Below are 53483 nucleotides of genomic sequence, written 5' to 3'. Positions count from 1 at the left end.
TCTGCTTGGCAAACTCATGCGGCGTCACATGGTCCTCGCGGTTCGCCTCCAGAAACCGGCTCCACCAGGTCATTATCATCCGGCGCTCTTCGAGGAACTCGGCCTTGTGGGTATAAGCGGCCCGAACGTTGTTGCGTTCCTTGTGGCTCATCTGCCGCTCGATCGCTATCTCTGACCACAGCCCGGACTCGACCAGCGCACTGCACGCCATAGCCCGGAACCCATGACCGCAGATATCCACCTTGGTGTCGTAGCCCATCGTCCTGAGCGCGGCATTCACCGTGTTCTCGGACATCGGCTTCCACGGTTTGGCATCCCCCGCGAACACCAGCTCGAACTTGCCGGTGATCGCGTGGATCTGCTCAAGCAAGGCCACTGCCTGCGGCGATAAGGGTACAACGTGGATGTCCCCGGCCATCTTTGTACCCCTTGTGGAAAACGGCACACCATCCAGCGCCGGGCGGGTATCGGGGATTTCCCAGATGCCGCGCTTGAGGTCGAACTCGTTCCAGCGGGCGAAGCGCAGTTCACTGGAGCGCACGAACACGTGCAGCGATAGCATCACTGTGAGGCGCGTGAGCGGACGACCTTTGTAGCCGTCGATACGCGCCTGTAGCTCAGGCAACCGCGATAAGGGTAGTGCGGGTCGATGTGTAACCCGTGGCGTTTTGATCGAGCCATCGAGATCGTGAGCCGGGTTCGCCGTGATCAGTCGCAGCCGTTTGGCTTCGCGCATGATGCTTTGCAGGTAGTTCTTGATCCTGAGCGCCACGTCGATGGTGCCGCGCTTCGTCACAGCCTCCAGTGGCTGCATGAGGTCGTGGGTGTCCAACTCAACGATTGCCCTGGCACCTAACAAAGGGAATACGTGAGTCTTCAACCGGCTGAGCACAGTCTTGGCGTGGCCCGGCGCCCACTTCGGCACCATCCCGGCATACCAATCGAGCGCAACGCTTTCGAAGGTTCGGCCATTGATCACGGCTTGCACCTTGGCCTGCTGCTTGGACTGGATAGGGTCAATGCCGTTGGCGAGCTGCTGTTTGAGCTCGAAGCGCTTGTGGCGAGCGTCAGCCAGCCCGACCACCGGGTAATTGCCGAGCGAGGTCAGGCTCTCGCGACCATCGGGCTTCACGTACCTGAGCCGCCAGCCTTTGCGACCGTTGGGCTTCACGAGCAGGTAAAGGCCATCGCCGTCAAAAAGCTTGTACTCACGTTCGCGAGCCTTTGCAGTGCGGCAGGCGTTGTCGGTAAGGGGTGCCGTTGTGCGAGCCATAAGGGTACTTTCCAATGTCGAATTGGTAGGTATCCTTAAAAGTACCCTTATTAGCGCTGGCTACCCTCGGAATCCGACGGAACGCCAAAACGAAAAAACCCGCCAGAAGGCGGGTTTTTCGGGGGTTCCAGAGATTTTGAAAGCTTTCTATGGAACCTGGAATGGTGCCGGCACCAGGAGTCGAACCCGGGACCTACTGATTACAAGTCCAAAATTCTTGTCAATGTCTTCAGGTAAAATCTCATATATAGCTGATTTCATTGGATATTTATGGATATTTGGGTCAGATATCTGTTTTCTGTGTGGACACTTTGTGGACACTAAACGTTGCGTTTGTCTGCACAGCCCTTCAATTCTTTGCACAGAGTGCAATGCCCCCTCGCTTCCCGTAGCCCGCGCCGTGCCTAGCCCGCCCATGGGTTGCACCGCGCCTCACCTTTGCACTATTTCTCGACGCAGAGTCCGTCGGCGGGAGGGGGATAAGTGATTTTCCATCCCGATTTTTTTTGTCGCGCCGAATTTTCCCGCTCGGGTCGCCTCGGTTTCCTGCAGACGTGAAAAAGCCGCTCCAAGAGCGGCTTTCGTCGTCGCTGTGTCCCTTACACTGTGATGCCCAGGCGAGCCATGCGCCGACGCATCAACGCTGCCACCTGGGCCAACTCGTCATCAGTCAACGCAACCGAGTAGATCGCCACCGCCGAGATATCAACCTCACCCGCATAGCCGGTGGTGGCGCTACCAATACGGAACAGCGTGTCAGCAAGGACGCGCCCCCGATTGTTAACGCCGTTGAATACAGAATTCTTGGTGAAGTTCAAATTCTGGTTGAACTCACCAGACTTCGCCCGAAGCGCACGAATAGCCCAGTTGGTCGCGAAATCACTAGTGTCCGTCACAGGTGATGAAGTTTGCCCGCCAGCGGCATTATCACGGGTGGCGGCAGCCACCATTCGCGAGCTGACGGCATACACGCTTGCACCGTAGGAGTTACCCGTATAGCCCGGCGTTGCCGCTTTACCGATGTAGTTGCTGACCAACATCACACCATCGGCCGTATCGGTTGGCTCCTCAACAGCACGCCCCACAGTAATAATGGTCAACTCATCGGAGTCAGGCGCCTTGGTCTTGAGATAGTTAGTCAAACCCTTGAAGCGACCATGGGTCGGGTACGCCACCGGAGCACCGACCATTTCGGCATCAGCTTTGCCGATGGCGCGGTTGAAGGTGAAGCGCGAAGCATCGGTGTCAAAGGTGAACCAGGCCTCCAGACCGCGAGTGACCGGTGGGATAACCTTGGCGAACCAAGGGGCGGAGGTGCCGTGAGCTACGAGTTTAAGGCCCATACGATGATTCCTTGCGAGTGTGTCAGAAAAGGTTCAGGGCGGCAGCCGCGATGAACGGCGCCATTGCTTGATAGAGGGCTACCCGGCTTGCCCCGATAGGGTGAACTGGATCCGCCCAGTCGCCGGCCAGGAAGCCGTCTTCTGCTGCAGATCCAGAGGGCAACGAGTAGCCCGCTTCCGGGTTGGTCATTGCCCACAGCGGGGCGACGATGGTCTTACTGTCGGCGCGATCGGCCGCGGCCTTTCGCATGGCCCGGATTGCCTTGGCGTAACGGGTGCCCCACAGATCATTGCGCTTCGTGTTGAGCGCTGTGCCCGGTATGGTCCGCACGATCCTGGCGGTCGGCCAGGCCTTTCGGATTTGGTTGGTCATGATCAGGTCGTTGTTGTACACGTGGTCGAAGATGGTCGCCTCGGACCGGTCGCGTACGTCATTGGTGCCCAGGGCGCAGATGACCACGTCTGGCGTAGCCAGGCCGAATCGGGACTGGTAGAAGGCCGGGTCGAAGATCCGGCCGTTGCGCACCAGGTCTGCAGGATCCTCTGCAGTGGCGGCGCGTAGGAATGGGTTGATGGGAGCCTGCTGGCTCTTCGTCATCGCCAGGTAGGCTGCCTCGTTTCCGGGCGCGATGATGCTCACGCGGTCGGTGATGGCGTTGGTGAAGTCGCCGGTTTCCCAGCCCTCACGGCATTCGCCGAGCTCTCCGGTGGTCGCACCGGCGCTGGCCGGGTCGGCGGATCCTCGCAGTGTCCCGATGAATGTGGCGTTGATACCCACGTCTGCTAGGTATTGCTTGAGCAGGTAGCCACCCTGGCGATTACCGATGCTGTCGCCGATGAACAGGATGGTGCACTCCACGGGAGGCGACTGCACCGGCACGTTCAGCAACTGCAGCGGCATGAAGCGGCGATGGGCGGCCTGTGTTGCCTGACGCAGGTTTAGGACAGCATCAGGACCGAACGTCGATGCGTTCACCGGCAGCGGGTTACCGGTGGCGGTGATCGGCTTCGTGGTGCTGGCCAGGGTCGCGATGACCTCACCGGCCTGTTCCCGGTTCGGGAGCAGGCACTGCGGATAGATGTAAGAGTCAACCCCCTCCATCGTTGCGATGGTCGGGGCGAACAGCAGTCCGTCGTCGAAAGGCGATGGGGGAGCGTCGCTAACGACCGTCGCTGTCGCGCTCAGGTCCTGCAGTACGCAATTGTCTTCGTCCACCACGAAGATGCCCGGTTGCATCGTCGGGTGAATCTCCAGGCCGCCCAGCAGAATCCTCTGATCGTCGGCATAGAGCACTGCAGCCCCCTCATCGTCGCTGATGAGCGTAGTAGCGTCTTCCGACCGAATGTTGAAGCCTGGGGTCTCCAGGCGCTGCTTGGTGAGGTACGCGAGCCGGGAGGATTCCTCGTCGCAGATCTCCAGGATCGAGGCCTCTACCATGTCGTTGGGAGTGGTCTGGACCAAACCACGTACAGCCTCTACCGCCAAGGCCGAGGGGTAGCGGGTCTGTTCCACAGCGATGCCGCCTTGGTTGAGGTAGAGCACCAGGTAGTCATTGTCTGCGGCCGCAAGCACCTGGAAGGGTTTACCATCCGCCGTTGCGGCCAGGCCGGCTTCGACACTGGGGAAGATGCCAGCGGACAGCTGGGCTGCATCACGAGCGATCTCGGCACGCTCAGCGGCTGAGGTCGCTGCGGCTGCGGTGTCCTCCACGTCATTACACTGGACGCGGATCCGATAGTCTCGGGCGCCCTTCAAAATGCGCAGGTCATACAGCCCATTCGGGGCCGCGAACTGAATCAGCCCGGCTACATCCGAGCTGAACGGGTTGGTCAGCGGCAGGCCGCTGGCACATACCAGGCCGGTGGCGAGCGACTCGGTGCCTCGCTGGTACAGGTAGCAGGTGGCCTCTGCGAGCAGGTTGCCCTCATCGTCCTGGGCGAAAAAGTTCTTGAGTTCCAATTCAGGCTCCTGTGATGGGCTTCAACTGCCCGGAAAGTGTTTCGCCGTTCGCGGCATGTCCGGCGAACGCGCCGGCGTTGGATGGGACGGGGCTCGGCCCGTGGGTGTGGCTGGCCAGGTCGGTGTTCATCAGCACCACCAGGTCGATCAGGTCGCACAGCACCTGCAGGACGTTCACGCTTTCCGAACCGAGCCAGGTGGTGGCCGCGATGCTGCGGCGGGCGCCCTGGACGCGCTCGAGGAGCTGGCCGCCCACGGCCAGGTTCAGCTTCTGGCCCACCAGTTGGTTCAGGTCGCGGCCGGTCGACAGGCCCAGGTCATCGATGGCGGCCAGGGTTGCCGCGCCGCCGGACAGCAGCTTGAGGGCGCCCAGGGCCTCGAGCGTCTTGATGCCGCCGACGGACTCGATGGCGTGGTCATCCACGGTGCGGCTATCGCTCTGGTACTGCTCGGTGTTGCTCAGGCTTTCCACCAGGCGCTCGGTGGACTTGTCGCGGATCCGGCCGTCGGTCTGGCGCAGCCAGCTGCCATCTGCCTCCACGCGCTGCTGGCAGGCCTCGCTGTGCTGCCAGACCTGTTCACCCAGCGGCACCTTGGGCAGCGACAGGCCATGCGGCAGCACGCACTGGATGAAGGGCTTGTGCGGCAGGCCATGGGCGAAGGACACGACCACGGCGGTGCCCTCCTCGGGCAGGCCGAAGAAGCCTTTCTCGTCACCACCGGTCGGTACCGGTACCGGAACGCCGGCCAGCACCGGCAGCGTCTCGTCGGGTTCGCCATGCTCGTCCAGGACCTGCAGGTCGACCGCGAACCGAGGCCGGAAGTCGTCGCAGATACTCGCCCCCGCCGGGGCATCGGCGATGCCGACGACCCGAGCGAAGCGCGGCAGGTGGTAGCCCCCGGTCAGTTCGGGGAACAGGCGCTCTACGCAGCGCCGGATTGCGTCTTCCATTTGATCGCCATTTGCGTGCCGACGAGGGCCACGGACGTGACCCGCTCGCCTTGGTTGATGGTTGCACCAGGACGCAGCCCAGGAAGGGCCGCGACGACGGCGCTCTGGTTGCCCTGGTAGTCGTTGAACAGCTCAGCCGGCAGCTGCAGGGGCGCACGGGAGCCGAAGAAACTGTGCGCCCAACTGCCCACGAACACCTCGCCATCACCCTGCTGCTGCCAGATGAAGTCGGGGATGGCGAACACCCGGGCCAGGCTGTCCATGGCCTGGATGCCCGAGGCGAGGCTGTAGAAGAACGGTGCCTTGGTCGATGCGTAGGCCTGTTCCGGGACGCGGAAGCGCAGGCCGGTCTTGTCACTGATCTCGCCCAGGACCGTGCGCAGGTCGGCGTGGCGCAGGTTCAGCGGCAGCGGGTGGGCCAGGATCGCAGCGAGCTCGCGGCAGTACAGGACCTGCTCCACGCCGTTCACGGCGGTGCTGCGCTCGACGTAGCCGATGAAGTGGCGCTGCAGTTGGGCGTCGTTGTAGCCGATGTCCAGGGTTACCAGGCCGCTCACCGGCCCCGGGGCCTTGATGGTGAACTGGGCACGGCCAGGCGTGACGAGATCCAGGCGGACATCATCCTTGACCACGGTCTGCTCGACGCCGGCGATCCGAAGGACCTTGTGTAGCTTCATGCTCACGCCTTGCCCCCCAGGAAGTCGTCCAGCCGCTTCAGGGTCGCCTCGAAGCCGGTCAGCTCCTGGGCGGCGCTACCAGCGCCGTCGGTACCGCCCGCTCCACTGACCGCCTGCCCCGGGGCACTCTGGGTGCCCACGGCGTTGCTGGCGCGGCGTTTCTCCACGCGCTCGGGGTTCGACAGCTTCTCGGTCAGGGTGAACTGGATCCGCCAGGCCTTCAGGAAGTCGTCCTCGCGGGCGTTCACGCCGTCGGAGAACTGCACCTGGCGCATGCCGAACGCCGCCGCCGTATCGTTCACGATGCGATAGGTCTTGAGCTGGCCACCGCTGGCCGTCGCCTCGGCCAGGCGCATGAGCGTGCGCAGGTCCGCCGCATCAGCGAAGCGAATCAGCAGGGTGACCGTCAGGGTCTTGGGCTTGAAGCCCTTGTGCGCGGTGTCGGTGTTGCTGGTCTGCCCCGACATGTCCTCGCTCTCAATGCGCAGGTTGCCGGTGACCTTGAGGTTCTTTCCGCGGATCTTCTCGCCGTCCAGGAGCAAGGTCATAGGCCCACCAGCTCCCTGACGAAGCTCAGGCCTTTGAGCGAGCCCACCAGCATGACGCCGGCGGACAGCGGCCACTCATGGCCCGGGGCGTCGCCGGCCAGCAGCTCGCGGCGCAGGTCTGCGACGTTCCCGGGCCCGATCAGACGGGCGCTCATCGTCGTTTCAGGCGCGGCCGAGTCGAACTGTGCCTTGAGGTCGGCGAGGACCTGGTCCTGGACCTGGCTGCGCTCAGCCTTGCGGATGGCCAGGGCCTTGAGGTCCGCCATAGGCGAGCTGTCGGCGAAGCTCTCCAGAGCGGCCAGTTGGCCCTGCATGGCCTGGCTTGCCGCCCGGGTGATGGTGGCGCGCTCGAGGGGCACGCGCCCCCAGCGTGGCAGCGTGCCGGCGTTGGGCAGCTCCCACTTGGAGGTTTCCAGCTCGAACAGCCGGCCCGCCCGGTTCTGTGCGCGCTGCAGGTCTGGCAGGGGCAGCACGGCGTTGAATCGCCCCAAGGTCGCGGCAAAGTGGTCGTAGCGGGTGCCGACGAACAGTACCACCAGGGCGTACTGCTGGCCCCCGGGGCGGTTCAGGTCGCTGATGTCCTCGAGCTTGGCCCCCAGGTGCTTGAGCAGATTCGGGGCCGACAGGTAGCGCTGCAGGCCACGCCCTTGGCCAACCCCACTTTGGAACGGGGTCACGACCAGGCAGGCCGGCGCCTCGCCCAGGGCCTCGGCCAGCGCGCTGCGCCCTACGGCAACCACCTGGGCGGCGGCCGCGCCGACCGGACCGGGCTCGGTGGTGGCCAAGCCGTCCAGGGCGGCCAGGCGTGCGCCGGTGCTGGCCAGCTCGCTGCCGGCCAGCGTCTTGGCCTCCTCGAGGTCGGCGAGCCAGCTGGTGGACTGGGCCGGCCAGCGCATGGTGACGGGGGTCCAGGTCATACCGGGTCGGCCTCCCAGGTCACCGCCTCGAGGCCAGCCAGGTCCTTCGCTTCCCGCGCCGCCTGCAGGCGCTGTTTCAGGTCGTAGGCCTTCTGCAGCAGCTGCAGCTTGAACCGGGTGAACTCGTCGGCCACCTGGCGCAGCTGGGCGGCCGTGTGCGGCCGGAAGGCCTTCACGCCGGCCAGGTCGCTGCAGGCGTAGGGCAGGTCGACGCCCAAGGTGGCAGCGCCGCTCAGGTTCAACTGGTCATCTAGGGTGCTGCTGTAGCAGTAGCGATCGCCCAGAGCCTGCGACCAGAAGCCCCCTGTAATCTCCCGGGCACAAGCGTTGTCGATAACGACAACCTGCTCTTGGTAGCGCTGCTCAACGGCCGCCGGCACGTCATCGATCCACTCGCCGTCCCTCCAGATCTGGCCGGGGCCGGGCTGCTCCAGGGTGTATCCCGCCGGCAACTGCCCATGGCGGTCGATCGATATCGGCTCGCGAGTCTGGATGTTGTAGGCCGTCAGCCCCAGATAGGAGTCAATCAACTTCCAGCGCTGGCCGTCCCAGTGTGCGGCCTTGTGCTCCGGAATTTCCGGCGGAGCCACCTCGACGCAGCCGCCAGGGATCAACCAGACGCCCTCCTCGAGTGGCGACGGGTCAGCAGTGGTCGGCCCGGTATAGATGCCGAGGTGATCGGTTTGATAGACGATCTTGGTGTCCATTTCGGGTCCTCAGTACTTCACGCAGGCCAGAAAGGCCATGTTCCGCGGCCGCGTCTCGCTGCCGCCGGTGGCATTGACGGTGATCGGGTGGGTATGAGCGCCGGCGGCGAGCACGGTGATGTTGTGGGCGTGCTCGCCGTCTGCTGTAGTGGTCGAGTAGTTGTTGACGCGGGTGGTCATGTCATCACCTGAGCTCAACAGCTCCCCGGTCGGGTCTTTGATGCCCACCTCTTGGCCTTCCTTTACGGCGTGGGTGTGGCGACCTTGCACGTCGCTATTGGCGGCATGGACGTGGTTGCCGGCACTGCCGGAACTGGCCGTATGGATGTGCGAGCGGATCTCGTCGGCCTGAACGCTGCCCAGGGCGCGGCCTGGATCGACTCCCCGGCCATCGTCCAGGAAGCGCGGGAACAAGCCCCGAACATCCGGCAGGTTGAACGTCGTGACCCCATCGCCAGCGCCGTGACGGGTGCCATACCGGGCGAACAAGGCCGCATACACCGTGCGCGACACTGCCGCGCCGTTGGCTCTCAGCCAACCCGGTGGAGGCGATGGCAGATCGAACATCCCGATCATGCCCACCATGGTGTCCTCCATGGCCTTGAGTGCCGCCTTGAGCGCCTTGGTGGTGGCCAGGATCTCGCTGCTGTCGCTATTCGGGTCGTCGCTCTTGGCGTTCGGCAGGTTGCCAAGCTCCACGTCCTCCTTGGTCGTGGCCCGCGCACGCAGGTGCTCGTAGTCACCCACTTTCGCGGCGAAGTGGTCGACCAGGGCGGTGGTGACGGGCTGCACTGTGCGCTGGTCGGTGATCGCGCCGCTGGCCGACACGCTGGCCAGCTCAACCAGGTAATGCTGGTTACCGGTACCGTCTAGGTAATCGACTTTGTTGGCACCGAAGACCACGACCCACTGGGCGGTCACGTCGTTGCTCTGGCGGCGCAGGGTCACGTCGAGCCAGGCCTGGGCCGGCAGCGCTGGCAGCTGGACGTGCACCGGCTCCTCGAGCGCGATGCGCACGCCTTCGACGTAGGCGATTCCGGCCTTGAGCTGGTACAGCCCGAAACTGTTGCGCTCCAGCTGCAGGCCGCTATCCCAGAAGCACGCCCGGCCATAAACATCGCGGTTGCTCAGCCGCTCGCGCCGATCGATGCCAGCCAGGCGCACGGTGAAGTCGTGCTGCCAGGTGCTCGCGTCGACCGTGATGCCAGTGATTTCCTGGGCGCCGTCGTACTCCACCAGGAAGTTCCGGGTCAGGTTGTTGCCGATCTGCAGCGGCGGGATGTTCTTGCGCTTTTGCTGCAGGGGCACGTAGGCCACGGCCAGCAGCACGTTCTCCTCGGTCTCCAGGCCGATCCAGTTGAAGTCCCAGTCGCCCACGCTGGAGTCGACCACCACGCTGTAAATGACCTGGTCGGGGTTCACATAGCCGGCACGGTCCACAGACGTGGTGTAAACCACCTGGCCGGCCGGCGGCTTGCCGGCCGCGCGGTCGATCGGCGCTGCCGGGTCGAGCCCGGGCACGTTCGCGAACACGAAACGGACCACGTTCAGGACCTGCTTGGCGGCTTGCTTCTGCGCAATCAGCGACTGGCCAGCGAGGGTAATGCTTGCTCCCATGGGGGCTCCTACTGGGGGTTCTCTGGAGGCACGACGGCCAATTCGTTGATCACGACCAGACGGCTCGCGCCTTCGTCCCAAGCGGCGTGCAGCGTTTCCTGGTCGTCATGAAAGTGGGCGATCCGCATGCCCAGGGTGACCGGCGTGATCGTGGCGAACTCGTAGCGGCGGCAGGTGCGGCCGTACTGCTGCATCAGCACGCGCAACAGCACAGGGTTGGCGCTCAGCTGGCCGTCGGTGAGGTACAGGCGCACCACGTCCCAGTCCACGCTGTCGAAGCGCTCCTCGATCTCGACGTAGCCGACGCCCAGGCGCTGGAAGATCCGCACCGTGCCGGCGGTACTGCCGGCGTCCACGGCGTTGATGAAGGCGTACTTGACCCTTTTCCGGTACAAGCTCTCGGGCTCGCCCTGGAAACGCTGGATATCGCGCTGCCAGGCCAGCAGATCGAGCACGGTCAGGTGGCAGGTCTCAGCGTCCAGCTGCAGCAGCGGCCAGTTCATCCAGGTCTCGACCCGGTTCCACCAGGCCTGCGCGGCGTCGCGCAGCTTGGAAAGCTCGACGCCCTCGAGCCAGAACGGGAGTTTCAGCTTAAGCACCGAGCACCACCTGGACCGCCTCGAGGCGCGGGATAGTCAGCTGCGAGACGATGTCGTCGTTGTCGAACTGCAGGGACTCGATGCCGGCGAAGGTCTCGTGCAGCTCCTCGCCCAGGCGGCTAAAGGAAAAGCGCGACTGGGGGTAGGTCAGGGTCGGCTGGTAGTCGCTGGCCGTGCTCTCACGGAATGCGGCGCGGATGAACAGCTCGATATCGTTCAGCAGCGCATCCTGGTGCTCTGCGCCGACCTGGGCACGTGGCCAGACGGTGACGCGCACGGTGTGCAGGGTTGCCGGCATCTCCATGACCAGCAGGTCGTCACCATGACCATGGTTGCCCTGGTCACGGATATAGGTGTTGATCGTCTCCAGGTAGCTGCTGGCCGGCGACCCTGCCTCGAACAGCACGTAGGCATTGGCGCTGCCTGGTCCTCGAGGAGCGCCATGCTCGAAGTAGACGCCATCCGGCTCGACGCCGGGGAAGGCCGCGATCATGGCCCGGTACACGGCGTCGGTGTGCCACTGGTTGACCGCGCTGAACTGGTTGCGGGTGCGCATGCGCAGGTCGTCGTCGTGCTCCTGGTCCGCCCCGGGTACGGTCAGCCAGCCGTCGGCGTTGACGACCTGGACAATGCCCGGGATCGGCTCGGGCAGGATCGAGTAGTAACCCGGTGCAAGGTTGAAGCCGCTGCCAGCCTCGCTGGCCTCGACCGGGACCAGGACCTGGGCGTCGCCGTCTTGGAACACGGTGGCTGCCGTTGTCACCAGGACGTAGACGTTGCCGTTGATGGCCACCGACTGCACGCGCACGCCTGCAGGGATCTCCAGCGTGCCGGCGACCGCGCTGCGGGTGAACAGCAGCTGGCCCTGGGCCTTGGTCGACGGCTTGCGGGTGACGTTCACCGCCCAGGCCAGCATGTCGAGCCAGGCCCCGGTGGCCGTCTTGACGAAGAAGTTCGGCAGCACGGTCGCGGTGATGAACTCGAGCAGCCACATCACCGGCTTGGTTACCAGGGCGGTCACCAGGCGCCAGAACGGCGACCAGGCGCTGGTGTTGCTCAGTTTGCTGCCCTGGGCGGCCACCTCTTTCTCCCAGGCCTGGCGCAGGCCTGCCTCGGTCGTCGGGACGCCGGCGTCCTGCAGGGCTTTCTTGAAGTCGACGTCACTCACAGCAGTACCTCGGTGGTTCCAAATGCAACGGTGGTGGCGGTGACCAGGTACTGGCCGCTACCGGTTTCGGTGATCTGCACGGTGCCCGGTACCAGGCGCTCGTCGTTCTCCACCAGGAGCTCCAGCTGCTGGATGCAGTCGGCCTGGCGGAAGCGGTCACGCTCGGCCATCAGCGTCACCAGCAGCCCGCTTTCGCGGATCATGTGAGCGATGTCCTGGGCGATGCTGGCCCGGTCGTCCAGCAGCTCGGGCTGGGCGGACGGGTCCAGGGTCAGGTCGTTGTTGGTGATCAGGAGATCGATGTAGAGACTCATCAGCCGGCCGCCATCGCCATCATGTTTTCCAGCTCGAGCGGGCTCATCGGCTTGCTGGTGTTGATGTTCACCGTGTCGATGTGGTTGCCCCGGTTCTGGGTCTGGTTGTTCTGGATGCTGGTCATCAGCCCGCCAGCGGGCACGGCTTCGGCCTTGGTCGGGCTCAGGCTGCCCACGGGCTTGTAGTTGGCATCAGCGTTGAGGCTGGGCAGGTTGGGCATGCTGCCCAGGCTGGCGTCGATCTCGACGCCCGGGATCTTGTTCAGCAGGGAGATCAGGCCTTCGATCGCTGCCTTGAAGATCGACACGATGCCGTCCCACGCGGCGCTGGCCATGCCTGTCCAGCCGCCCATGCTGTCGAACCAGGCACCCAGGGCCTGCAGCTGCTCGAGGACGAACTGGAACGCGGCGGTATCCATCAGGACGCCGGTCCACTGCTCCCAGTAGGCGATGGCCGCCACGATCACTGCGACCAGGGCCAGTACGCCGATCACCACCAGGGTCGCAGGGTTGGCCATCAGCGCGGCGTTGACGAGCCAGATCGCCCCCTGCCAGATCAGCATCGAGGCCTTGGCCAGGCCCATCGCTGCGATCATGCCCAGGATCCGGGCAATGAACAGCCCGCCCTGGATGGTGTGGGCGATGAACATGCCGATGGACTTCCAGCCGGTCCAGGTCAGCACGGTCCAGACCACGTTGAGGCCGAGCATGGCCATCTTGCTCAGCCCGACCAGCATGGTCAGCGCGCTGATCGCAGCGGTGATGCCCAGGACGGCCAAGGTGGCGATGCCGATCACGCGGGTGATGTTCGGGAACAGCTGGGTCCAGCGGACCATGGCCTTGCCGATCGCGACCAGGCGATCCATCAGCGGCTGCAGGAGCGGGATCAGGGTCTGGCCAAAGGCGATGCGCAGGGCCTGAACAGCGGCGCCGAACTGCTGCCACGGGTCTACCATGGCCTGGGCCATCTGCTCGGCCTGCTCGAGGCCGCGGACCTTGCCGAGCTGGTCAATGCCGTTGCGCAGGCGGTCGGTGTCCTGGGCCAGGGCGCCGATCACCTGGGCGCCTTCGCCGCCGAAGGCCTCGACCAGCTTGGCGTTGGCAGCGGCGTTGCGCAGGTCGCCGAACTTGCCCTGCAGCTTGCCCAGGATGTCCAGCATCGGCAGGACCTTGCCGTTGGTGTCGGTGAACTTGATCCCCAGCTTGTCCGAGGCGTTGCCGATGTTCTCGAAGAAGGCCTTGTAGCGGCCGCCGGCGTCGCCGCCTTCCATGGTGCTGGACAGGCTGCCGATCACCGCCATCTGCTCGGCCAGGTCGATACCGGATGCCGTAGCGATCGCCCCGGCCTCCTTGAAGCCCTCCTTCATCTGCTCGCCACTGGTGCGGAACAGCTGTACGGCCAGGGCGGTCTGGCCGCCCAGCTTCTCGACCCACTGGCTCTTGCCCATGGCGTCGGCCTGCTGCTTCTGCAGGTTGTAGAGGGTGCCGACGTACTCGCCCATCACGTCCTGGTCGGACTTGGTGGCCTTGGCCAGCACGGCGCTGGTGTTGGTAAAGGTGGCCAGTTGCTCGCCAGCCAGGCCCTTGATGGCGCCCTCGATCTTGTAGGCCGAGGCGACGAAGGCTTCCGCGTTCTCGCCGTAGGCCACCGAAAAGTCCAGGGCCTTAGCGTTGAGCGCATCCAGGGCATCCTCGGCCACGCCGAGCGAACGGACATCGCCCAGGGCGCGGTTCACCTCCAGCGCCGGTGCCATCGACGCCTCGATGCCGGTCAGGGCGCCCCAGACGCCGACGAAACCGGTACCGATCTGCTTGATGTTGGTCTCACCCTGGGAGGCCAGATTGTCGAAGCCCTTGGTCACCTTGGCCAAGGGCGCCGAGACCTTGTCGGTCAGGCTCAGGATGAAGTCCAGGCGGCTGGATGCGCTCGCGCTCATGGGTCAATTACCGTTGAAAGCTCGTGATATGCCGTTGGCTATGGCGATCTCCATTCGCCGCCAGTGCTCGTCCTCCAGCCATTTGGCTGTGCCCAGGGTCTCGGGCGATCGATCGGCACCAGGTAGCCAGCGATCGGCAAGGGCCAGCAGTTGGCCCAGGCCGTCGTCGGTCAGGCGCTCAGCGTGGCCGAGCGCTTTTTTACGGTGACTTCAATGGTCGGGGAGTACTCCTCCATCAGCGCGCCGGCGATCTGGATGGCCGCGACCGGGTTGGCCAGCAGAGGCTTGAGGCGCGCTTTCTGCTCCTGGTTGACGGCGGTCATCAGCAGGTTGTGGGAGGGCGCGACCTTGTTGGACTGGGTCATGCTGTTGATGTACTTGGTCATCAGGGCCGGGTCGACGGTGAAGTCGAACTCCTGGTCGCCGACTTCCAGGGTGATCTCGGTGCGTTCGGTCATTGTGCTGCTCCAGGTGTAGTGGGTTGGGTAGGGCAAAAGCTGTCGATGTGGTCCTGCAGCCCCAGGATCATTCGCTCGCTGAGGGCGAGTTGATCGAGGAGGGTGAAATAATCCGGTCGAGCGTTTGGCGAGAGTTCGGCGGCGGCTCCATCAACCATGCCGGCGGTGCCGGTACCGGCGGACACTGAGGCGACGGGGCAGCTGGCTTGGATGAGCAGCCGCTGATCGCCAGTACCGACAGAAAGGCGCAGATCCTGGTTGGTCTTGAGGGCATTCCTCAGCTCCTGAGTGTGTTTGGCGTCATTCGCTGCAGCGGTTGCCAGGCGCTCGGCGCTGATCCTGGCGGCCTCGCGCAGGCCAGATGCTTCTTCCCTTGCGGTGTCGCGCTCCGATCGGGCGGTGTCGCGTTGCTGCAGTACCTGGTCGAACAGGAACCAGGTCCCGCCGGCGAACAGCAGGGCACCGAGCAGTTGGATGATCACGAGGCGCATAACTTCGCTTCGTCCAGCTGGCGAGCGTGCAGACCGCGCACGAACACCTTGTTGCCCTTGGCGTCGGTGACGTACGCCCACACGGGGCGGCCATCCGCGCCCCAGGCGAGCGCCTGGCAGCCTTCGGCGACACGGCCGGCGTTGATGAGCACCAGGGCGCGGCTCGCGCAGGTGGACGGCGTTCCAAAGTGGTGGCCGTGGCTGCTCAGCGCGTCGAAGGTGTTCTGGCTGATCTTGTCGTTGGTCAGGCAATCGGCCAGGGCCAACTGGCCCTTCTCGACCACCATCTGCTCAACCTCGGCGCAGCGCTCCGGCGACCAGTAATCACCGACGACAACCGGGTAAGGACTGGTGTGATGGGTGATGCCCTTGCACACGGTCGGCAGGCCCCGGGCCAGCTTGTCGGCGTAGACGACGTTCTGCCCTTCGCCCTCCCACTTGCCCAGGAATGCCATCAGGGTGCTGCTGCCCAGCACCAGGGCGATCGATCCCGTCAGGATCTTGTTGCGCAGGCTCATCGTTTGCCCTTCCAGTCGCGCACCATTTGACGGTACTTGGGGACCAACAGAAGGATCTGCAGCACCATGTAGAGGGCGGTCAGCATGTAGGCGACCGCCGACCAATCGACGGCGCCGATTGCACCAGTAGCAGCCACGCCGATCGCGGGCGAGGCCTTGGCCAACGCAATAGCGGTGTCCTGGGCGGCCTGGTTCGCGCTCATCGCTGAACACCTTTCTCGAAAATGGATTGGCAGGGGACGCAACGGGTCATGCCGCCGAGTTCGCGGCGCGCCTCGGGGATCTCGTCGTCACAGTCTTCGCAATGAGTGAGGCTCGGACCGGCCGATCGCGCCCGGGCCTTGGCCAGGGCGGCGTCGATCGCCTGGTCACGCTGACGCTGCTCCACGTCCTGGGCACGGTCGAACGGGCAGACCATCAGCGCAGGCCCTCGATCTCGGCGGCGGCCAGGTACGGCACACCGTTGATGCGGATGAAGTCCGGACTGGTGACATCGAACGGCACCTTGTGCTTGTGCTTCTCGCCGCCCTTCGAATCGATGTTGAGCAGGCTGGAGATCTTGGGCTTGCAGCCGAACGCCTCGACGCGGAGCTCGTCCGTCGGGGTCTTGGCGTAGAACAGCGAGTCGAAAGGCTCCAGCTGACGGAAGCTACCGGCAGCGCGGGCCGCGTCGATCAGCAGGTTGAAGTTGGCACTGTCCAGCTCCAGTTCGCCGCTCGCGGCCACGTCGCCTTCGACGTAGCCATCCGGCACGCCGCCAGTCTGGGCCACAGCGCTGTTGTCGGTAATGTCGAGGGTGACGGTTTCAACGTGGATCTGCAGGTCGCCCACGGTGATGTCGAAGTTTTTGCCGCCGATCTTGGCCATGCGTTACTCCTCGTCGTCCTGGCTCAGGTCCAGGGCGATGTTTGCGGTCAGGGTTTTCGGGCAGTTGAGGGGGCGCAGCTTCAGGTACGCCTCTACGGCGGTCTTGCTGGTCCAGACCAGGGTGATCGCATCGTCTGCCGGCGACTCGATATCGCCCGGGAACTGGGTGCCGGCGAAGACAACGGACTTGGCCATGTCACGCAGCGGCCGCATGAGCGCGGTCTTGTTCGCCGCCATCGAAGTCGGGGAGCTGTTCAGCTTCCGATCGGCCACACGCTGGATCAGCAGGATCCGCACGCGGCGGGCCGCCTTGTCGACGATGCGCAGGTACTCGACCACCTGGTAGTCGCTGCCCGGGGCATCGAGCATGTTGCCGTCGCCCCAGAAGGTGCCGGGGTAGTCGGGATAGGTCTGCGGTACCGACAGGCGAGCCTTGTCCAGCTCGGCCAGCACAGCCGATGGCAGAGGGACCCCATCCTTGTCCACCGGCACCTCGCCGAGGCCGACCACTGCGCCGGTGGCCACACGCATCGGGCTGTCGGCGATGCTCACGTCCGCCCGGGCCAGGCGTCCGGCGAGCACGCCCTGGTTGTTGCCGTGCAACTGCGGCACGCACAGCACACGCGGCGCCGCCACATTGGCGACCAAGGCCTTGGCAGTGGAAAGGTAGGTCGACCAGTCCTGGCCCGCGATGATGCCGTCGATCGCGGCCATGATGAAAATGCGACGGCCGTACTGGGCACTGATTTCCAGGGCCTTGGCGTGCATGGCATCGAAAACGGCCTTGTCAGTGACCGGCACGGTGACCACCACGGCTTCGACCGACACATTGTCCTGCTGGGCCTTGTCCAGGGCCTCGGTCCAGTCGCCGCCGGCGGCGATCGGTGCGGCCATGCACGCCCATTTGTCGCCGCCGTTCTGGCGAGCGGCCAGGACCTGGGTCTTCAAGTCCGAGGCAGCGGTCCCGAGCTCCTGGTCGAGGTCGCTCTGGGTGTTGAGGGGGATCAGCTTGCCGACGTTCTTGGTCGCCGGCCCGATGAACAGGAAATAGCGCTCGATCTCGGTCACGGCGCCCTGGCCGAGGTTGAGATTGTTGACGCCGACTGTGCCGAGTGCCATGGATTGCCTCTTAGCGGGGGGAATTGAGGATTTGTTGAAGCACCTGGTTCACCAGCAGGCTGGTGTCCCGGGCATGGGTCGCACCGAGGAACTGGCGCTTGGGCAGCTTGATTTCCCAGCTGTCGGCGCCGGAGGACTCGCCCCGGGCTTCGTCCAGGACGCGAATCAGGACACCGGCCTGCATGTAGCTGACGTGCTCGAGGATCCAGGCCACGGATGGGCGTGTGAGGCGCTTCTTGCCGGCCTGGCGCACCTTGAAGCCCAGCCGACGCAGGCGCTTGGCCTGCTTGTCGGTGGCCTTGGCCCCTTCCTCCACCTTGTTCCAGCGGCGCATCTGCTGGGCCGTGCGGCGCTCGGTAGCGCCGTTGTGCTGCTGGGCAGCGACCCAGGAGGTCAGGTTGTTCTTCCAGCCCAGGCGGGCTTCGTCGGCGGTCAGGCTGGTGACCTGGATCAGCTTGCCCAGGCCGGCCTCCATCTTCTTCTGCCCGGGTTCGGGGTTACGGCGGGGGGCAAAGGGCGAACCGTCCAGGTTCTGCTGGCTGCGGATTCGCTGGCGGCTCATCGTTCGGACGCGCTTCGACACGTTGTTGAGCAAGCGCCGGCGCAGCCGTGGCTCCAGCTGCAGCAGGGCCAACTGTTCGCGCACACCGAGCATGCCCCGAACGTCCTGGTCGAACAGACGGCTAGCCACGGTTGATCACCTCGCCCTGCTCAGCGATCCAGAGGTCATACGGGATGAACGACCAGGTCTTGCCGAACGCCTCGATCTCGCCGGCGTCATCCTCGGCCAGGTACTGGGGCTCCACGAACTCCAGGACCAGCTCCACGTCGAACAGGTCGTTGTCCAGGTCCAGGGGCTCGATGGTGAAAGCCGGCTGCGGAAGGTCATACCGCTCGCGGTCTGGGTCGTGGGTTTCGAGCCAACTGCCGACCAGGGCGACCAGGCGGGACGGCGAGCCGTCGAAGCGCTCCAGGTCGAACACGGCGCGATAACGCAGATCGGCCATGTGCAGGCCGCGCTCGGCTTCCTTCCAGATGAGCTGGATGTCCATCTGCTCGGTCCAGCTGCCCAGCTGCTCAGGGGGAACCAGCTGCCGATCGAGCAGGTAGGTGGTCAGGGCCTTGAGCAGGATCACAGCAGCACCGCCGTGATGCGGCTGCGGCCCTGCAGGGCGCGTACGGCTTGCTGGCTGAAAGCCAGGTAGGTTTCGGCACGTTCAGGGGCTTCCTTGCCGGTGTTCTCGGCCACTTCCCGACGGGTCACGGTGGCGAAGTCGGTCAGGGCGGTGGCCTTGGCCCGGCAGTACACGGCGCGCTTGTACAGCTTCACCTTCAGCGATCGCTCAGGCAGCACCATCGGGTCGGCGGTGGCCACCTCGGTGATGCCCGTGTTTTGCCAGCCAGCCATGAGGCGCTGCAGGTCCGCATTGACCTCGGCCATGGCCAGTTCGAGATGAGTGATCAGCACGTCGCTCAGGTACTCACCGGGCAGGCGGTAAGCCTTCTGGTATTCAGCCAGGGAGAGGTCCGGCCAGAAGCCGTTGTTCTCGATGGTCTGGTCCACCACGGTGGAAGTTCTGCCTGAAAAGCTCATTGCTGATCACTCGAAAAGGGCGGGAGACACCGTTGCCACGGGGCGGGCCATAAATGGCCGACTCGTTTCACGGGTCCCCGCTGGGGGGGTAGTCGGTTACGGGTTTTCGGGTGGTAGTCGCGGTGCCGCCTGCTGTTTGCGCAGTGCCTTGCGGGCGTTCTCGATGCGGGTGTCCACACCGACCTTCGAATACAGCTGCTGAGCGCGCTCCAGGTGCTGCAGAGCGGTGGTCCAGTCCTTGGCCTCCTGGGCACGGATACCGATCAGCTTGTGGTACTTGGCCGGGATCTGTTCCGGCAGGTCCCATTCGCCATCGACACGTGGCAGCAGATCGGACAGGTACGGCTCGGGGCTACGGTGGGCCTTGTATTCCTCATAGGCCCATTCGCAGATCGCGTCCGCGACAAAGGTCTGGATGTCGCGGCGCTTGAAGCGCTCGGGCATCTTCTGGCCTTGCGCGATGGCAATGTCTGCGAGCTCCAGGGCGTCCTCGAACTGCGCGGTGTCGAACAGCCAGACCATGACCTGGACCAGGACACGGTTGGGCATGACCAGGCCGGACTCGACGTAGCGCTGGACGTAGTCCTGGTACTTGGGCAGCAACTCGTTGCGCTTGAGGTCCTGGCGAGAGGCCAGGCCCTGGATCGCACTCAGGCGCTCCAGGTCCTGGTCCAGGCTGGCCTCCATCAGCGCCAGGTGCTTGCGAGCATTCGCGGGGCTGCTCAGCGCCTCGGCTGGGGAGTAGGGCAGAGCAGCTGCGGCGCTTGCCGTAGCTGCCGCTGCCGTGCCCTGGGCCTGAATCCGGCGCTTGTGAGCTAGGGCAAGGCTCATACCGTTTCCACCGAGTCCGATTCCAGGTAGGCGAATTTGCCCAACTGCTCGATCACGTAACCTTCGTTACGACCGTTGTAGTCCTCGACGCGGGAGCGCTTTGGATTCTCGAGCAGGTGGCGACGCCAGCTGGAGTCCTGGAAGTAGATGGACAGGTTGTCCCAGGAAGTGACCAGGATGCCCTTGGGTGGGAAGAACGGGATCAGGAACGAAGGCTTACCGCCGTAAGTGGCGATTACCTGAGCGTCCTCGATGCGCTCTTTCTCGGTCGGAGTCTGGCCTTGTGCGGCGTACAGCCTGCCCTTGTCATGAGCGAGCAGGTCCGAGCCGACGATAGCGATCAAGTCGCCTTCATCACGGAAGACCGGATCGATCATTTGGGTTACGTCATGCACCGCCGCGTCGAGGTTTTCATAGTCACCGCCCTTGCCGATCTTGATTTTCTCAGCAGGGTCGTCGGACTTCAGGACCTGCTCAGGAATCAGCTCACGGGCTTGCTGCAGCCAGCCCTTGTTCACATCCTGGAGCATCGGGAAGTTGGTCAGATTGGTCTGCAAAGCGACATGGGTGCCATGCCAGCCGATCATGATGCGGTCCAGCGCAATACGCTTCTGGACGGCGGCCAGGTACTTTTGCGCGAACTCGGGGAACTTGGCCCAGGCGTCGATCGTCGCGAACTTCAGCGCCACATCGGTCTCAGTGTGGAACAGCTCGTAGAAGTTGTTCTTGAGGTCCAGGAGGTGGCGCGGCTCGCGATCGTTTTGGTCGGTGTCGGTGCGGCTGGTGGCCGGACCATTCAGACCCAGCAGAACCTTCTCGCCCTTGATCTCAGAAACCGGCACGACGTTGATACGGCCCAGGAAGTCCACGCGCTCGGTGATCTGCTCGTTCAGTTCCTGGGCATGGGTAGGCTCCACCGCAAAGGTACGGGCGGCGTTGTCGGTGTTGTACGCCTCGGCCAGGTCGTCCTGGAGCTGTAGATACTGCTCTGCAGCGCGTTGCGACAGGGCGCCCATTAGCGCAGGCCCCCGCCGCGTTTTTTCTCACCAGCAGGGCCAGTGGTACGCTTCACCTGACGGCGGCCGGCCGGGGTGTTGAACATCTTGGCCACGGTCTCGTTCAACTCTTCTACGCGGGCGCTCAGCTCCTTGATCTCGTCCTTGCCCTTGCTGCCTTTGCCGCCCTTGCGGTTGAACTCGCGGTTCTCGTCGGCCTCGTCAACCACGTCCTGGACGGCGGTGCCCACGGCCTCGACCTGCTCCTGACTGTCGTCGGTGTCTACGCCTTCCAGGGCCGGTTCCAGGACAGCCTGGAAGCCGGCCACAATGATTACGAGTTGATCAGTCAGCGCCTTGAGCGCCTTGGCTGTTGCTTCATCCATTGGTTTGGTCTCATCGGGTGAGTTGGGATTGGGAGTAGTGGTGTCGGCGAAGCGCTTGCAGAGGCCGGTCAGGGCGGTGAAGAAGCGGCGCAACTCGCCCGGTTGCTGGCTGCCCTCGCGGAGGGAGCCCAGCTCTACGGCGGCGCAGTAGTAGGAGGTCTTGTCGTAGCGGTTGCCTTTGCGGCCACGCTTGGAGAAATACAGCTCTTGGGTACCCAGGCTCGCTGGCGAGTCGGTGACAGCCAGACCGGTCAGGTAGAAACGGCCGGTGTTGGCGAAGTCCGGGGTGATCTCCACGCTGGTGAACAGCCGCTTGCCCCGGTCATTGAGGTAGAGCAGGTCATCGTTGGGCTTGAGCTGCGCTTCCAGGGCGACCTGGCCAGGCTGCAGTTCTGGGTCGTCGTTCTCGGTGACCAGGCGCACTGCATAAACGGTCCCCAGGGAGCCTGGCTCGCGCTCGTGCTCATCCCAGATGACTGCGGTGTAGACCGAAGGCTTGTAGGTCTCGGCGCAGTCGACCAGTTCCTGCACGGTGATTTCGCGCTTGTCGGCAGTCCAGCCGCTGGTGGCAACACGTTTCCAGTAGGAGACAAGGGAGCGGGGCATGGTCGGTGAAGCGCTCAGTGGTGGTCGATGAGCGCCAAGATAGGGAGCCGATCGGCACTGGCCAAACGGTTTGCTTGAGCGAAATTCCTATTTCCACGATCTAGGAATTTCGCTCACTTTTAGGTCGAGTTTGTGGAGTTTTCGCCGCATAGACTGCGGCGCATGAATTACTCCATTGAGGTCAAAGAGGCGGCCAAACGCCTCTACCTGCGCCGGGCGTCGGTGAAGGAAATCCAGGCTCAGTTGAAGCTGCCGAACGTGCGGATCATCTATTACTGGATCCGCCAGGGCAGTTGGGACGAGATGCTGACCGATGAGGAGCCGGTGACCGCTGTCAGCCGGCGGATCACGCTCATCATGGAAAAGCAGGAAACGCTGACGGAGGGCGAACTGAAGGAGCTGGAGCGCCTGACAGCACTCCGCGGGCAACTGCTGAAACAATCGAATCGCCCGCCTGCGCCGCCGGCGAATGATGCAGTGGATCCCGACCAGGACGAGCAGCGCGGCCAACGCCGTGAGCGTCGAGATCGAGGCGACAAAGGCGAGCGTGGCGGCAAGCGCAAAGAGAAAAAGGCCAAGAACGACATCAGTGCACTGACCGAGGTGGACTTCCTGGAGAAGTTTACCTCCACCATGTTCGGCTATCAGCAGGAGCTGTTCGCCGCCAAGATGAATCCATTGACGGCGCGGATCCGCAATATCCTGAAGAGCCGCCAGATCGGGCTCACCTATTACTTCGCTGCCGAAGCGTTCATGGATGCGGTGCTGACCGGTGACAACCAGATCTTCCTGTCCGCCAGCCGCGCCCAGTCAGAGGTTTTCCGCAGCTACATCGTGGCCTTCGCCAGCAAGTGGTTCGATATCGAACTGACCGGGAACCCCATCATCTTGAGCAAAGATGGTAAGCCCTGGGCTGAGCTGCGCTTCCTGTCCACCAATGCGAATACCGCGCAGAGCTACCACGGTCACCTCTACGTCGATGAGGTCTTCTGGATCCCTCGCTTCGACAAAATCCAGGGCGTAGCCAGTGGTATGGCCGCTCATGCGAAGTGGAGACAAACCTACTTCTCCACGCCCAGTGCAGTTACCCATGAGGCGTACCCCTTCTGGACGGGTGAGACGTTCCGCAACAGTAAACGCGGAAAGAAAGCAGGTGCATGGCCCAGCGAGGCGGAAATTCACGCGGGCACACTCTGTCCTGATGGCCAGTGGCGCAAGATCATCACCTTGGAAGATGCCATCGCCGGCGGCTGCAATCTGTTCGACATCGATCGCCTGCGTTTGGAGAACGACGAAGAACGCTTCGAGCAGCTGTTCATGTGTAAATTCATCGACAGCACTCAGTCGGTGTTCAGCCTCGCGGACCTCGAAAGCTGCTATTCCGACCTTGGTCAATGGAAGGACTACGACCCTACCGCACAACGTCCGTTCGGCAACGCTCCAGTCTGGCTGGGCTACGACCCGAGCCGTACCCGAGACGATGCGACCTGTGTTGTTGTCGCGCCACCTGCGGAGCCTGGTGGACAGTTCAGGATCCTGGAGAAGTATTCCTGGCGTGGACAGTCCTTCACCTACCAGGCCGCCCAGGTCAAGAAGCTCACCGAGCGCTTCAATGTCCAGCACATCGGGATCGATACCACCGGTGTTGGGATCGGGGTGTACGACCTGGTGTGCGACTTCTATCCACGCGCCAAGCAGATCCATTACAGCCTAGAGACGAAAACGACCCTGGTGCTCAAAGCTCAGGATGTCATCCAGGCCGGCCGCATCGAATGGGACGCGGGCTGGACCGACATCGCTGCCGCCTTCCTGACCATCAAGCGCGGTACTACCGGCAGCGGTCAGATCACCTTCAGCGCCTCGAGGACGGACGCCACCGGCCACGCCGACATCGCCTGGGCGGTCATGCACGCCCTGCACAACGAACCTTTGAACACCAACAAGCGGCGCCGTAGTCGCTACCTGATGAGCACAACACATGGCCAAACGACGCAGGAACAACAAGCCCAATAAGCAGGGCGTGCACAAGCCCACACGGGTGTTTACGTTCGGGGAGCCAGAGCAGGTGCTGACCGCCAATATCGGCGAGTACCTGGGCGTGTTCGCCAGCGACGACGGACGAATCTACAAACCACCGGTTTCCCGGGCTGGCCTGGCCAAGCTGCTGCGGGCCAATGCGCACCATGGCGCTATTCCGAAGTTCAAGCGCAACTTGTTGCTGCGTGAGTTCATTCCATCGGTGGGTTGTAGCGCATACACAATGGGCTGCGCAGGCCTGGATTACATGGTGTTCGGGGAAGCGTACTTCCTCACTCATTTTAACTTCGCCGGGCATGCCCTGGAGCTTGAGCATCTGCCGGCCATCAACATGCGGGTGAAGGTGGACGGCGGCTTTGTCCAGTTACTGGCGAATGGTCATGAAGAGGAGTTCGATCAAGACGAAATAATACATATCAAGGATTACGACGTTGAGCAGAACATTTATGGAATCCCTGACTACCTGGGCGGCCTCCAGGCCTTGTTGCTGAATGAAGCGGCCACATTGTTCCGTCGCCGTTATTACAGCAACGGTGCTCACGCGGGTTATATCTTCTATACCAACGATCCGAACTTATCCGAGGAAGATGAAGATGAGCTGCGAGCGCAGATCGGGGCCAGCAAGGGCGTGGGAAACTTCCGCTCAATGTTTGTGAACATTCCTGGTGGGCATGAGAACGCCATCAAGATCATCCCCGTAGGTGACTTTCAAGCGAAGGACGAGCTGGAGAAGGTGAAGAACATCACCAGGAACGACATCATTGCGGCTTGGCGTATGAATCCCGCGTTGGCCGGCATTATTCCTGAAAATAGCGCAGGCTTTGGTGATATCGAGAAAATTGATCGTGTTTATACCAGCAATGAAATCAGACCTATCTGCCAGTTGTTCAATCAAGTTAACGAAGTTCTACGGGACGACAGACGCATTGCTTGGCGAGAGCCTGTCGTGGAGAAACCTTGAAGGCAGTTGACTAGAGGCATTGGGCACCACTTTATGGCAAAATAGTACCCAATCAGGAACCCTGGGGAGGGGATATGCGAGTTTATTGCAAGGAATGTAATGGGAAGGGGCGGATCTCATCTAGGAATGATATTTCCAGGGAGTTCTCATCTCTCTATTGCACGTGTCTCGATTGCGGTCATCGTTGGGTTGCTCACCTTACATTCTCGCATACCCTGACCCCTTCGGCGCAGATGATGGACCGGCTGGTCTTCGATCAACTGCGGGCTTTGCCCAGGGCGCGGCAGCAAGAAATATTTCAACAGCTTGGCGTTATTGAGGCTCGATAGGACTTTAGCCGAACTTCAATTTTTTCGAAGTCTTGCAGTAAGTGTGACGACAGTTGAATAAGTCCAACTCTTCCCCTCGGCGAGAGCTCTGCAACATGCACGTCCGTCAAAAGGGCGAGCATGTTGCCGTGGCTTTCGATGTCGTCGGCCAGCTGAGTGAGGCAGGGCGCTGGTTGTGTCATGGCGGAACTCCGTTTTGCGTGATGGCACATAGCCAATAGTTTGTTATCCAAAAAACGGCCAGTCAAGGGTTTTATGGGTATTGAGTTTTGCATCTGAGTTGTGGGATTTATTTCTTGAGGGCCCTGATTTCAGGCCTGTGGATATCTATTGCATGAAAACAAAAAATGGGCGCCTAGGCGCCCATTTGTATATCCATTGGGTACTAAATTAGTATCCTTTCAGTTTATGTTTGAGTGAGTTTATTCTGACCACGCCAAACTTCCTTTCCCCGACTTCATTCTCAAAGCCCACCACAAACATGTCGGATGGCATTGGAATCACCACCATGCCATCACCAGGATCGTGATAGAGGCGCTGGGAGGCCTGCATCAGGAAAAAGTCAGCAGGCAGGGCCAACTGGCGGCGCGCCTCCTCGATCTCTATGTCCGTCACGGCGACCAGGTTGCCGTCGATCAACATTACGCGGCCTCCGATTCAGGCTGCAGTTGCGCCTGCAGCTCATCAATACGCTGCAGCAGAATGGCGATCGTCTTGGCTTGCTCCTCGGCCAGTTGGTCCTGGGCGATCGAGCGCTTCAAGCGGTTGACGATCTCCGAGTTCATGCTGCGGTCGTTGCTGTCGGCCAGCACCGCGATGTCGGCGCGCAGGCCGTCGGGCAGACGGACGACGAACTTGTCAGCGGTACGGGAGCAGGTGGTCGTGTATTGCTGTTGCATGCTGTTTTCCTCAGTTGAATGTGGTGCGTGGGTGCGCCGCCAGCAGCTGGCGGACGATGGCGGCATCGTGGGCGGATAGGTCGCCAAGTCGACACGCCATGTCGGTCACGCTTTCCAGTTGTGTCCGGGCTTCCGGGGTCTTCATGACCAGGAAGCCAATCAAGGCACCGCCAACGATGGCGGTGGCCTGCAGGTGACGCGGCGTTGTGGTAGCCTTCGAACCACTGCCGCTTGGACTGGGTGCTTGCATATCGCCTCTCCTTCTAGTGGTGGTTGGTGCCAGGGAGTTGCAGCTCCTTGGCACCGTCTCTATCAGCCTTGGGTCACGGGTTTGGCCGTGAACACCGGGCGCGTCACGCTTCGAACTTCAAACACTCCCAGGTCCATCCCATCCACACGCTGCAGGTGCACCTGGCAGGTTTCGGGTGGCGGCTGGTTGCGCCAGAAGTCGCTGGCCACCAGCTCGGCCAAGTCCTTGGGGTTCGCGAACAGCAGGTAGGTCGCGGGCATCTGCAGCGCACCTGGCTGGCCGTCCACTGTGTATTCCACGTTCATTCCAAAGCCTCCGGCGCCCACTTCTCGATCAGCTGCTGCCAGATCGCGCTGCCGTTCTGGATCCGTTCATGCACCTCCAGTTCGGGCCGGTAGTCCATGACCAGGACCTGCAGGCAATCCTGAAAAAGGACCATGTCGAGGCTGCGCAGGTCGGTCAGATCGAAGGGGAAGTCCTCCCCGTTGTAGAGGCCCAGCAGAAAGCGGCCCAGGACGCGGCTTTGGCCGCTGTCACGAAGGGCGATTGGAACAAGGCGGTTCAGCGCTTGAGTGCCGGCGGTGACGATCGCAGGGCGACGTTGCTCATGCGCCTGGATTGCAGCCATCGCGGTGGCGAGGTTGTGTTTGGTGGTGTCTTGCATGGTGTTGCTCCTCGAGGTGCTTGATTACAAAGGTGGTGGGCTCAGTGCCCGGAAACTAATGCGGCGCGTATACCCCCCGTACATGTGGAATATCTGGAAGGTCGGTTGGGAGGTGCTGCTGCAGGCCCCGTGCTTGCTGGGCTGCAGGTTTTTTCAGTTCCTTCCACCTGGGGTGGAAGGTGGTGGAAGGTCGAAATAGCCTCGTTGCCCTGTAGGCAGCGCCACGCTTGGGCTACAGCCGATTTACGGAAAAGCCCTGGAAGTGGAAGGTTGGTGGAAGGTGGTGGAAGGAGATTCCTTCCAGTGCCTTCCAGTGGCATGCGGCTTGCTGACCGGCTGCAACTACCTGTATTCATTGACTTATTCCTATTCCTTCCAGATATTCCAGATGTTTTAGGGGACTACTCAGAAACTCCGAGCACACACCGCAGGCGGCTCTCACGAACGTCTATCCATCCGAGCTGTCGGGCTATCCACCTTTCCGGAACACCCAGCAGTTCAGCGATCGCTGCTCGATGCGGGAGTGACATTTGCGTGTCTCCAGGAAGGTGTGGGTGCGGCTCTGTTTCAGGGCTTTCTGCAGCAGTACGGTGGGTTGCGCTTCCAAGCCTGCAGCGCGGCACGCTGACTGGAAGTGCTGGATGTTGATGGCGATCAGGCTTTTGTCGCTGCTGTGGTTCAGGGTCTCCTGGGTCTCCTGGCGACGGCCGTCAGCGTCTTCGATCGTCACGATCCGTTCGTTGAGGTAGTGGTAGGCCTGCCAGAACTGGGCAGCGACCTTGTTTTCAGCTGTGCGGGTTTGCTCTCGATCGAGGGCACGCGCCTCCAGGTGTTTGGCCAGTGCCTCCATGTCCCGATCGGACCAGGCCGGAAATAGCGCCTGGGTGGCCTTGGCTGCAGCCAACACCTGAGCATGTGTCTGGATGATTCGGGCATGGCTCACGCCACCGAGCGCCGTGAAGCGTCGTTCACAGTCGGGGTACACCTCGAAGTAGCGCTGGAGCCAGGTGCTTTCCTGGCATAGCACTGCTCGCAGATAGCCACTCAACTGTTCCACGGGCATTGCCTTGAGCCGATCGGCCACCACTTTCAGCTCTGGCGTGTGGTGGTCGCAGGTCATGTGCAGGTACACGATCCGGGTGATGATCGCGTCCGAACCTTCCACCATGGTGTTCTGCGAAATACAGATGGCACCCCGGAAAATCAGCGCATCGGTGTCACTGTTGCCGGTCTTCACGCCGGTGACGCGCAGCTTGGCGTTCTGGTCGAACAGCGACTTCATCTCGTCCCAGTTGTACTGGACGATCACGGTCCGCCCCATGGCGTCGGTGGTTTCCTTGTCGGACTCCAGCAGCACGACTGGCAGGTTGCTCACTGCAGACAGGGAGCGCAGTAGACCGATCGCCGATGCACCGGATCCGCTTGGCTTAATGCCTTCCTCATTCTTGCGGCCGGCCAGGCGCCACAGGAAACGAAGCAGCGTCGACTTACCCGCACCGGCGGCGCCCGTCAGCTCCAGGAAGGTCCAGCCTTGTTGCTTCCCTCGAATCTGCTCGGCGAACAGGGAGCCAGTCCACCAGGCTAAGCTGGCCAGACCGTTGAGCCCAAACACCTTGCGGAAGTCGATGAACCAGGACGGGTCGAAGGGTTCCCCACGATGCATGGGATAGCTACGCGCAGAGGTTTTCAGGCCTTCGCCCTTGATGTCGAGAAAGCCGTGTTCGTTGACCATGATCTCCTTTCCTTTGAAGAAGCCAAACTCGGGGTAGCAGTAGGCGCCGGTTGCTTCGTCGTAGCCCACGAATGGCAGCGTGCGAACGACGTTGGGGTCACGTAGCCAGTCCTTTTTCAGCATGCCCAGGACCTTCTCGCCGCCCTCGAACATGCCGCCGGGGGTGCGCTCGAGGAGTGCCTTGGCGAAGCCTCGGGGCTCTGTGATCGCACTGGGCGGCAGGGGCTCCTTGCAGTTGAGCCGGCGGTTAGGGAATTCGAACTGGAAGAAGTAGCGTTGCTCGCCACTGATGGCGTCGCGCTCCAGGTACTCGAAGCGTGGGACGCAGTTGGCCACCTGACTGATGGTTGTGTGCTTGGTGAACTCGGTGAGATACCCGCTAGGCTCCTCGCCTGCCTTGCGAGGCATATCGTCCAGGTCCTTCTGCAGCTCAGAGCTGCGCACGCTGGCCGAATACAAGCAATGCCCAAACTCCACCAGGAAGAACGGCAGTTGTCGGCGGGTGTACAGCAGGTAGGCCTTTTTCATGGGCGACCCGGCACAGAACAGTTGCCCCTGGTACAGCGCATCACGGATGAACACGTCATCCAGCTGGCCATCGCGATACACGTCGTCCCAGTCACGTTCGCCAGCAAGCGCTACCAGACGGATCTCGGACATCTTGTGCAGACGTTCGCGGTACTTCGGGATTACCTCATGGCCGGCCTGGTCGTCATCGAGGGCTATTACCCAGCGAACGCCCTTGCCCTTGTTGGCTTCGATGATCTCCCAGGGGAAGTTGTTGCAACTGATGGCGGCGATCGCCTTGTACCCGGCCAGCCACAACGCGATGGCGTGGAAGATGCCCTCCACGATGAAGACCAGGTCGTCCTTCTCGTAGGTCTGCCCAGCGGGCTCCCAGCCTTTCCCCTTGTATGTCATGCCGTAACGAATACCGGCCTTGTCACCGTCGTTCGCCGCGACGGCGCGCGCATCGATGATGCGCTCCCAGTAGCCGTTGCCCAGGGCAAAGCGCACGGTGTCGGCAAATGAACCGTCGGCCATCTTTCTCCGGGCCTGGCTGTACCAGCCGGCGATCCGAGTGATGTCGAAGCCGCGGCTGCGCTGCAGGTAAGCGTCTGCAGTAGCGTTGGGGTTGTCCGGGGTGGACGGGAAACGCTCGCTCAGGTTCTCGAACAGGTGGCGGTAACGGTCGCGGGTCTTCTCTTCGAAGCCGCATTGATTCAACCGGTTGCACTTGAGCTGGTAGGGCTTCTGCTTGCTGATGTAGAGCGAACGCTTGCTACAGCCTGGGCATACGCCCTTGTTGTAGTAGTCCTTCGACTCGTCCTTGGTCAGGAAGCTCAACTCCGGATCGTGCTCGAGGGCGGGGATCACGTCCTCGAGGTAGATCCGATCGAAGTGCTCCGGGGTGATACGTGCGTTCATCCCTGACCCTTACTGATTCGGTACTTGACGAGCGCGTTCGGCCTGCTCAGCGGCCTCCATGGCCATATGGACCATGTTGATGAGTACGGCGCCCTTCGAGCCTCCTTGCTTGGGACGGATCAGGTAGTGGCCTGCCTTGATCTCGTTCTCAACAGCACTTTTGGATTGGCCGGATCTCTTTACGAACTCGGCGACGGTCACGTAGGGCGTGTCGATCGCAATCTGCATTCTGTTAACCTCTGCTCGGATATTTGGGGATATTTGGGCCAAAAGTCCCTATATAGGATCCATGGTGGATCCTATATAGGATCTTGTCAAGAGGAAGGTAACGGTGGATTTAGCAGCGAAGCTGAAGGCGATGAGGTTGAGGGAGGGGTTGACCCAGTCAGAGTTTTGCGAACTGGTGGGTTTCAGTCTGAGCACCTACAAGAAGTACGAGTCTTCGCTGTTCGAAATGGGTTTTTCCGCCTTATCCAAGGTGGTGAACCATCCGAGGTTCATGAAGTACACGCTCTGGCTGATGATCGAACAAATAGCGCCAGAAGTCGGCCAAGTCAGTCCGCTCTAGCCCATGTCTATCAGGAAACTACCCACAGGTGAGTGGCTTGTGGACTGCCGGCCGGAAGGGCGTGATGGGCCGCGTGTTCGGCGGAAAATGAAGTCCAAGAATGAAGCACTGCATATCGAACGTAGGATCATGGGGGACGGTGCGCGGGGGGAGTTTGAGAAGAAGCCCAAGCGCGACGATCGACGACTGAGTGACCTGGTCGACCTGTGGTACAAGCTGCATGGGCAAACCCTCAAGCGGGGCGAGGAGAGGCAGCGCGCATTGAAGTCGATGGCGGAGCGTATGGGTGATCCCCGTGGCGTTGATTTCAGTGCAGCCCATTTCACCAAGTACCGCGCCGAGCGCCTGGCCGGCGAGCATGGCCGGACAACCCCCGGCAATGGCATGAAGAAGGGGCAGAAGGCCAAGCCCGTCAGTGCGAACACACTGAATCATGAGTTGGCCTACCTAAGCGCTGTATTCAACGAGCTGGATCGGTTGGGGGAGTGGTCGGGCGAAAATCCGCTGGAGAAGGTGCGGCGTCTTAAGTTCGACGAGCCTGAAATGGCGTACTTGGAGAAGGAGGAGATCCCGGTGCTGCTCCAGGCCTTGGATAGGATCTCGGTCAAGGCCGGAGTCGTGGCCCGGGTTTGTCTGGCCACGGGCGCCCGCTGGTCTGAAGCCGAAGGGTTGGATTCTCGACAGGTTCGCGGTGGGCGGATCACCTACCATCGAACCAAAAACTCCAAGAGCCGTGTTGTGCCTATCACCCAGACCCTGGAAGACCAGGTGAAAGCGGAGCTTCCTTTCGGGGACTGCTACAAAAAGTTCGGTGAGGCGATCGAGGCTGCCGGCATTGAGCTGCCAGATGGCCAGCTGACCCATGTCCTACGTCATACGTTTGCCAGCCACTATATGGCCAACGGCGGTGACATCCTGACCTTGCAGCGGGTGCTGGGACATTCCTCTCTGACGATGACCATGCGGTACGCTCATTTCAGCCCTGGACACTTGGCCGACGTGGTTAACCTGAATCCGTTGGCGGAGCAATGTGGACAAAATGTGGACACTGGAAGGGGCAAGAAAGCGAAAAAGCCAAGGCCTAAAAACGCGAAAGCCCCGTAGTTCGGGGCTTTGGAGGTGGTGCCGGCACCAGGAATCGAACCCGGGACCTACTGATTACAAGTCAGTTGCTCTACCAGCTGAGCTATACCGGCATAGGGGCGTCATTATAGCGATGGATCGGCAACTGTAAACCACTTCTTGCGATCATCGAGCAACACCCTAAGTTACCGGCTAGAAAGAAGAATTTTCCTACCAGCCACGGTGGATGGTGTTGACGCCCGGCTCGGGCTTGCCAGGGTTGAAGAACAGTTTGTCGTTGTCACAGCCGCGCTTGCGGCACGGGGTGTCGACCTGCAGGGGCAGGCCGCGATCTCCGCCGAGTTGCATGCCGGGCATGCTCCAGCCCAGGGAAGGGGTATTGGAGGCGTCATTGGCACAACCGGCCAGGGTCAGGGCGAGGGCGAACAGGGCGAAGGACTTGGCTTGGTTCATGGTGGTTCGTTCGTGGGTCGGTCTTCGTCGGGAGGCGCTGGAGGGGTGTCGCAGGCCATGCAATTGATGCCATACGCGCTGGGCGATGGCGAGTATCCATAGGTATGGCTCGGGCCCGGAAAACGGCATCCAGCGCGCCTGCCTGGCACGCTTATGCACAAGCGGCATGCCGGGCTTGCGCGAAAAGCATGCCGATCGACACTGCCGTCGGTCTTTGCGCAAAGGCCTGTTTTCCTTGGTTTTCGAGCGGTGGGTGGAATAAGCCGAGCGGCTGAAATAGCGTTTGGATCCAAGATTTCGTGATTTTCATCACAAGCTTGTTCACAGAGTTATCCACAGGCTGTCAAGCATGTGCGGCTATCCGCCGCGTTCGGCCAGCAACAGCAGGTTGCGTGGTGTCAGGTGGTAGTCGCAGAACACGCCCAGGCGCACGGCGTAGCCTTGTTCCTGGAGGAACAGGGCGCGATCCAGTACCAGCCAGAGCTCCAGCGGACGACGGAACAGGTTGCGCACCAGCTCCAGGTTGCGCACTTCGGCCAGGCGTCGTTGGCCTGCCGCTTCCAAAGCCGCCCAGTCCGGCTCGCCGGTGATCTCCAGCGCCTTGAGCGCGGCCAGGTCGCGGCAGTACTGGGCGAAGGGCTTCGCCAGCCAGGCGACCGGTAGCGAGGGTGTGGGCAGGTATTCGTCGCGCTGGCGCTGCTGGCGTTGCAGCAGGTCGAAACCCAGGCGTCGGGCCATGGACTCATCGCGCTGGCGGCGTACCCGGGTGCCGGCGGTGACGGTTTCGCTCAAGGGCAGGCCCAGGTCGTCCAGCGAGAGCTGCAGGTTCGAAGCCTGCGCAGCTGCGGATAACGCTTGGTAGTGCGTGCCTTGGATGCGGTTGTAGCAACAGGGGGCTACCGCCATCTGGTGGCAGCCCTGCTGGCTGGCCAGTTGCAGCAGGCGTACGTGCAGGTCTCCGCAGGCGTGCAGGGCGACCACGCTCCTGTCGCCGCCCAGGTGGCGGGCGCTGTCTTCGGCGAGCACATCCTGTCGTACGTGGGTCGCGGGTAGCCGGTGGCGATCGCTCAACGCCTGGCCGGCAGCGACCAGCTCGGCATCGTGTTCCAGGCAGGTCAGGCGCTGCCCTGCTTGCAATACACGCCGACCCAGGTGGCCTTTGCCCGAGCACCAGTCCAGCCAATGGTGCGTGTGCTCGCGAAAGCTCAGGCGGCGGCTGAAGGCTTCGATCTGTTGCCATTTGCGGCCGGGGACGTTGGCATCGAGGCGATGGCCGGCCGGGGGGAGGCCGGCGTCTGGCAGTTCGCCGACCGTGGACAGTTGCCTGGCCTGCTGGGCGAGCTGTGGATAAGGGGCGGGGGCAGGGAGCTGATCGAGGTGCTGCTGGGCTGCCTCGGCTTCCTCCAGGGAGCGCTGGCGCAGCCAGGTCGAGAGCTCGGGGTGGTCCGTTTCCCAGGCCATGCGTAGCTGGGTGAACGGGCGGGGGCGCCAGAGCTGCTGGTGCTGGGCGAGAAAGCGGTCGAGTGCGTGGAAGCGCTCGGCGAGCTGGTCGCCATGGAGGAAGGGGATCTTGCTCATGGTTGCATTATGGATGGCGGTGTTGCGGCGTGTTCGGGGGCGAGGGTCGAGGGCGGTCAGTTAGCGGGCAGCGCCTTTCGGGGGCGCTGTGCGCCCCTTTCCGACCGGTCCGGCGCGCTCCCACAGCGATCTCAAGGGCAGCGTGGCCTGTGGGAGCGGGCTTGCCCGCGAAGCGTTCATCGCCCTTGGCAGGCGTCGACGCGCAACCAGCGCTCGAGCAGCTTGAAGCACTGCACCAGGACGAAGGAGATCAACAGGTAGAACACCCCGGCCGCGAAGAAGATCTCCACCGGCAGGTAGGTACGGGCGATGATGGTCCGGGCCATGCCGGTCAGTTCCAGCAGGGTCACGGTACTGGCCAGGGCACTGGCCTTGAGCATCAGGATCACTTCGTTGCTGTAGGCCGGCAGGCCGATGCGCGCGGCCCGTGGCAGCATGATGTAGAACAGTGTCTTGCTCCGCGACATGCCCAGGGCGCGCGCCGCCTCGATCTCGCCCTTGGGGATGGCCTGCAGCGCGCCGCGCAGGATCTCGGCGATGTAGGCGGCGGTGTGCAGGGTCATGGTCAGCACGGTGCACCAGAACGGGTCGCGCAGGTAGGGCCACAGGGCGCTGCTGCGCACCGCATCGAACTGGGCCAGGCCGTAGTACACCAGGAACAGCTGCACCAGCAGCGGGGTGCCGCGGAAGAAGAAGATGTAGCCGTAGGGCAGGGCGCGCACGTACCAGTGGCGCGAGGCACGGGCAACGCCCAGCGGGATGGCCAGGATCAGCCCGGCGATGACCGCGATGGCCACCAGCTCCAGGGTCAGGGTCGCGCCCTGGGCCAGGCGTGGCAGCCACTTGATGATGACTTCCCAGTTCATTGCTCGGCCCTCACGAAGCCGCGAGCGGCGCGTTTTTCCATGAAGTGCATGCCAACCATGGCGACGATGGTCAGGCTCAGGTAGATGCAGGCAGCGACCATATAGAAGGTGAACGGCTCCTTGCTCACGGTCACGGCGATCTGCGAATGACGCATGATTTCTTCCAGGCCGATCACCGAAACCAGTGCGGTGTCCTTCATCAGGATCATGAACAGGTTGCCCAGGCCAGGCAGGGCGATGCGCCACATCTGCGGCAGGATGATCCGCGACAGGATGCGCCCCTTGGACAGGCCCAAGGCCAGGCCGGCCTCACGGTGGCCCTTGGGGATCGCCAGGATGGCGCCACGGAATACCTCCGTGGCATAGGCGCCGAAGCACAGGCCGAGGGCGATCACGCCGGCGGCGAAGGCATTGAGTTCCAGCCCCGGTATGTTGAGGGCTTCGCCGATGCGGTTCATCAGGCTGACGGTGCCGAAGTAGATCAGCAGGACCCAGAGCAGTTCGGGCACGCCGCGCACCAGGGTCGAGTAGGTGCTGCCGAGCCATTGCAGCGGTTTGATCGAGGAGGTCTTGGCCAAGGCGCCGAGCAGGCCCAGGACCAGCCCCAGCAGCAGGGCGCAAAGCGCCAGTTTTACGGTCATCAGGGTGCCGGCCGCCAGGGCCGGACCGAATCCGTGCAGGTCGATATTCATGGGCAGGTGCGTTCAAGGGACCGACACCGCGCGAGGCGGTGCCGGTCGGGGCGTATCATTCGATGCTGAACGGGAAGTACTTGTCGTTGATCTTCTTGTACGTACCGTCGGCTTTGATTTCTTGCAGTGCGGCATTGAGCTTCTCGCGCAGGGGGTCACCCTTGCGCACGGCGATGCCGATCTTGTCGCTGTCTACCACAGGCTCGCCCTTGAACTCGAAGTTCTGGCCGTCCTTGCTCTTGAGCCACTCGTACTGCACGTACTTGTCGGCCAGGATGCCGTCGATGCGCCCGGAAACCAGGTCCAGGTAGGCGTTTTCCTGGGTGTCGTAGAGCTTGATGTCGACGTCGTCGCCGTAGTTGTCCTCGAGCCAGGTACCGGCCAGGGTGGCGCGCTGGGTGCCGATCACCTTGCCCTTGAGCGAGGCCTTGTCGGTCTTGAAGTCGACGTTCTTCGGCGCGATGAACTGCAGTTTGTTGGAGTAGTACGGGTCGGTGAAGTCGACGGCCTGCTTGCGCTCCTCGGTGATCGACAGCGAGGACACCAGGAAGTCGAACTTCTTGGCGTTCAAGGCCGGGATGATGCCGTCCCAGTCGGAGGTGACGACCGAGCACTCGACCTTCATCTTGGCGCACAGGGCGTCGCCGATGTCCTTGTCGAAGCCGACCACGTTGCCGCTGGCGTCCTTGTTGTTGAACGGCGGGTAGGCCGCTTCGATACCCATGCGCAGTTTTTCCGCGGCCATGGCGTTGGCCGAGAAGACCAGGGTGGCGGCGGCGGCCAGGAGGAATTTCTTATAGGTTTGCATGTGTTGCTCCGTTAGCGGTGGCTGGACATGAATTGCTTGCAACGCGCCGAGTTCGGGTTTTCGAAGACCTGCTGCGGCGTTCCTTGCTCTTCGACCAGGCCCTGGTGCAGGAAGACCACTTCGCTGGACACCTGGCGGGCAAAGTTCATCTCGTGCGTCACCAGCAGCATGGTACGGCCTTCTTCGGCGAGCGCACGGATAACGTTAAGCACTTCCTGGACCATTTCCGGATCGAGGGCCGAGGTCGGCTCGTCGAACAGGATGACCTTGGGCTTCATGGCCAGGGTACGGGCAATGGCGGCGCGCTGCTGCTGGCCACCGGAAAGCTGGGCGGGGTAGGCATGACGCTTGTCGTAGATGCCGACCTTGTTGAGCAGCGCCTCGGCGTGCTCGATGGCCTCGGCCTTGCTCTGGCCGAGGACGCGGCGCGGCGCCTCGATGATGTTGTCGAGGATCGACATGTGCGGCCAGAGGTTGAAGTTCTGGAAGACGAAGCCGATCTCGCTGCGCAGGCGGTTGATCTGGCGATTGTCGGCAGCGATCAGGTCGCCGTTCCTCGTCGCCTTGAGCTTGAGCGCCTCGCCGGCGACGAAGATCTCGCCCTGGTGCGGGTTCTCCAGCAGGTTGATGCAGCGCAGCAGGGTGGACTTGCCGGAACCGGACGAGCCGAGGATCGAGATCACGTCACCGTCGCGGGCGGTCAGCGAAATGCCCTTGAGAATTTCCTGGTCGCCGTAGCGTTTGTGCAGGTTGCGGATTTCCAGCGCGGGCGTGGCCTGGGCCATGTGCGGTCCTCATGTGTTCGGGTGCGTTCCCAGCTGTTGGCGGCCTTCCTGGCGAGCGCCAAGCTAGCATAGCGGCGGAATGACAGCCAACCAGGTCGCAAGGGGCTCGGGTCGCTGGCGGGACAGTTTGTCGCATCGTTGCAGCGGACTGTCGCGAGGATGTCCGCGGGCGCCTTCGCCCAGCACCGGAGCCTTGATGAAAAAAGGCGCGATGGTGCCAGCTTTGGACGTGCCTGGGAAGCCGTTTTTGGCCGGGTGGCGCTTTCCCGCGCGTTATGTCTTGGTCAGGTTGCGCTGCTGGGTTGTACTTTTTCATGCAGCATTTTCGTGCGCTGGTGTTACCGAGGAGCACCTTTGGTGCGTTTGTAAGTGAGTATTTCAGTAATCCAGGCTTGGCATGGGGCAATGATGGCCTTTCGGTCAAGGGCTGGCTGAATGCCCCGCAAGGCGGTGCTACTCGGGGGTTGGGGAGTTTCCGGACGAGTGTCCTGGCCGGGTGGCTCGCTTATTGCCAGCAGGAGAGGGCCGAATGCAGCGGTGCCTGGATCGACCCCAGGGCGCGCTTGCTATCACGTTCGGACGGTCCACTCCTTACAAAGGTAGTTTTATGAGCGGTAAGCACAATTCCAATGACCTCGCTCAGGGGCTCAAGCAACGGCATGTGACCATGCTGTCCATCGCTGGCGTGATCGGCGCCGGCCTGTTCGTCGGCTCCGGCCACGCCATCGCCCTGGCCGGCCCGGCCGTGCTGCTCGCCTATGCTGCCGCCGGTACCCTGGTGGTGCTGGTGATGCGCATGCTCGGCGAAATGGCCATCGCCTCGCCGGACACCGGTTCCTTCTCCACCTACGCCGACCGCGCCATCGGGCGCTGGGCCGGTTTCACCATCGGCTGGCTGTACTGGTGGTTCTGGGTCCTGGTGATCCCGCTGGAGGCCAACGCCGCGGCGGCCATCCTGCACGCCTGGTTCCCTGCCGTGGACCTGTGGGCCTTCTCCTTGGTCATCACCCTGGTGCTGACCGGCACCAACCTGTTCAGCGTGAAGAACTACGGCGAGTTCGAATTCTGGTTCGCCCTGCTCAAGGTGCTGGCGATCATCGGCTTCATCGTGGTCGGTTGCGTGGCCATGTTCGGCCTGGCGCCAGGTAGCCAGGTCAGCGGCGCCAGCCACCTGTTCGATACCCAGGGCTTCATGCCCAATGGCCTGGGCGCCGTGCTGGCGGCCATGCTGACGACCATGTTCTCGTTCATGGGGACCGAGATCGTCACCATCGCGGCGGCGGAGTCGAAGGACCCGGGCAAGCAGATCACCCGCGCCACCAACTCGGTGATCTGGCGTATCTGCCTGTTCTACCTGGTGTCGATCTTCCTGGTCGTGGCCCTGGTGCCGTGGAACGATCCGGCCCTGGCCGAGACCGGCTCCTACCAGACCGTGCTGAGCCGGATCGGCGTGCCCAACGCCAAGCTGATCGTCGACATCGTCGTGCTGATCGCCGTGACCAGCTGCCTGAACTCGGCGCTGTACACCTCCTCGCGCATGCTGTTCTCCCTGAGCAAGCGCGGCGACGCCCCGGCCCTGGCCCAGCGCACCACCAAGGCCGGCACCCCGCACTGGGCGGTGCTGCTGTCCACTGCCGCGGCCTTCCTGACCGTGTTCGCCAACTTCGTCGCCCCGGCGGCGGTGTTCGAGTTCCTGCTGGCCAGCTCCGGCGCCATCGCCTTGCTGGTGTACTTGGTGATCGCCGTGTCGCAGCTGCGCATGCGCAGCCAGCGTGAGGCCCGTGGCGAGACGATCGCCTTCAGGATGTGGCTGTTCCCGGGGCTGACCTGGGCGGCCATCGCCTTCATCGTCGCCGTGCTGGCGGTGATGGCCTTGCGTGAGGATCATCGCGCCGAGATCATCGCCACTGCGCTGCTGAGCATTGGCGTGGTCGCGGCTGGCTTGCTGGTGCATCGCAAGCGCAAGGCCGAAGGCCAGGCGGCCGGGCAGGTGGCCTTGGACAACTGAGGTGGGCTGCTGTGAATGAAAAGGCCGCGTCCTGTGCAGGGCGCGGCCTTTTCATTGGGACCGCTTTATGGTCCTGTCGCGACGCAAGGCCGCTCCCGCAGGGCCTCTGCAACCCCCATCGTTCTTGATCGGCCCAGACCTCCTGGGGCTCGCCGGCGATAGGATTTCAGCCGAACTGCTTCTGCTGTTGCTGCTGCTTGGCCACCGCTTCGGAGGCTGCCACATAGGCTTCTTGGAACTCATCGCTTTCCAGCCAGGCCATGGTGGTGTCTTCGTCGGTGCCGTCGAGCCATTTGCGGTAGGCGGTGAAGACCATGACGATGTAGTCGGTGGCGTGCTCTTCCTTGTGGCCCTTGAGTACCAGCGCCAGCAGCGGGTCGACCAGGAATACCGAGATCATCGGCACCAGGCCGTTCTCCTGGGCTTCTTTCATCTTGTCGAACGGGCTGTTGTAGCTGCCCGAGTCCATGGCCTTGGTGAACACCTGCTCGACGCTGGCGCTCTCGCCGGTGCTGGCCTTGACCGCCTGGCCGCTGCGCACCATGCGGTTCTGCTTGGCCTTGGCGGCGGCGCGCTTGGCGCGTTTCTGTTGCTTGGTGTTGGAGGCCATGGGGTAGATCCTTGGGGGTGTCTGGAAAATGCGCGTATTGAAGCGTAGTTGCCGAAGAAACCCAAGCGTTGGCCGATTGGGGCCGCTGTGCGGCCCATCGCTGGCAAGCCAGCTCCCACAGGGAGCGCGCTACTCTCAAGAGCAGCGGCGAGCCTGTGAGAGCGGCCTTGTGTCGCGAAAGGGCTGCGCAGCAGACCGGGGGTTCAACTGGCCTGCGGTGCCGGCTCATCCTCCTCGAACCCCCGCGAAGCCCGCCCCACTAGCAGTGGGTCGGGTGCATGGGCCACGCTGTGGTCCTTGCCCGGATAGTCCAGCGAATGCAGGAAGTGGCGGATGCAGTTGATCCGCGCGCGCTTCTTGTCGTCGGACTTGATCACCGTCCAGGGCGCGTCGGCGGTGTCGGTGTGGAAGAACATGGCCTCCTTGGCCGCGGTGTAGTCCTCCCACCTGTCCAGCGACTTGATGTCGATGGGCGAGAGCTTCCAGTGCTTGAGCGGGTCGTCGCGGCGGGAGATGAAGCGGCGCAGTTGCTCCTCGCGGTTCACCGAGAACCAGTACTTGAACAGCAGGATGCCGCTGTTGCACAGCATGCGCTCCAGCTCCGGGGCTTGGCGCATGAACTCCAGGTACTGCAGCGGCGTGCAGAAGTCCATCACCCGCTCGACGCCGGCGCGGTTGTACCAGGAGCGGTCGAAGAACACCATTTCGCCAGCCGTGGGCAGGTGCTGGATGTAGCGCTGGAAGTACCACTGGCCCTTTTCCTGCTCGGAGGGCTTTTCCAGGGCGACGATCCGCGCGCCACGCGGGTTCAGGTGTTCCATGAAGCGCTTGATCGTGCCGCCCTTGCCCGCCGCGTCGCGGCCCTCGAAGAGGATGACCACGCGCTGGCCGGTTTCCTTCACCCAGCTCTGCACCTTGAGCAGCTCGATCTGCAGGTTGTGCTTGGCCTTCTCGTAGTCCTGGCGGCGCAGGCGGGTGCGGTATGGGTAGTTGGCCGGCAGGCGCGCCGAGGTGCTGTCCTCGCTGCTGCCGTGGCGGGCGGTGGCCACTTCCAGGGCGGCGGGCTGCTGGCTGATGGCGCTGATGGTCGTCTCGGGCTTGATCCTGGCGGCGGGCTTGCGCGGGTGTGAGGGGCGGCGGCGAGGGATCGAGGCGATGCCTGGGCTGGCGTCCTGGGCGGGCGTGGGGGAGAGCAGGGGCGTGGAGTCGTCGCTCATGGAAGTCCCTTCGGGTCGATTCGAGTGTCCACCCGATATGCTAGGACTCGCTGATTGATGGCTTTTTGATGTCGGTCAATGCTGGGCTGATCGTCCGGGCCAGGGGCCGCTTCGCGCCCCATCGCTGGCAAGCCAGCTCACGCATCATGTGTCGTGCAGAGGGCGCTTGCACCGACTGACAGGCATAAAAAAACCCTGGATCTTTCGATCCAGGGTTTCGGTATTTGGTGCCCAGAGACGGAATCGAACCGCCGACACGGGGATTTTCAATCCCCTGCTCTACCGACTGAGCTATCTGGGCAACGGGGCGCATTAAAAGGGTTTTTCAGGATCACGTCAACGACTTTTTGAAAATTTTTTAAATTAATTCCGTCGCTTACGTTTCCGAGGCTCATTCGCTGGGGGGAACGTAGCCTTCGGCCTTGGCGTAGTCTTCGCCGGAGAAGAACTTGTCCATCTCCGCCTGGAGGAACTTGCGGTCTTCGGCGTTCATCATGTTCAGGCGCTTTTCGTTGATCAGCATGGTCTGGTGCTTCTGCCATTCGTCCCAGGCCTGCCTTGAGATGTTGTCGAAGATGTCCTGGCCCTTGGCGCCGGGGTAGGGCGGGCGCTCAAGGCCGGGCAGTTCTTCTTTGTACTTGCGGCACATCACGGTGCGGGTCATCGGGGCTCTCCTGCAATCAATTCGTCGGCCGCGCGTTTGAGCAGTTTCTTGACCGGGGCAGCCAGGCCCAGGCGCGGCGGGGTGGCCAGGTTATACCAGAGCCAGTCGGGCTCGGCCACGTGCGAGCCGGCCGGGTCGACGCGCACCAGCCAGGGCTCGATGGCCAGTTGGAAATGGCTGAAGGTGTGGGTCAGGCCTTCCAGGGCGTGGCTGGCGGTCATGCGCAGGCCATGCTGGTAGGCCAGGTCGTCGAGCTGCTCCAGGCTGTCCAGCTCCGGCAGGCTCCACAGGCCACCCCACAGGCCGCTGGAGGGGCGGCGGTAGAGCAGGATGGCGCCTTGCTGGTTGGCCAGGATCGGCATCAGCGTGCGGCGCTGGGGCAGGGCCTTGCGCGGCTTGGGCTCGGGGTAGTGGGTTTCCTGGCCGAGCAGGTGCGCCTGGCAACCTTGCTGCAGCGGGCAGATCAGGCAACTGGGCTTGCTGCGGGTGCACAGCGTCGCCCCCAGGTCCATCATCGCCTGGGTGTAGTGGTTGACCCGGGTCATCGGCGTGAAGCGCTCGGCATTGGCCCACAGGGCATTGGCCACCTTCGGCTCGCCCGGGTAGCCGGCCTGGGCGGTATAGCGGGCCAGCACGCGCTTGACGTTGCCGTCGAGGATCGGTGCACGAATGCCCATGCTGATGCTGGCGATGGCGCCAGCGGTGGAGCGGCCGATGCCGGGCAGCTCGGTGAGCTGCTCGACGCTGCGCGGGAATTCGCCGCCGTGCTTTTCGACCACGATCTTCGCCGCCTTCTGCAGGTTGCGTGCGCGGGTGTAGTAGCCCAGGCCCGTCCACAGGTGCAGTACCTCGTCCTCTGGCGCCTCGGCCAGGGCCCGTACTGTGGGCAGGGCCTGCATGAAACGGTCGAAATAGTTGAGTACGGTGCTGACCTGGGTCTGCTGCAGCATGATTTCCGAGACCCAGACACGGTAGGGGGTGATGCCCTGTTGCCAGGGCAGGTCGTGGCGGCCGTGCTGGTCGTACCAGTCCAGCACGGCGCTGGAGAACTGCTCGGGACTCATCGTTTGAACAGCCCCTTGAGTGCCTCTTTGACTTCCGGGCTCACCTTGTCACCGAGCTTTTCGTCGAGCTTGTCATCCAGTTTCTCCTTCAGGCGATTGCCGGCCAGCTTGGCGGCGACCTTGCCCAGGCCGTCCTGGTCCAGGCGGCAGGCCTTGGCACCCAGCTCCAGCGGGCCGCGACAGCGCAGCGGCAGTTCGACGCCAACGTAGCGCTCGTTGACCTGGCAGGCCGGGTCAGGCATGGCGCGCTGGTCGCCTTCGACGATCACGCCGATGTTGTAGTCCATGCCCAGCACGCGCAGGTCGACGTCACCATGGCCGTTGACGGCCAGGCCGGGGATGCGCGCCTTCAGGTCTGGGTTGCTGGCCACGCCGTTGCGTATCACCAGGCTGCCGCGCAGTTCCTGGAAGGGCGTGTCCTTGCCGCGCGGCTCGCCGCTGAGCGTCTTGCGGTTGAGGGTGGCGATGGCCTGGCACAGTTGCTGTTCCAGGTTGGCGTTGACCAGCACGCCATCGTTGATGGTGAAGCTGGCTTTGCCGTTGAGGGTATCGACCAGGGCCTTCTGGCTGTTGCCGGTGGCGGTCAGGTCGCTGGAGAGGGTCAGCAGGCCCTTGACCGGCGGGGCCTGGTCCGGGCTTTCGCGCTTGATGAAGTGCTCCACCGGCACGCGAGTGATCTTCGTGTTGACGCCGATCTGTGGTACGGCCGGGCGTACATCGACGGTGCCCTTGGCCTCGAAGCTGCCGTTGTACAGGCTGCCGCGCAGGGTCTGGAGGGTCACCAGGCCGCCCTGGCCGCTGGCCTTGAGCTGGGCGTCGGCGATCGGCAGCTTGTCCAGCGTCAGGGCGCCGAACGACAGGTCGGCCTGCAGGTCGAGTGCGCGCAGGCGGTCCACCGGCAGCAGCTTGTCGTTGCTCCAGGCCACCTGGGTCGGGGCGTTGGGTAGCGGGGTGGTGCCAGTCACCGCGCGGGCTTCCTGCTGCTTGACCTCGGCCTGGCGGGCGGCCGTGGCGCCCTTGGCCTCCTCGCTCTTGGCCGGGAAGTAGCGATCGGCGTCGAACTTGTCGGCTTTCAGGCGCAGGCGCAAGGCCTGCTTGGCGACGTCTTCGACGGCCACGCGGCCGCTGAAGGTGCTGTCGTCCAGTTTCACCGCCAGGTCTTCCAGGGCCAGGCTGTTCGGGTTGCCCTGCAGGCGGCTGACCAGCTCCAGCTTGCCGAACGCGGCCGGGTCGGCGGTGGCCGGCAGCGGGTGGCCGATGCTGTCGAGGAAGGTGCGCAGGTCGAACTGGGCCACGGACAGGCCACCGCTCAGTTGCGGGGTCTTGTCCAAGTCGCGCAGGTTCAGTTCGCCCAGGGCGCGCAGCTGGTTGGCCGACAGCTTCAGGCCGTTCCACGAGGCGACGTTGGCTGCCAGGTCGACCAGCAACTGGCCCTGGGCGGCGAAGGTCATGGTCTTGCCGGCCAGCGGCTCGCCCGAGGTCTCGCCGGAAAGGCGCATGTCCTCGAAGTTGTAGCGCTTGAGCCGACGGTCGAAGCGCAGTTCGCCGGTCAGCTCGGTGCGGGCCTTGAGGTTCGGTTGGCTGGCGCTCAGGAAGGCGCTGGCCTTGAGCGGGATGTTCACGCCCTCGCGCACCGCGCCGGTGCTCAGCTGGATGCTTTCGGCGCTGAAGCTCTGGCCGCTGCGGGCATCGGTGTACTGCACCCGGGCGTTGTTCACGGTCAGGCTGTCGATGTCCAACTTGACCTGGCGCTCGTTGGCACCTTGCTGGCTGGCCGGGGGCTCGCTGGCGGTGGGCTCGGCGGGCTTGGCGCCGCTGCTGGCGCTCTGCTCGGGCAGGGGCTTGCCGATGTCTTCCCAGTTGCCGTGGCCCTGTTCGTCGCGGGTCAACGTCAGGTTCAGGCCCTCGACGCGCACGTCGCTCATCTGCACTTCGCGGCGCAGCAGGGGCAGTACGCGCACCGACAGGCCGAGCATCTGCAGGTCGGCGAACGGCGCCTTGGGGTTGTTCAGCGTGGCGACGCTGGCGTCATGCAGCTCCAGGCCCAGCCACGGGAACAGGCTCCAGCCGATTTCACCGTTGAGGGTCAGCTCGACGTGGGCCTTGTCGCGGGCCAGCTGGCGAATCTCGTCTTTATAGTCGTTGGGATCGAAGAGGTGGGTCAGGGCGAAGCCCAGCGCCACGATGATCAGCAGCAACCCGAGAAGCCCCAGCCCCAGGATTTTGCCGAACGCTTTCATGGGCGAGTCCTTGTAGTCCGATTTTGAAATTCAAGCGGCAAAGTATAGCGCCGCGGCGATGGCTCCTGCGTATCAGACAAGCGATACAGGGCATTTCTTACGAATGTTGAAGAAGGCGCCGATGGTTTGGCCAGTACAGGTTTGACCTCATCCACTACCGCAGTTCCTTGGACGGGGCGGCGGGCGCAAAAATGGCCTGGCGCTGCCATATGTCATCCGCGTTCCAAGCCGGCGCGTTCTGGGCCTATAATGGCAGCCTTTTCGCCCAATGATTTTGCGGAGCTGGTGATGGTCGAACGTAAGGCTTCCGTCGAGCGCAATACCCTGGAAACCCAGGTAAAGGCCTCGATCAACCTCGATGGCAGTGGCAAGGCCCGATTCGATATCGGTGTGCCTTTCCTTGAACACATGCTCGACCAGATCGCCCGGCATGGGCTGATCGACCTGGACATCGAGTGCAAGGGCGACCTGCATATCGACGACCACCACACCGTGGAAGACGTCGGCATCACCCTCGGCCAGGCCTTCGCCAAGGCCATCGGCGACAAGAAGGGCATCCGCCGCTACGGCCATGCCTACGTGCCGCTGGACGAAGCGCTGTCGCGCGTGGTCATCGACTTCTCCGGCCGCCCGGGGCTGCAGATGCATGTGCCGTACACCCGTGCCAGCGTCGGTGGCTTCGACGTCGACCTGTTCCAGGAGTTCTTCCAGGGCTTTGTCAACCACGCCCTGGTGACCCTGCACATCGACAACCTGCGTGGCCACAACACCCACCACCAGATCGAGACGGTGTTCAAGGCCTTCGGCCGCGCCCTGCGCATGGCCGTCGAGCTGGACGAGCGCATGGCCGGGCAGATGCCTTCGACCAAGGGATGCCTGTAATGCAGACAGTCGCCGTTATCGACTATGGCATGGGCAACCTGCACTCGGTGGCCAAGGCCCTGGAGCATGTCGGCGCCGGCAAGGTGCTGATCACCAGCGACGCCGCGGTGATCCGCGAGGCCGACCGGGTGGTGTTCCCCGGCGTCGGCGCGATCCGTGACTGCATGGCCGAAATCCGTCGCCTGGGCTTCGATGGTCTGGTCCGCGAGGTCAGCCAGGACCGTCCATTCCTCGGCATCTGCGTCGGCATGCAGGCGCTGCTCGAGCACAGCGAGGAGAACGACGGCGTCGATTGCATCGGCCTGTTCCCCGGCCAGGTGCGCTTCTTCGGCAAAGGCCTGCAGGAAGACGGCGAGCACCTGAAGGTGCCGCACATGGGCTGGAACGAGGTCAGCCAGGCCATCGACCACCCCCTGTGGCACGATATCCCCGACCGGGCCCGTTTCTACTTCGTGCACAGCTACTACATCAATGCCGGCAAGCCGGGCCAGGTGGTCGGCCGCGGCCACTACGGCGTCGACTTCGCGGCGGCGCTGGCCGATGGCCCGCGCTTCGCCGTGCAGTTCCACCCGGAGAAGAGCCATACCCATGGCCTGCAGTTGCTGCAGAACTTCATCGCCTGGGACGGGCGCTGGTAGATGAGCAGGTCGCGGACCAAGGCGCCGGTCCTCACCCTGGCCCCCGAGCAGGAGCGCGAGGCCCTCGACACCTTGAAGCGGTTCCTGGAGGACCGCTTCGAGCTGCAACTGGGCTCATTCGAAGTGGCCGAGGTTCTCGAACTGTTCAGCAAGGAAATTGCACCCCATTACTACAACAGGGCGATTGCCGATGTTCAGCTGCACCTCAAGGAGCGGTTCGAGAGCATCGAAAGCGACCTATGGGCGTTGGAAAAAAGCTGAAAGCCGCAAGCTAAAGCCTGATCGCCTATCGAACAACCACCGCGCATTGCTTGCAGCTTGTGGCTTGCCGCTTGCCGCTTGAATTGATGAAGGAAAGAGCATGCTGATTATCCCCGCTATCGATCTCAAGGATGGTGCCTGCGTACGCTTGCGCCAAGGTCGCATGGAAGACTCCACCGTATTCTCCGACGACCCGGTGAGCATGGCCGCCAAATGGGTCGAGGGGGGCTGCCGTCGCCTGCACCTGGTCGACCTCAATGGCGCCTTCGAAGGCCAGCCGGTCAATGGCGAGGTGGTCACCGCCATCGCCAAGCGCTACCCACAGCTGCCGATCCAGATCGGCGGCGGCATCCGCTCGCTGGAAACCATCGAGCACTACGTCAAGGCCGGCGTCAGCTACGTGATCATCGGTACCAAGGCGGTCAAGCAGCCAGCGTTCGTCGCCGAAGCGTGCAAGGCCTTCCCGGGCAAGGTCATCGTCGGCCTGGACGCCAAGGACGGTTTCGTCGCCACCGACGGCTGGGCCGAGGTCAGCTCGGTGCAGGTCATCGACCTGGCCAAGCGTTTCGAGGCCGATGGCGTCTCGGCGATCGTCTACACCGACATCGCCAAGGACGGCATGATGCAGGGCTGCAACGTGCCCTTCACCAAGGCCCTGGCCGAAGCCACGTCGATCCCGGTGATCGCCTCGGGCGGCATCCACAACCTGGGCGACATCAAGGCCCTGCTGGACGCCAAGGCGCCGGGCATCATCGGCGCTATCACCGGCCGTGCCATCTACGAAGGCACCCTCGACGTCGCCGAGGCCCAGGCCTTCTGCGACAACTATTGACAGGAGCGGCAAGCTGCAAGCGGCAAGATAAAGGCAGTACGCGGTCCGGCCTTTCTCTTGCCGCTTGAAGCTTGCAGCTGCTCCCCAGGAGTCCCCCATGGCTTTAGCTAAACGCATCATCCCTTGCCTGGACGTGGACAACGGCCGGGTGGTCAAGGGCGTCAAGTTCGAGAACATCCGCGATGCCGGCGACCCGGTGGAGATCGCCCGGCGCTACGACGAGCAGGGTGCCGACGAGATCACCTTCCTCGACATCACCGCCAGCGTCGATGGCCGAGACACCACGCTGCATACCGTCGAGCGCATGGCCAGCCAGGTGTTCATCCCGCTGACCGTGGGCGGTGGCGTGCGTACCGTGCAGGACATCCGCAACCTGCTCAACGCCGGTGCCGACAAGGTCTCGATCAATACCGCCGCGGTGTTCAACCCCGAGTTCGTCGGCGAGGCGGCCGAGCGCTTCGGCTCCCAGTGCATCGTCGTCGCCATCGACGCCAAGAAGGTCAGCGGCCCCGACGAGACGCCGCGCTGGGAGATCTTCACCCACGGCGGGCGCAAGCCGACCGGCCTGGATGCGGTGGTCTGGGCGAAGAAGATGGAAGGCCTGGGGGCGGGCGAGATCCTGCTCACCAGCATGGATCAGGATGGCATGAAGAGCGGCTTCGACCTGGGCGTGACCCGCGCCATCAGCGATGCCGTGGGCATCCCGGTGATCGCCTCGGGCGGCGTGGGCAACCTGCAGCACCTGGCTGACGGGATCCTGGAAGGGCATGCCAGCGCGGTGCTGGCGGCAAGCATCTTCCACTTCGGCGAGTACACCGTGCCCGAGGCCAAGGCCTACATGGCGGCGCGGGGAATCGTCGTTCGCTGATTCTGCGCGTGGGGCTTTGAACCCTGGGGCTGCAAAGCAGCCCCAGGGTTCACGATCAGCCGAGATTCTTGCCCAGCAACGCGTGATACAGCTCGCTGTCGCCAAGAATCCCCACCACCTTGTCGTTCTCTTGCAGCACCAGCTTGTTACCGGTCTGGTAGCGGATCTGCAGGGCTTCGCGCATGCCGATGTCGGCACTCACCAGGGTCGGCTTGCGCGCCAGCGTCTCCACATCCTGCCCTGGCGCCCAGTTCTGTAGGTCCAGGCCATTCTGGCCCTGGCGGGCACGTTTGATCGAACCGCCTTCGCCCAGGTCGAGCCAGGAGTCCACGCCCGGGTCCAGGCACACCGAACCGTTGATCCGCTTGCACTTGTCCAGGGTGCGCATCAGGCTGCGCCCGCACAGCACGTTGAGCGGGTTGGTGTGGGCAACGAAGGTGCGCACGTAGTCGTCCGCCGGGTTCAGGACGATGTCTTCGGGCTTGCTGTACTGGATGATGCGGCCGTCCTTCATGATGGCGATGCGGCTGCCCAGCTTGAGTGCCTCGTCCAGGTCGTGGCTGACGAACACGATGGTCTTGCTCAGCTTGCGCTGCAGCTCCAGCAGCTCGTCCTGCAGACCCTGACGGATCAGCGGGTCGAGGGCCGAGAAGGGTTCGTCCATCAGCAGGATGTCGGCATCCATGGCCAGCGCCCGGGCCAGGCCCACGCGCTGCTGCATGCCGCCGGAGAGCTCGTCGGGCTTCTTGTTGCGCCACTGGGTCAGGCCCACCAGCTCGAGCTTCTCGTCCACCAGCTTGCGCCGTTCCTTTTCCGGGCGCCCCTGCATCTCCAGGCCAAAGCTGATGTTCTCGCGCACGGTCAGCCAGGGCATCAGGGCGAACTTCTGGAACACCATGGCGATGCGCTTGGTGCGCATCATCTTCAGCTCGGCCGGGGTGCAGTGGGCGATGTCGATATGGTTGCCTTCATGCTCGACGAACAACTTGCCACGGCTGACGGTGTTCAGGCCGTTGATGCAACGCAGCAGGCTCGACTTGCCTGAGCCGGACAGGCCCATGAGCACGCAGATCTCGCCCTTGTCGATGTCCAGGTTGGCCTTTTCCACACCGACCACCAGGCCGGTCTTCTTGAGGATCTGCTCGCGGGTCTGGCCTTGGTCGAGCAGGGCGAGGGCCTCGCGAGGCTTGTTGGAGAAGATGACGTCGACGTCTTCGAAACGAATGATGCTCATGCTTCACCCCTTGCCGGCAGCTCCGGTTGCTTGCAGATACGGTCGAGCATGATCGCCAGCAGTACGATCGCCAGGCCCGCTTCGAAGCCCAGCGAGATATCGGCGGTGTTCAGTGCGTTGACCACGGGTTTGCCCAGGCCGTCCGCGCCCACCAGGGCGGCGATCACCACCATCGACAGCGACAGCATGATGCACTGGGTGACGCCAGCGGCGATGCTCGGCATCGCGTGTGGCAGTTCGATGCGGGTCAGCAACTGGCGCCGGGAGCAGCCGAAGGCCTTGCCGGCGTCCATCAGCTCCTGGGGTACGTCGCAGATCCCCAGGTAGGTCAGGCGGATCGGCGCGGCGATGGCGAACACCACCGTGGAGATCAGCCCCGGTACCACGCCCAGGCCGAACAGGGTCAGGGTCGGGATCAGGTAGACGAAGGTGGGCACCGTCTGCATCAGGTCGAGGATCGGCCGCATGCCGGTGTAGAACCACGGCTTGTGCGCCGCGAGGATGCCCAGCGGCACGCCGATGGCCACGCAGACCACGGTGGCGAAGGTCACCTGCGCCAGGGTCTCCATGGTTTCCTGCCAGTAGCCCAGGTTGAAGATCAGCAGGAACGAGAAGGCAACGAACGCGGTGAGGGCCCATTTGCGCTGGATCAGGTGCGCCAGGGCGGCGAACAGGGCGATGAGAACGTAGGGGTTGAACCAGGTCAGGGCACTGGTGACGCCATGGATCATGAACTCCAGGCCTTGGGCGATGGCGTCGAAGTAATCTGCGCCGTTCTGGGTCAGCCATTCGACGAACGACGCGATGTACTGTCCCAGGGGTATTTTCTGTTCGATAAGCATGATAGCGAGCTTCCACCTGCAAAGATTGAAATCAGTCCGGGGCGGGCACGGTCCTGCCCCGAGGTAGTGCCTACTGCTATTGCATCCATTACTGCTACTGCGTCAGCTTGGCCTTTACCGCCTCCAGCCCCGGTTCGCCGTCCACGGTCGTCACCCCGGCCAGCCAGGTGTCGAGCACTTGCGGGTTGTTCTTCAGCCACGCCTTGGCGGCCGCCTCGGGTTTCATCTTGTCGTCCAGGACGTTGCCCATCAGCGTGCTTTCCATGTCCAAGGTGAACGACAGGTTCTTCAGCAACTGGCCAACGTTGCTGCATTCTTGCGCGTAGCCCTTGCGGGTATTGGTCAGCACCGTCGCCTTGCCGTACTCGGGGCCGAAGAAATCGTCGCCGCCGGAGAGGTACTGCATCTTGAAGCGCTTGTTCATCGGGTGCGGTTCCCAGCCGAGGAACACCACGGCATCACCGCGCTTCTGTGCCCGGTCGACCTGCGACAGCATGCCGGCCTCGCTGGACTGCACCAGCTTGAAACCGGCGTCCTTCAGGCCGAAGGCGTTCTGGTCGATCATGTTCTGGATGGTGCGGTTGCCGTCGTTGCCCGGCTCGATGCCATAGATCTTGCCGCCCAGTTCGCTCTTGAACTTGACGATGTCGGCGAAATCCTTGAGGCCTTTGTCGTACAGCGCCTGGGGCACCGCCAGGGTGTACTTGGCGTTCTCCAGGTTGGCGCGCAGCGTCTCGACGGTGCCGGCGTCGCGGTACTGCTTGATGTCGTTCTCCATGGTCGGCATCCAGTTGCCGAGGAACACGTCGAGGTCCTTGCCGGCGGCCAGCGACTTGTAGGTCACCGGTACCGAGATCATCGTGGTGTGGGTCTTGTAGCCCAGGGCTTCGAGCACGACGCTGGTCACCGCGGTGGTCACGGTGATGTCGGTCCAGCCGACATCGGAGAACCTTACCGTTCGGCACTGCTCGGGTTCGGCGGCCTGGGCCAGCAGCGGAGCGGACAGCAACGCGGCCAGCAACAGCGAGGGTGAAGCTTTCATGAATGGACTCCTGTGATTTTATCTTCGGGTTCGCGCGGGGCGCCGGACGTTCTCGGGGTCCGGTCGACCAGGCCTGCAGAGGGCAGGTTGCGAGGCCGTGCAATACGAGTCGCTTTCGATAATCCCCCAGTGCTCGGCAATCGCCTACTGGTGGGGTCGTAACCAGTACAGGACGGGTCGCATCCAGTAAGGGCGATGTCGCATATGGGGTCTTCCACCCGTTCCCCCGTCTTTTTGCGTCATCCGAGCGCCTGGAAGCGTCGGTCGGTGACCGGGCCAGGGCGGCGCTGCCGGACAAAATGGCGTCGGTTGCAGACGCCGGGAGGTGGGGCAAAAGCCCGATGATGCGAGCATTCACGGCGTTCAGCCTAGCAGCTGTGCGACCTCACGCCTGGCGTGGGGAGACAAGCCCATCAAGAGGTGATTCGACAATGGCCATCAGCGTGTTCGACCTGTTCAAGATCGGTGTCGGGCCTTCCAGCTCCCACACCGTCGGCCCCATGCGCGCCGCCGCCCTGTTCGTCCAGGGCCTGCGCGAGCGCGGCGAGCTGGAGCGGGTAAGGCGGGTCGAGGTGCGGCTGTACGGCTCGCTGTCGGCCACCGGCATCGGCCACGGCACCGACAACGCCACTATCATGGGCCTGATGGGCGAATGGCCCGACGCCATCGACCCCACGGTGATCGCCCCGCGTATCGCCGAGCTGCGCGAAACCAGCACGCTGCTGCTGGATGGCCGCCTGCCCATCGCGTTCGTCTGGGCCCGCGACATGCTGCTGCTCGACGAGAACCTGCCCTATCACCCGAACGCCATGACCCTGGTCGCCGAAGGCGACCAGGGCGAGCTGCACCGTGACACTTACTACTCGGTCGGCGGCGGCTTCGTGGTCGATGCCGCCCAGGCCGCCAGCGGCGTGCTGGATGCCGACCAGACGGTGCTGCCCTACGATTTCAACAGTGCCGCCGAGCTGCTGCGGCTGTGCAAGCAAAACGACATGCGCGTGTCGCAATTGATGATGGAGAACGAAAAGGCCTGGCGCAGCGAGCAAGAGATCCGCGCCGGCCTGCTCAAGCTCTGGCACGCCATGCAGGAATGCGTGAACAACGGCCTCAAGTACGAGGGTACGCTGCCCGGCGGGCTCAATGTGCGCCGGCGCGCGGCCAAGCTGCACCGCAGCCTGCAGGAGCTGGGCAAGCCCAACGTGATCGGCTCGACCATGAGTGCCATGGAGTGGGTCAACCTGTTCGCCCTGGCGGTCAACGAAGAGAACGCCGCCGGCGGGCGCATGGTCACCGCGCCCACCAATGGCGCGGCCGGCATCATCCCGGCGGTGCTGCACTACTACATGCGCTTCTCCGATGCGGTGGACGAATCCAACGTGGTGGAGTTCTTCCTCGGCGCGGCGGCGGTGGGCATCCTGTGCAAGAAGAACGCCTCGATCTCCGGCGCCGAAGTCGGTTGCCAGGGCGAGGTCGGTTCGGCCTGCGCCATGGCCGCCGCGGGCCTGGCCGAGGTGCTTGGGGCGACCCCGGCGCAGTTGGAGAACGCCGCCGAGATCGCCCTGGAACACAACCTGGGGCTGACCTGCGACCCGGTCGGCGGCCTGGTCCAGGTGCCGTGCATCGAGCGCAACGCCATCGCCGCGGTCAAGGCGATCAACGCGGTGCAGATGGCCCTGCGTGGCGACGGCGAGCACTTCATCTCCCTCGACCAGGTGATTCGCACCATGCGCGACACCGGTGCCGATATGCACGACAAGTACAAGGAAACCTCGCGCGGTGGCCTGGCGGTCAGCGCCATCGAGTGCTGATGCGCCGTTTTCGCCCGTTCCAGGCCGCTGTGCCACCTGTTGGCGCAGCGGCCGACACCCACCGGCCGTCGGCTGTCGCTACCAGAGGTGTCGTTGTCGGTGACACTCAAGTATGTCGCTTCTGGGCATCTTTCCCACAAGTGCTACCGAATTGCTCAGCAGTTACACGCAAAGGCGCTGGCGCGCCTGTTTGCGTTTACCTACCACCTCGCCAGAAAAGCTCTACACGTCGCATGACGACGTCGTTTTTGAGTTTTTTTGGA

Annotated in this window: 60 protein-coding genes and 2 tRNA genes (1 of these 62 cut by a window edge); 12 read left to right on the top strand and 50 right to left on the bottom strand. The window is 63.2% G+C overall.

Annotated elements, in window-relative coordinates; all coding sequences use genetic code 11:
- The 27 genes from ACDI39_RS15555 to ACDI39_RS15425 all read right to left on the bottom strand — a co-directional run.
- A protein-coding gene (locus ACDI39_RS15555; RefSeq protein WP_486536914.1) for a tyrosine-type recombinase/integrase crosses the window boundary here: on the bottom strand, positions 1–1273 show its 5' portion. It extends 47 nt beyond the left edge of the window; 1273 of the gene's 1320 nt are visible here — the first part of the coding sequence; it begins with the start codon at positions 1271–1273; its stop codon lies beyond the left edge, outside the window.
- 599 nt (positions 1274–1872) lie between these two features.
- Positions 1873–2616: a hypothetical protein gene (locus tag ACDI39_RS15550; RefSeq protein ID WP_461887792.1), complete on the bottom strand. Its 744-nt coding sequence runs from the start codon at positions 2614–2616 to the stop codon at positions 1873–1875.
- 22 nt (positions 2617–2638) lie between these two features.
- Entirely contained in the window at positions 2639–4576 is a 1938-nt protein-coding gene (locus ACDI39_RS15545; protein WP_461887793.1) for an SGNH/GDSL hydrolase family protein, read from the bottom strand.
- A gap of 1 nt (position 4577) precedes the next feature.
- Positions 4578–5528, bottom strand: a complete 951-nt coding sequence (locus ACDI39_RS15540; RefSeq protein WP_486536913.1) for a hypothetical protein — start codon at positions 5526–5528, stop codon at positions 4578–4580.
- Entirely contained in the window at positions 5501–6205 is a 705-nt protein-coding gene (locus ACDI39_RS15535; RefSeq protein WP_461887795.1) for a hypothetical protein, read from the bottom strand. The genes ACDI39_RS15540 and ACDI39_RS15535 overlap by 28 nt, the downstream gene beginning before the upstream one ends.
- Positions 6206–6207: 2 nt before the next feature.
- Positions 6208–6753, bottom strand: coding sequence for a baseplate complex protein (locus tag ACDI39_RS15530; protein WP_461887796.1), 546 nt, complete (start codon positions 6751–6753; stop codon positions 6208–6210).
- Positions 6750–7670: a hypothetical protein gene (locus ACDI39_RS15525; protein ID WP_461887797.1), complete on the bottom strand. Its 921-nt coding sequence runs from the start codon at positions 7668–7670 to the stop codon at positions 6750–6752. The genes ACDI39_RS15530 and ACDI39_RS15525 overlap by 4 nt, the downstream gene beginning before the upstream one ends.
- A complete protein-coding gene (locus ACDI39_RS15520) occupies positions 7667–8377 on the bottom strand; it encodes a DUF4376 domain-containing protein (RefSeq protein WP_461887798.1) in 711 nt (236 codons plus the stop codon). The genes ACDI39_RS15525 and ACDI39_RS15520 overlap by 4 nt, the downstream gene beginning before the upstream one ends.
- Before the next feature lie 9 nt (positions 8378–8386).
- Positions 8387–9994: a phage tail-collar fiber domain-containing protein gene (locus tag ACDI39_RS15515; protein WP_461887799.1), complete on the bottom strand. Its 1608-nt coding sequence runs from the start codon at positions 9992–9994 to the stop codon at positions 8387–8389.
- A gap of 8 nt (positions 9995–10002) precedes the next feature.
- Positions 10003–10593: a phage tail protein gene (locus tag ACDI39_RS15510; RefSeq protein WP_486536912.1), complete on the bottom strand. Its 591-nt coding sequence runs from the start codon at positions 10591–10593 to the stop codon at positions 10003–10005.
- Entirely contained in the window at positions 10586–11761 is a 1176-nt protein-coding gene (locus tag ACDI39_RS15505) for a baseplate J/gp47 family protein (protein WP_461887801.1), read from the bottom strand. Before ACDI39_RS15505 ends, ACDI39_RS15510 begins: the two co-directional genes overlap by 8 nt.
- Positions 11758–12075: a DUF2590 family protein gene (locus ACDI39_RS15500; protein ID WP_486536911.1), complete on the bottom strand. Its 318-nt coding sequence runs from the start codon at positions 12073–12075 to the stop codon at positions 11758–11760. The genes ACDI39_RS15505 and ACDI39_RS15500 overlap by 4 nt, the downstream gene beginning before the upstream one ends.
- Positions 12075–14012 carry a phage tail tape measure protein gene (locus ACDI39_RS15495; RefSeq protein ID WP_486536910.1) on the bottom strand — a complete coding sequence of 646 codons (1938 nt, stop codon included), beginning with the start codon at positions 14010–14012 and terminating at the stop codon, positions 12075–12077. Before ACDI39_RS15495 ends, ACDI39_RS15500 begins: the two co-directional genes overlap by 1 nt.
- Before the next feature lie 3 nt (positions 14013–14015).
- Positions 14016–14162, bottom strand: coding sequence for a DUF6890 family protein (locus ACDI39_RS15490; protein ID WP_371858534.1), 147 nt, complete (start codon positions 14160–14162; stop codon positions 14016–14018).
- A gap of 20 nt (positions 14163–14182) precedes the next feature.
- Positions 14183–14470 (bottom strand): putative phage tail assembly chaperone, encoded by a 288-nt coding sequence (locus ACDI39_RS15485; protein WP_461887804.1) that lies wholly within the window; start codon positions 14468–14470, stop codon positions 14183–14185.
- Positions 14467–14961: a lysis system i-spanin subunit Rz gene (locus ACDI39_RS15480; protein ID WP_461887805.1), complete on the bottom strand. Its 495-nt coding sequence runs from the start codon at positions 14959–14961 to the stop codon at positions 14467–14469. Before ACDI39_RS15480 ends, ACDI39_RS15485 begins: the two co-directional genes overlap by 4 nt.
- Positions 14949–15479, bottom strand: a complete 531-nt coding sequence (locus tag ACDI39_RS15475; RefSeq protein ID WP_461887806.1) for a lysozyme — start codon at positions 15477–15479, stop codon at positions 14949–14951. The genes ACDI39_RS15480 and ACDI39_RS15475 overlap by 13 nt, the downstream gene beginning before the upstream one ends.
- Complete coding sequence (locus ACDI39_RS15470) at positions 15476–15682, bottom strand: hypothetical protein (RefSeq protein WP_461887807.1); 207 nt, start codon at positions 15680–15682, stop codon at positions 15476–15478. Before ACDI39_RS15470 ends, ACDI39_RS15475 begins: the two co-directional genes overlap by 4 nt.
- Positions 15679–15897, bottom strand: a complete 219-nt coding sequence (locus ACDI39_RS15465) for a TraR/DksA C4-type zinc finger protein (RefSeq protein ID WP_461887808.1) — start codon at positions 15895–15897, stop codon at positions 15679–15681. Before ACDI39_RS15465 ends, ACDI39_RS15470 begins: the two co-directional genes overlap by 4 nt.
- Positions 15897–16346 (bottom strand): phage protein, encoded by a 450-nt coding sequence (locus ACDI39_RS15460; protein ID WP_461887809.1) that lies wholly within the window; start codon positions 16344–16346, stop codon positions 15897–15899. Before ACDI39_RS15460 ends, ACDI39_RS15465 begins: the two co-directional genes overlap by 1 nt.
- Positions 16347–16349: 3 nt before the next feature.
- Positions 16350–17465 (bottom strand): DUF2586 domain-containing protein, encoded by a 1116-nt coding sequence (locus ACDI39_RS15455; RefSeq protein WP_461887810.1) that lies wholly within the window; start codon positions 17463–17465, stop codon positions 16350–16352.
- A 10-nt stretch (positions 17466–17475) separates the two neighbouring features.
- Positions 17476–18156, bottom strand: coding sequence for a phage virion morphogenesis family protein (locus ACDI39_RS15450; protein WP_486536909.1), 681 nt, complete (start codon positions 18154–18156; stop codon positions 17476–17478).
- Positions 18149–18601, bottom strand: coding sequence for a phage tail protein (locus ACDI39_RS15445; protein WP_486536908.1), 453 nt, complete (start codon positions 18599–18601; stop codon positions 18149–18151). Before ACDI39_RS15445 ends, ACDI39_RS15450 begins: the two co-directional genes overlap by 8 nt.
- Positions 18598–19059, bottom strand: coding sequence for a head completion/stabilization protein (locus ACDI39_RS15440; RefSeq protein WP_461887813.1), 462 nt, complete (start codon positions 19057–19059; stop codon positions 18598–18600). The genes ACDI39_RS15445 and ACDI39_RS15440 overlap by 4 nt, the downstream gene beginning before the upstream one ends.
- Positions 19060–19155: 96 nt before the next feature.
- Positions 19156–19890 (bottom strand): phage terminase small subunit, encoded by a 735-nt coding sequence (gene gpM / locus ACDI39_RS15435; protein WP_486536907.1) that lies wholly within the window; start codon positions 19888–19890, stop codon positions 19156–19158.
- The gene (locus ACDI39_RS15430; protein ID WP_486536906.1) at positions 19887–20906 is read right to left on the bottom strand and encodes a phage major capsid protein, P2 family; all 1020 of its coding nucleotides are present in this window, start codon (positions 20904–20906) and stop codon (positions 19887–19889) included. Before ACDI39_RS15430 ends, gpM begins: the two co-directional genes overlap by 4 nt.
- A complete protein-coding gene (locus ACDI39_RS15425; RefSeq protein WP_486536905.1) occupies positions 20906–21877 on the bottom strand; it encodes a GPO family capsid scaffolding protein in 972 nt (323 codons plus the stop codon). The genes ACDI39_RS15430 and ACDI39_RS15425 overlap by 1 nt, the downstream gene beginning before the upstream one ends.
- A 162-nt stretch (positions 21878–22039) precedes the next feature.
- Between ACDI39_RS15425 and ACDI39_RS15420 the strand changes: the two genes are divergently transcribed.
- The 3 genes from ACDI39_RS15420 to ACDI39_RS15410 all read left to right on the top strand — a co-directional run bounded on the left by ACDI39_RS15420 (position 22040) and on the right by ACDI39_RS15410 (position 25204).
- The gene (locus ACDI39_RS15420; protein WP_461887817.1) at positions 22040–23890 is read left to right on the top strand and encodes a terminase large subunit domain-containing protein; all 1851 of its coding nucleotides are present in this window, start codon (positions 22040–22042) and stop codon (positions 23888–23890) included.
- A 52-nt stretch (positions 23891–23942) separates the two neighbouring features.
- Positions 23943–24875, top strand: coding sequence for a phage portal protein (locus tag ACDI39_RS15415; RefSeq protein ID WP_486538997.1), 933 nt, complete (start codon positions 23943–23945; stop codon positions 24873–24875).
- A 74-nt stretch (positions 24876–24949) separates the two neighbouring features.
- Entirely contained in the window at positions 24950–25204 is a 255-nt protein-coding gene (locus ACDI39_RS15410) for an ogr/Delta-like zinc finger family protein (RefSeq protein WP_461887818.1), read from the top strand.
- 390 nt (positions 25205–25594) lie between these two features.
- Here ACDI39_RS15410 and ACDI39_RS15405 read toward each other — a convergent pair whose 3' ends face one another.
- The 7 genes from ACDI39_RS15405 to ACDI39_RS15375 form a co-directional block, all read right to left on the bottom strand.
- Complete coding sequence (locus ACDI39_RS15405; RefSeq protein ID WP_486536904.1) at positions 25595–25846, bottom strand: hypothetical protein; 252 nt, start codon at positions 25844–25846, stop codon at positions 25595–25597.
- Positions 25846–26103 carry an Arc family DNA-binding protein gene (locus tag ACDI39_RS15400; RefSeq protein ID WP_486536903.1) on the bottom strand — a complete coding sequence of 86 codons (258 nt, stop codon included), beginning with the start codon at positions 26101–26103 and terminating at the stop codon, positions 25846–25848. The genes ACDI39_RS15405 and ACDI39_RS15400 overlap by 1 nt, the downstream gene beginning before the upstream one ends.
- A gap of 10 nt (positions 26104–26113) precedes the next feature.
- Positions 26114–26353, bottom strand: coding sequence for a hypothetical protein (locus ACDI39_RS15395; protein ID WP_461887821.1), 240 nt, complete (start codon positions 26351–26353; stop codon positions 26114–26116).
- A gap of 62 nt (positions 26354–26415) precedes the next feature.
- On the bottom strand, positions 26416–26658 hold the full coding sequence (locus ACDI39_RS15390) for a hypothetical protein (RefSeq protein WP_461887822.1): 243 nt from the start codon (positions 26656–26658) through the stop codon (positions 26416–26418).
- A complete protein-coding gene (locus ACDI39_RS15385; RefSeq protein WP_486536902.1) occupies positions 26655–27017 on the bottom strand; it encodes a DUF7673 family protein in 363 nt (120 codons plus the stop codon). Before ACDI39_RS15385 ends, ACDI39_RS15390 begins: the two co-directional genes overlap by 4 nt.
- Before the next feature lie 469 nt (positions 27018–27486).
- Positions 27487–30177 carry a toprim domain-containing protein gene (locus ACDI39_RS15380; protein WP_486536901.1) on the bottom strand — a complete coding sequence of 897 codons (2691 nt, stop codon included), beginning with the start codon at positions 30175–30177 and terminating at the stop codon, positions 27487–27489.
- Positions 30178–30186: 9 nt separating this feature from the next.
- Positions 30187–30405 (bottom strand): hypothetical protein, encoded by a 219-nt coding sequence (locus ACDI39_RS15375; protein WP_486536900.1) that lies wholly within the window; start codon positions 30403–30405, stop codon positions 30187–30189.
- Positions 30406–30508: 103 nt separating this feature from the next.
- On the opposite strand from ACDI39_RS15375, the gene ACDI39_RS15370 reads away from it, so the two are divergent.
- Both ACDI39_RS15370 and ACDI39_RS15365 read left to right on the top strand, forming a co-directional pair.
- Positions 30509–30745, top strand: coding sequence for a helix-turn-helix domain-containing protein (locus tag ACDI39_RS15370; RefSeq protein WP_486536899.1), 237 nt, complete (start codon positions 30509–30511; stop codon positions 30743–30745).
- 87 nt (positions 30746–30832) lie between these two features.
- On the top strand, positions 30833–31849 hold the full coding sequence (locus tag ACDI39_RS15365) for a phage integrase (protein ID WP_486536898.1): 1017 nt from the start codon (positions 30833–30835) through the stop codon (positions 31847–31849).
- Positions 31850–31865: 16 nt separating this feature from the next.
- On the opposite strand, the gene ACDI39_RS15360 is transcribed toward ACDI39_RS15365, so the two are convergent.
- From ACDI39_RS15360 to ACDI39_RS15330, 7 genes are all read right to left on the bottom strand, one after another.
- Positions 31866–31941, bottom strand: a tRNA-Thr gene (locus ACDI39_RS15360).
- A 97-nt stretch (positions 31942–32038) separates the two neighbouring features.
- Positions 32039–32281: a hypothetical protein gene (locus tag ACDI39_RS15355; protein WP_253081637.1), complete on the bottom strand. Its 243-nt coding sequence runs from the start codon at positions 32279–32281 to the stop codon at positions 32039–32041.
- A 357-nt stretch (positions 32282–32638) separates the two neighbouring features.
- Complete coding sequence (locus ACDI39_RS15350) at positions 32639–33859, bottom strand: methyltransferase (RefSeq protein ID WP_410045237.1); 1221 nt, start codon at positions 33857–33859, stop codon at positions 32639–32641.
- 176 nt (positions 33860–34035) lie between these two features.
- Positions 34036–34725, bottom strand: coding sequence for an ABC transporter permease (locus ACDI39_RS15345; protein WP_225786562.1), 690 nt, complete (start codon positions 34723–34725; stop codon positions 34036–34038).
- Positions 34722–35417 (bottom strand): ABC transporter permease, encoded by a 696-nt coding sequence (locus tag ACDI39_RS15340; protein WP_225786561.1) that lies wholly within the window; start codon positions 35415–35417, stop codon positions 34722–34724. Before ACDI39_RS15340 ends, ACDI39_RS15345 begins: the two co-directional genes overlap by 4 nt.
- A 55-nt stretch (positions 35418–35472) precedes the next feature.
- On the bottom strand, positions 35473–36225 hold the full coding sequence (locus ACDI39_RS15335; protein WP_225786560.1) for an ABC transporter substrate-binding protein: 753 nt from the start codon (positions 36223–36225) through the stop codon (positions 35473–35475).
- 11 nt (positions 36226–36236) lie between these two features.
- Positions 36237–37010, bottom strand: coding sequence for an ABC transporter ATP-binding protein (locus tag ACDI39_RS15330; RefSeq protein ID WP_225786559.1), 774 nt, complete (start codon positions 37008–37010; stop codon positions 36237–36239).
- 607 nt (positions 37011–37617) lie between these two features.
- Between ACDI39_RS15330 and gabP the strand changes: the two genes are divergently transcribed.
- A complete protein-coding gene (gabP, locus tag ACDI39_RS15325; RefSeq protein ID WP_225786558.1) occupies positions 37618–39018 on the top strand; it encodes a GABA permease in 1401 nt (466 codons plus the stop codon).
- 166 nt (positions 39019–39184) lie between these two features.
- Here the strand turns inward: gabP and ACDI39_RS15320 are convergent, their stop codons facing one another.
- From ACDI39_RS15320 to ACDI39_RS15295, 6 genes are all read right to left on the bottom strand, one after another.
- Positions 39185–39628: a hypothetical protein gene (locus tag ACDI39_RS15320; RefSeq protein WP_486536897.1), complete on the bottom strand. Its 444-nt coding sequence runs from the start codon at positions 39626–39628 to the stop codon at positions 39185–39187.
- A 203-nt stretch (positions 39629–39831) separates the two neighbouring features.
- The gene (gene ppk2, locus ACDI39_RS15315; RefSeq protein ID WP_253167833.1) at positions 39832–40845 is read right to left on the bottom strand and encodes a polyphosphate kinase 2; all 1014 of its coding nucleotides are present in this window, start codon (positions 40843–40845) and stop codon (positions 39832–39834) included.
- Between the two features lie 225 nt (positions 40846–41070).
- Positions 41071–41146 (bottom strand) — tRNA-Phe (locus tag ACDI39_RS15310).
- Positions 41147–41236: 90 nt separating this feature from the next.
- Positions 41237–41509, bottom strand: a complete 273-nt coding sequence (locus ACDI39_RS15305; RefSeq protein WP_225786555.1) for an oxidative damage protection protein — start codon at positions 41507–41509, stop codon at positions 41237–41239.
- Positions 41506–42573: an A/G-specific adenine glycosylase gene (gene mutY, locus ACDI39_RS15300; RefSeq protein ID WP_253090699.1), complete on the bottom strand. Its 1068-nt coding sequence runs from the start codon at positions 42571–42573 to the stop codon at positions 41506–41508. The genes ACDI39_RS15305 and mutY overlap by 4 nt, the downstream gene beginning before the upstream one ends.
- The gene (locus tag ACDI39_RS15295) at positions 42570–44813 is read right to left on the bottom strand and encodes an AsmA family protein (protein ID WP_225786553.1); all 2244 of its coding nucleotides are present in this window, start codon (positions 44811–44813) and stop codon (positions 42570–42572) included. The genes mutY and ACDI39_RS15295 overlap by 4 nt, the downstream gene beginning before the upstream one ends.
- 288 nt (positions 44814–45101) lie before the next feature.
- On the opposite strand from ACDI39_RS15295, the gene hisB reads away from it, so the two are divergent.
- The 5 genes from hisB (at position 45102) to hisF (ending at position 48294) form a co-directional block, all read left to right on the top strand.
- A complete protein-coding gene (hisB, locus tag ACDI39_RS15290) occupies positions 45102–45695 on the top strand; it encodes an imidazoleglycerol-phosphate dehydratase HisB (protein ID WP_225786552.1) in 594 nt (197 codons plus the stop codon).
- Positions 45695–46333, top strand: a complete 639-nt coding sequence (hisH, locus tag ACDI39_RS15285; protein WP_225786551.1) for an imidazole glycerol phosphate synthase subunit HisH — start codon at positions 45695–45697, stop codon at positions 46331–46333. Before hisB ends, hisH begins: the two co-directional genes overlap by 1 nt.
- Positions 46334–46594 (top strand): DUF2164 domain-containing protein, encoded by a 261-nt coding sequence (locus tag ACDI39_RS15280; RefSeq protein WP_225786550.1) that lies wholly within the window; start codon positions 46334–46336, stop codon positions 46592–46594.
- A 100-nt stretch (positions 46595–46694) separates the two neighbouring features.
- Positions 46695–47426 (top strand): 1-(5-phosphoribosyl)-5-[(5-phosphoribosylamino)methylideneamino]imidazole-4-carboxamide isomerase, encoded by a 732-nt coding sequence (gene hisA / locus ACDI39_RS15275; RefSeq protein WP_253081642.1) that lies wholly within the window; start codon positions 46695–46697, stop codon positions 47424–47426.
- Between the two features lie 97 nt (positions 47427–47523).
- Positions 47524–48294, top strand: a complete 771-nt coding sequence (hisF, locus tag ACDI39_RS15270) for an imidazole glycerol phosphate synthase subunit HisF (protein ID WP_253104810.1) — start codon at positions 47524–47526, stop codon at positions 48292–48294.
- Between the two features lie 55 nt (positions 48295–48349).
- Here hisF and choV read toward each other — a convergent pair whose 3' ends face one another.
- From choV to ACDI39_RS15255, 3 genes are all read right to left on the bottom strand, one after another.
- Positions 48350–49528, bottom strand: coding sequence for a choline ABC transporter ATP-binding protein (gene choV / locus ACDI39_RS15265; RefSeq protein WP_225786547.1), 1179 nt, complete (start codon positions 49526–49528; stop codon positions 48350–48352).
- Positions 49525–50370: a choline ABC transporter permease subunit gene (choW, locus tag ACDI39_RS15260; RefSeq protein WP_262923779.1), complete on the bottom strand. Its 846-nt coding sequence runs from the start codon at positions 50368–50370 to the stop codon at positions 49525–49527. The genes choV and choW overlap by 4 nt, the downstream gene beginning before the upstream one ends.
- 94 nt (positions 50371–50464) lie before the next feature.
- Positions 50465–51412 (bottom strand): choline ABC transporter substrate-binding protein, encoded by a 948-nt coding sequence (locus ACDI39_RS15255; RefSeq protein WP_225786546.1) that lies wholly within the window; start codon positions 51410–51412, stop codon positions 50465–50467.
- A 431-nt stretch (positions 51413–51843) separates the two neighbouring features.
- Here ACDI39_RS15255 and ACDI39_RS15250 point away from each other — a divergent pair, with 431 nt between their 5' ends.
- Positions 51844–53220, top strand: coding sequence for an L-serine ammonia-lyase (locus ACDI39_RS15250; RefSeq protein ID WP_225786545.1), 1377 nt, complete (start codon positions 51844–51846; stop codon positions 53218–53220).
- Positions 53221–53483: the final 263 nt, after the last annotated feature.

Source organism: Pseudomonas sp. Tun-23181 (assembly GCF_057415455.1).
Note: the sequence above shows the minus strand (reverse complement) of the source record. Positions and strands in the feature narration are given on the sequence as shown.

What these genes read in the sequence shown, in the direction of transcription:
- ppk2 (WP_253167833.1), bottom strand. Translation starts at nt 40,845, where the DNA reads ATGAGCGACGACTCCACGCCCCTGCTCTCCCCCACGCCCGCCCAGGAC.
- choV (WP_225786547.1), bottom strand. Translation starts at nt 49,528, where the DNA reads ATGAGCATCATTCGTTTCGAAGACGTCGACGTCATCTTCTCCAACAAG.
- ACDI39_RS15350 (WP_410045237.1), bottom strand. Translation starts at nt 33,859, where the DNA reads ATGAGCAAGATCCCCTTCCTCCATGGCGACCAGCTCGCCGAGCGCTTC.
- ACDI39_RS15255 (WP_225786546.1), bottom strand. Translation starts at nt 51,412, where the DNA reads ATGAAAGCTTCACCCTCGCTGTTGCTGGCCGCGTTGCTGTCCGCTCCG.
- ACDI39_RS15335 (WP_225786560.1), bottom strand. Translation starts at nt 36,225, where the DNA reads ATGCAAACCTATAAGAAATTCCTCCTGGCCGCCGCCGCCACCCTGGTC.
- ACDI39_RS15380 (WP_486536901.1), bottom strand. Translation starts at nt 30,177, where the DNA reads ATGAACGCACGTATCACCCCGGAGCACTTCGATCGGATCTACCTCGAG.
- ACDI39_RS15480 (WP_461887805.1), bottom strand. Translation starts at nt 14,961, where the DNA reads ATGCGCCTCGTGATCATCCAACTGCTCGGTGCCCTGCTGTTCGCCGGC.
- hisF (WP_253104810.1), top strand. Translation starts at nt 47,524, where the DNA reads ATGGCTTTAGCTAAACGCATCATCCCTTGCCTGGACGTGGACAACGGC.
- ACDI39_RS15410 (WP_461887818.1), top strand. Translation starts at nt 24,950, where the DNA reads ATGCGAGTTTATTGCAAGGAATGTAATGGGAAGGGGCGGATCTCATCT.
- ACDI39_RS15515 (WP_461887799.1), bottom strand. Translation starts at nt 9,994, where the DNA reads ATGGGAGCAAGCATTACCCTCGCTGGCCAGTCGCTGATTGCGCAGAAG.
- ACDI39_RS15540 (WP_486536913.1), bottom strand. Translation starts at nt 5,528, where the DNA reads ATGGAAGACGCAATCCGGCGCTGCGTAGAGCGCCTGTTCCCCGAACTG.
- ACDI39_RS15500 (WP_486536911.1), bottom strand. Translation starts at nt 12,075, where the DNA reads ATGAGTCTCTACATCGATCTCCTGATCACCAACAACGACCTGACCCTG.
- ACDI39_RS15535 (WP_461887795.1), bottom strand. Translation starts at nt 6,205, where the DNA reads ATGAAGCTACACAAGGTCCTTCGGATCGCCGGCGTCGAGCAGACCGTG.
- ACDI39_RS15520 (WP_461887798.1), bottom strand. Translation starts at nt 8,377, where the DNA reads ATGGACACCAAGATCGTCTATCAAACCGATCACCTCGGCATCTATACC.
- ACDI39_RS15530 (WP_461887796.1), bottom strand. Translation starts at nt 6,753, where the DNA reads ATGACCTTGCTCCTGGACGGCGAGAAGATCCGCGGAAAGAACCTCAAG.
- ACDI39_RS15250 (WP_225786545.1), top strand. Translation starts at nt 51,844, where the DNA reads ATGGCCATCAGCGTGTTCGACCTGTTCAAGATCGGTGTCGGGCCTTCC.
- hisB (WP_225786552.1), top strand. Translation starts at nt 45,102, where the DNA reads ATGGTCGAACGTAAGGCTTCCGTCGAGCGCAATACCCTGGAAACCCAG.
- ACDI39_RS15420 (WP_461887817.1), top strand. Translation starts at nt 22,040, where the DNA reads ATGAATTACTCCATTGAGGTCAAAGAGGCGGCCAAACGCCTCTACCTG.
- ACDI39_RS15390 (WP_461887822.1), bottom strand. Translation starts at nt 26,658, where the DNA reads ATGAACGTGGAATACACAGTGGACGGCCAGCCAGGTGCGCTGCAGATG.
- ACDI39_RS15525 (WP_461887797.1), bottom strand. Translation starts at nt 7,670, where the DNA reads ATGACCTGGACCCCCGTCACCATGCGCTGGCCGGCCCAGTCCACCAGC.
- ACDI39_RS15405 (WP_486536904.1), bottom strand. Translation starts at nt 25,846, where the DNA reads ATGTTGATCGACGGCAACCTGGTCGCCGTGACGGACATAGAGATCGAG.
- ACDI39_RS15425 (WP_486536905.1), bottom strand. Translation starts at nt 21,877, where the DNA reads ATGCCCCGCTCCCTTGTCTCCTACTGGAAACGTGTTGCCACCAGCGGC.
- ACDI39_RS15430 (WP_486536906.1), bottom strand. Translation starts at nt 20,906, where the DNA reads ATGGGCGCCCTGTCGCAACGCGCTGCAGAGCAGTATCTACAGCTCCAG.
- hisA (WP_253081642.1), top strand. Translation starts at nt 46,695, where the DNA reads ATGCTGATTATCCCCGCTATCGATCTCAAGGATGGTGCCTGCGTACGC.
- ACDI39_RS15475 (WP_461887806.1), bottom strand. Translation starts at nt 15,479, where the DNA reads ATGAGCCTGCGCAACAAGATCCTGACGGGATCGATCGCCCTGGTGCTG.
- ACDI39_RS15495 (WP_486536910.1), bottom strand. Translation starts at nt 14,012, where the DNA reads ATGAGCGCGAGCGCATCCAGCCGCCTGGACTTCATCCTGAGCCTGACC.
- choW (WP_262923779.1), bottom strand. Translation starts at nt 50,370, where the DNA reads ATGCTTATCGAACAGAAAATACCCCTGGGACAGTACATCGCGTCGTTC.
- ACDI39_RS15460 (WP_461887809.1), bottom strand. Translation starts at nt 16,346, where the DNA reads ATGGCCAAGATCGGCGGCAAAAACTTCGACATCACCGTGGGCGACCTG.
- hisH (WP_225786551.1), top strand. Translation starts at nt 45,695, where the DNA reads ATGCAGACAGTCGCCGTTATCGACTATGGCATGGGCAACCTGCACTCG.
- ACDI39_RS15550 (WP_461887792.1), bottom strand. Translation starts at nt 2,616, where the DNA reads ATGGGCCTTAAACTCGTAGCTCACGGCACCTCCGCCCCTTGGTTCGCC.
- ACDI39_RS15355 (WP_253081637.1), bottom strand. Translation starts at nt 32,281, where the DNA reads ATGAACCAAGCCAAGTCCTTCGCCCTGTTCGCCCTCGCCCTGACCCTG.
- ACDI39_RS15375 (WP_486536900.1), bottom strand. Translation starts at nt 30,405, where the DNA reads ATGCAGATTGCGATCGACACGCCCTACGTGACCGTCGCCGAGTTCGTA.
- ACDI39_RS15440 (WP_461887813.1), bottom strand. Translation starts at nt 19,059, where the DNA reads ATGAGCTTTTCAGGCAGAACTTCCACCGTGGTGGACCAGACCATCGAG.
- ACDI39_RS15340 (WP_225786561.1), bottom strand. Translation starts at nt 35,417, where the DNA reads ATGAATATCGACCTGCACGGATTCGGTCCGGCCCTGGCGGCCGGCACC.
- mutY (WP_253090699.1), bottom strand. Translation starts at nt 42,573, where the DNA reads ATGAGTCCCGAGCAGTTCTCCAGCGCCGTGCTGGACTGGTACGACCAG.
- ACDI39_RS15485 (WP_461887804.1), bottom strand. Translation starts at nt 14,470, where the DNA reads ATGACCGAACGCACCGAGATCACCCTGGAAGTCGGCGACCAGGAGTTC.
- ACDI39_RS15305 (WP_225786555.1), bottom strand. Translation starts at nt 41,509, where the DNA reads ATGACCCGCACCGTGATGTGCCGCAAGTACAAAGAAGAACTGCCCGGC.
- gabP (WP_225786558.1), top strand. Translation starts at nt 37,618, where the DNA reads ATGAGCGGTAAGCACAATTCCAATGACCTCGCTCAGGGGCTCAAGCAA.
- ACDI39_RS15330 (WP_225786559.1), bottom strand. Translation starts at nt 37,010, where the DNA reads ATGGCCCAGGCCACGCCCGCGCTGGAAATCCGCAACCTGCACAAACGC.
- ACDI39_RS15320 (WP_486536897.1), bottom strand. Translation starts at nt 39,628, where the DNA reads ATGGCCTCCAACACCAAGCAACAGAAACGCGCCAAGCGCGCCGCCGCC.
- ACDI39_RS15295 (WP_225786553.1), bottom strand. Translation starts at nt 44,813, where the DNA reads ATGAAAGCGTTCGGCAAAATCCTGGGGCTGGGGCTTCTCGGGTTGCTG.
- ACDI39_RS15345 (WP_225786562.1), bottom strand. Translation starts at nt 34,725, where the DNA reads ATGAACTGGGAAGTCATCATCAAGTGGCTGCCACGCCTGGCCCAGGGC.
- ACDI39_RS15280 (WP_225786550.1), top strand. Translation starts at nt 46,334, where the DNA reads ATGAGCAGGTCGCGGACCAAGGCGCCGGTCCTCACCCTGGCCCCCGAG.
- gpM (WP_486536907.1), bottom strand. Translation starts at nt 19,890, where the DNA reads ATGAGCCTTGCCCTAGCTCACAAGCGCCGGATTCAGGCCCAGGGCACG.
- ACDI39_RS15470 (WP_461887807.1), bottom strand. Translation starts at nt 15,682, where the DNA reads ATGAGCGCGAACCAGGCCGCCCAGGACACCGCTATTGCGTTGGCCAAG.
- ACDI39_RS15385 (WP_486536902.1), bottom strand. Translation starts at nt 27,017, where the DNA reads ATGCAAGACACCACCAAACACAACCTCGCCACCGCGATGGCTGCAATC.
- ACDI39_RS15465 (WP_461887808.1), bottom strand. Translation starts at nt 15,897, where the DNA reads ATGGTCTGCCCGTTCGACCGTGCCCAGGACGTGGAGCAGCGTCAGCGT.
- ACDI39_RS15395 (WP_461887821.1), bottom strand. Translation starts at nt 26,353, where the DNA reads ATGCAAGCACCCAGTCCAAGCGGCAGTGGTTCGAAGGCTACCACAACG.
- ACDI39_RS15455 (WP_461887810.1), bottom strand. Translation starts at nt 17,465, where the DNA reads ATGGCACTCGGCACAGTCGGCGTCAACAATCTCAACCTCGGCCAGGGC.
- ACDI39_RS15400 (WP_486536903.1), bottom strand. Translation starts at nt 26,103, where the DNA reads ATGCAACAGCAATACACGACCACCTGCTCCCGTACCGCTGACAAGTTC.
- ACDI39_RS15365 (WP_486536898.1), top strand. Translation starts at nt 30,833, where the DNA reads ATGAAGTCCAAGAATGAAGCACTGCATATCGAACGTAGGATCATGGGG.